This is a genomic window from Myxococcota bacterium (genome assembly GCA_039030075.1).
Lineage (GTDB): Bacteria > Myxococcota_A > UBA9160 > UBA9160 > SMWR01 > JAHEJV01.
Map to the genome: position 1 here is coordinate 1 of JBCCEW010000026.1, position 57410 is coordinate 57410.

The 57410-nt window shown below is 69.6% G+C and carries 50 protein-coding genes and 1 tRNA gene (1 of these 51 running past the window's edge); 28 read left to right on the forward strand and 23 right to left on the reverse strand.

Features of this window, described 5'->3' with window-relative positions; translation table 11 throughout:
• Window positions 1-167 precede the first annotated feature (167 nt).
• A complete protein-coding gene (locus tag AAF430_21635; GenBank protein MEM7412850.1) occupies window positions 168-1448 on the forward strand; it encodes a hypothetical protein in 1281 nt (426 codons plus the stop codon).
• A gap of 100 nt (window positions 1449-1548) precedes the next feature.
• Here AAF430_21635 and AAF430_21640 read toward each other — a convergent pair.
• Window positions 1549-1625 (reverse strand) — tRNA-Met (locus AAF430_21640).
• A gap of 280 nt (window positions 1626-1905) precedes the next feature.
• On the opposite strand from AAF430_21640, the gene AAF430_21645 reads away from it, so the two are divergent.
• Window positions 1906-2544 carry a DUF4124 domain-containing protein gene (locus AAF430_21645; protein MEM7412851.1) on the forward strand — a complete coding sequence of 213 codons (639 nt, stop codon included), beginning with the start codon at window positions 1906-1908 and terminating at the stop codon, window positions 2542-2544.
• A gap of 15 nt (window positions 2545-2559) precedes the next feature.
• On the opposite strand, the gene AAF430_21650 is transcribed toward AAF430_21645, so the two are convergent.
• The 5 genes from AAF430_21650 to AAF430_21670 form a co-directional block, all read right to left on the reverse strand.
• Window positions 2560-3321 carry a TIGR02266 family protein gene (locus AAF430_21650; GenBank protein ID MEM7412852.1) on the reverse strand — a complete coding sequence of 254 codons (762 nt, stop codon included), beginning with the start codon at window positions 3319-3321 and terminating at the stop codon, window positions 2560-2562.
• Window positions 3318-3755, reverse strand: coding sequence for a hypothetical protein (locus tag AAF430_21655; protein MEM7412853.1), 438 nt, complete (start codon window positions 3753-3755; stop codon window positions 3318-3320). The genes AAF430_21650 and AAF430_21655 overlap by 4 nt, the downstream gene beginning before the upstream one ends.
• Before the next feature lie 163 nt (window positions 3756-3918).
• Window positions 3919-5040: a tRNA guanosine(34) transglycosylase Tgt gene (gene tgt / locus AAF430_21660; GenBank protein MEM7412854.1), complete on the reverse strand. Its 1122-nt coding sequence runs from the start codon at window positions 5038-5040 to the stop codon at window positions 3919-3921.
• Window positions 5037-6065: a tRNA preQ1(34) S-adenosylmethionine ribosyltransferase-isomerase QueA gene (gene queA, locus AAF430_21665; protein ID MEM7412855.1), complete on the reverse strand. Its 1029-nt coding sequence runs from the start codon at window positions 6063-6065 to the stop codon at window positions 5037-5039. Before queA ends, tgt begins: the two co-directional genes overlap by 4 nt.
• 10 nt (window positions 6066-6075) lie before the next feature.
• Window positions 6076-7386 carry a family 10 glycosylhydrolase gene (locus AAF430_21670; protein MEM7412856.1) on the reverse strand — a complete coding sequence of 437 codons (1311 nt, stop codon included), beginning with the start codon at window positions 7384-7386 and terminating at the stop codon, window positions 6076-6078.
• A 135-nt stretch (window positions 7387-7521) separates the two neighbouring features.
• On the opposite strand from AAF430_21670, the gene AAF430_21675 reads away from it, so the two are divergent.
• From AAF430_21675 to AAF430_21685, 3 genes are read left to right on the forward strand one after another with little or no spacing between them, the layout of a single operon-like run.
• Window positions 7522-9555 (forward strand): transglycosylase SLT domain-containing protein, encoded by a 2034-nt coding sequence (locus tag AAF430_21675; GenBank protein MEM7412857.1) that lies wholly within the window; start codon window positions 7522-7524, stop codon window positions 9553-9555.
• A gap of 13 nt (window positions 9556-9568) precedes the next feature.
• Window positions 9569-10543, forward strand: a complete 975-nt coding sequence (locus AAF430_21680) for a carbohydrate kinase family protein (GenBank protein ID MEM7412858.1) — start codon at window positions 9569-9571, stop codon at window positions 10541-10543.
• 32 nt (window positions 10544-10575) lie between these two features.
• Entirely contained in the window at window positions 10576-11025 is a 450-nt protein-coding gene (locus AAF430_21685; GenBank protein MEM7412859.1) for a hypothetical protein, read from the forward strand.
• 42 nt (window positions 11026-11067) lie between these two features.
• Here AAF430_21685 and AAF430_21690 read toward each other — a convergent pair whose 3' ends face one another.
• Together AAF430_21690 and AAF430_21695 are read right to left on the reverse strand one after the other, a co-directional pair.
• On the reverse strand, window positions 11068-11829 hold the full coding sequence (locus AAF430_21690; GenBank protein ID MEM7412860.1) for an FYDLN acid domain-containing protein: 762 nt from the start codon (window positions 11827-11829) through the stop codon (window positions 11068-11070).
• Window positions 11826-13247: a UDPGP type 1 family protein gene (locus tag AAF430_21695; protein ID MEM7412861.1), complete on the reverse strand. Its 1422-nt coding sequence runs from the start codon at window positions 13245-13247 to the stop codon at window positions 11826-11828. Before AAF430_21695 ends, AAF430_21690 begins: the two co-directional genes overlap by 4 nt.
• Before the next feature lie 307 nt (window positions 13248-13554).
• Between AAF430_21695 and AAF430_21700 the strand changes: the two genes are divergently transcribed.
• Window positions 13555-14625 carry a hypothetical protein gene (locus AAF430_21700; GenBank protein MEM7412862.1) on the forward strand — a complete coding sequence of 357 codons (1071 nt, stop codon included), beginning with the start codon at window positions 13555-13557 and terminating at the stop codon, window positions 14623-14625.
• Here AAF430_21700 and AAF430_21705 read toward each other — a convergent pair.
• Together AAF430_21705 and AAF430_21710 are read right to left on the reverse strand one after the other, a co-directional pair.
• The gene (locus tag AAF430_21705) at window positions 14622-16274 is read right to left on the reverse strand and encodes a hypothetical protein (GenBank protein ID MEM7412863.1); all 1653 of its coding nucleotides are present in this window, start codon (window positions 16272-16274) and stop codon (window positions 14622-14624) included. The genes AAF430_21700 and AAF430_21705 overlap by 4 nt on opposite strands.
• An 82-nt stretch (window positions 16275-16356) precedes the next feature.
• Entirely contained in the window at window positions 16357-17268 is a 912-nt protein-coding gene (locus AAF430_21710; protein ID MEM7412864.1) for a universal stress protein, read from the reverse strand.
• A gap of 283 nt (window positions 17269-17551) precedes the next feature.
• On the opposite strand from AAF430_21710, the gene AAF430_21715 reads away from it, so the two are divergent.
• The 7 genes from AAF430_21715 to AAF430_21745 all read left to right on the forward strand — a co-directional run bounded on the left by AAF430_21715 (window position 17552) and on the right by AAF430_21745 (window position 28215).
• Window positions 17552-19306, forward strand: a complete 1755-nt coding sequence (locus tag AAF430_21715) for a cation:proton antiporter (GenBank protein ID MEM7412865.1) — start codon at window positions 17552-17554, stop codon at window positions 19304-19306.
• Between the two features lie 204 nt (window positions 19307-19510).
• A complete protein-coding gene (locus AAF430_21720) occupies window positions 19511-21850 on the forward strand; it encodes a TolC family protein (GenBank protein MEM7412866.1) in 2340 nt (779 codons plus the stop codon).
• The gene (locus AAF430_21725; GenBank protein MEM7412867.1) at window positions 21847-23007 is read left to right on the forward strand and encodes an efflux RND transporter periplasmic adaptor subunit; all 1161 of its coding nucleotides are present in this window, start codon (window positions 21847-21849) and stop codon (window positions 23005-23007) included. Before AAF430_21720 ends, AAF430_21725 begins: the two co-directional genes overlap by 4 nt.
• Window positions 23004-26057 (forward strand): efflux RND transporter permease subunit, encoded by a 3054-nt coding sequence (locus AAF430_21730; GenBank protein ID MEM7412868.1) that lies wholly within the window; start codon window positions 23004-23006, stop codon window positions 26055-26057. Before AAF430_21725 ends, AAF430_21730 begins: the two co-directional genes overlap by 4 nt.
• A 177-nt stretch (window positions 26058-26234) precedes the next feature.
• Window positions 26235-26924 (forward strand): spondin domain-containing protein, encoded by a 690-nt coding sequence (locus tag AAF430_21735; GenBank protein MEM7412869.1) that lies wholly within the window; start codon window positions 26235-26237, stop codon window positions 26922-26924.
• Window positions 26925-26974: 50 nt separating this feature from the next.
• Window positions 26975-27574: a sigma-70 family RNA polymerase sigma factor gene (locus tag AAF430_21740; GenBank protein ID MEM7412870.1), complete on the forward strand. Its 600-nt coding sequence runs from the start codon at window positions 26975-26977 to the stop codon at window positions 27572-27574.
• Complete coding sequence (locus AAF430_21745) at window positions 27571-28215, forward strand: NrsF family protein (GenBank protein MEM7412871.1); 645 nt, start codon at window positions 27571-27573, stop codon at window positions 28213-28215. The genes AAF430_21740 and AAF430_21745 overlap by 4 nt, the downstream gene beginning before the upstream one ends.
• Before the next feature lie 5 nt (window positions 28216-28220).
• On the opposite strand, the gene AAF430_21750 is transcribed toward AAF430_21745, so the two are convergent.
• Complete coding sequence (locus AAF430_21750; protein MEM7412872.1) at window positions 28221-28613, reverse strand: hypothetical protein; 393 nt, start codon at window positions 28611-28613, stop codon at window positions 28221-28223.
• 205 nt (window positions 28614-28818) lie between these two features.
• On the opposite strand from AAF430_21750, the gene AAF430_21755 reads away from it, so the two are divergent.
• From AAF430_21755 to AAF430_21775, 5 genes are all read left to right on the forward strand, one after another.
• Complete coding sequence (locus AAF430_21755; GenBank protein MEM7412873.1) at window positions 28819-29547, forward strand: ABC transporter ATP-binding protein; 729 nt, start codon at window positions 28819-28821, stop codon at window positions 29545-29547.
• A gap of 8 nt (window positions 29548-29555) precedes the next feature.
• Window positions 29556-31928, forward strand: a complete 2373-nt coding sequence (locus tag AAF430_21760) for an ABC transporter permease (GenBank protein MEM7412874.1) — start codon at window positions 29556-29558, stop codon at window positions 31926-31928.
• Between the two features lie 68 nt (window positions 31929-31996).
• The gene (locus AAF430_21765; GenBank protein MEM7412875.1) at window positions 31997-33169 is read left to right on the forward strand and encodes an HlyD family efflux transporter periplasmic adaptor subunit; all 1173 of its coding nucleotides are present in this window, start codon (window positions 31997-31999) and stop codon (window positions 33167-33169) included.
• 191 nt (window positions 33170-33360) lie between these two features.
• Window positions 33361-34749 carry an MBOAT family O-acyltransferase gene (locus AAF430_21770; GenBank protein ID MEM7412876.1) on the forward strand — a complete coding sequence of 463 codons (1389 nt, stop codon included), beginning with the start codon at window positions 33361-33363 and terminating at the stop codon, window positions 34747-34749.
• 34 nt (window positions 34750-34783) lie between these two features.
• Window positions 34784-36025: a hypothetical protein gene (locus AAF430_21775; protein MEM7412877.1), complete on the forward strand. Its 1242-nt coding sequence runs from the start codon at window positions 34784-34786 to the stop codon at window positions 36023-36025.
• A gap of 46 nt (window positions 36026-36071) precedes the next feature.
• Here AAF430_21775 and AAF430_21780 read toward each other — a convergent pair whose 3' ends face one another.
• Window positions 36072-37913 (reverse strand): hypothetical protein, encoded by a 1842-nt coding sequence (locus AAF430_21780; GenBank protein ID MEM7412878.1) that lies wholly within the window; start codon window positions 37911-37913, stop codon window positions 36072-36074.
• Between the two features lie 298 nt (window positions 37914-38211).
• Between AAF430_21780 and AAF430_21785 the strand changes: the two genes are divergently transcribed.
• From AAF430_21785 to AAF430_21800, 4 genes are all read left to right on the forward strand, one after another.
• Window positions 38212-38937, forward strand: coding sequence for a methyltransferase domain-containing protein (locus tag AAF430_21785; protein ID MEM7412879.1), 726 nt, complete (start codon window positions 38212-38214; stop codon window positions 38935-38937).
• 210 nt (window positions 38938-39147) lie between these two features.
• Window positions 39148-40506 carry a hypothetical protein gene (locus AAF430_21790; GenBank protein MEM7412880.1) on the forward strand — a complete coding sequence of 453 codons (1359 nt, stop codon included), beginning with the start codon at window positions 39148-39150 and terminating at the stop codon, window positions 40504-40506.
• A gap of 90 nt (window positions 40507-40596) precedes the next feature.
• Window positions 40597-41607, forward strand: a complete 1011-nt coding sequence (locus AAF430_21795) for a hypothetical protein (protein MEM7412881.1) — start codon at window positions 40597-40599, stop codon at window positions 41605-41607.
• A complete protein-coding gene (locus tag AAF430_21800) occupies window positions 41604-42464 on the forward strand; it encodes a sulfotransferase (protein ID MEM7412882.1) in 861 nt (286 codons plus the stop codon). The genes AAF430_21795 and AAF430_21800 overlap by 4 nt, the downstream gene beginning before the upstream one ends.
• An 18-nt stretch (window positions 42465-42482) precedes the next feature.
• Here the strand turns inward: AAF430_21800 and AAF430_21805 are convergent, their stop codons facing one another.
• The 4 genes from AAF430_21805 to der form a co-directional block, all read right to left on the reverse strand.
• Window positions 42483-43469 (reverse strand): UDP-glucuronic acid decarboxylase family protein, encoded by a 987-nt coding sequence (locus AAF430_21805; protein ID MEM7412883.1) that lies wholly within the window; start codon window positions 43467-43469, stop codon window positions 42483-42485.
• Window positions 43466-44458 (reverse strand): UDP-glucose 4-epimerase GalE, encoded by a 993-nt coding sequence (galE, locus tag AAF430_21810; GenBank protein ID MEM7412884.1) that lies wholly within the window; start codon window positions 44456-44458, stop codon window positions 43466-43468. The genes AAF430_21805 and galE overlap by 4 nt, the downstream gene beginning before the upstream one ends.
• A gap of 120 nt (window positions 44459-44578) precedes the next feature.
• Window positions 44579-45301, reverse strand: coding sequence for a hypothetical protein (locus AAF430_21815; GenBank protein ID MEM7412885.1), 723 nt, complete (start codon window positions 45299-45301; stop codon window positions 44579-44581).
• Between the two features lie 62 nt (window positions 45302-45363).
• A complete protein-coding gene (der, locus tag AAF430_21820; GenBank protein ID MEM7412886.1) occupies window positions 45364-46722 on the reverse strand; it encodes a ribosome biogenesis GTPase Der in 1359 nt (452 codons plus the stop codon).
• 260 nt (window positions 46723-46982) lie between these two features.
• On the opposite strand from der, the gene AAF430_21825 reads away from it, so the two are divergent.
• Window positions 46983-47336, forward strand: a complete 354-nt coding sequence (locus AAF430_21825; protein MEM7412887.1) for a hypothetical protein — start codon at window positions 46983-46985, stop codon at window positions 47334-47336.
• On the opposite strand, the gene miaA is transcribed toward AAF430_21825, so the two are convergent.
• On the reverse strand, window positions 47291-48283 hold the full coding sequence (gene miaA, locus AAF430_21830) for a tRNA (adenosine(37)-N6)-dimethylallyltransferase MiaA (protein ID MEM7412888.1): 993 nt from the start codon (window positions 48281-48283) through the stop codon (window positions 47291-47293). The two genes, AAF430_21825 and miaA, sit on opposite strands and share 46 nt — an antisense overlap.
• Window positions 48284-48321: 38 nt before the next feature.
• Window positions 48322-50139: a DNA mismatch repair endonuclease MutL gene (gene mutL / locus AAF430_21835; GenBank protein ID MEM7412889.1), complete on the reverse strand. Its 1818-nt coding sequence runs from the start codon at window positions 50137-50139 to the stop codon at window positions 48322-48324.
• A 278-nt stretch (window positions 50140-50417) separates the two neighbouring features.
• On the opposite strand from mutL, the gene AAF430_21840 reads away from it, so the two are divergent.
• The 4 genes from AAF430_21840 (at window position 50418) to AAF430_21855 (ending at window position 53422) form a co-directional block, all read left to right on the forward strand.
• Complete coding sequence (locus AAF430_21840) at window positions 50418-51389, forward strand: sigma 54-interacting transcriptional regulator (GenBank protein ID MEM7412890.1); 972 nt, start codon at window positions 50418-50420, stop codon at window positions 51387-51389.
• A 5-nt stretch (window positions 51390-51394) separates the two neighbouring features.
• Complete coding sequence (locus AAF430_21845) at window positions 51395-52207, forward strand: carbon-nitrogen hydrolase family protein (GenBank protein MEM7412891.1); 813 nt, start codon at window positions 51395-51397, stop codon at window positions 52205-52207.
• Window positions 52208-52301: 94 nt separating this feature from the next.
• A complete protein-coding gene (locus AAF430_21850) occupies window positions 52302-52598 on the forward strand; it encodes an FHA domain-containing protein (protein MEM7412892.1) in 297 nt (98 codons plus the stop codon).
• A 125-nt stretch (window positions 52599-52723) separates the two neighbouring features.
• Entirely contained in the window at window positions 52724-53422 is a 699-nt protein-coding gene (locus AAF430_21855; GenBank protein MEM7412893.1) for a polysaccharide biosynthesis/export family protein, read from the forward strand.
• Between the two features lie 64 nt (window positions 53423-53486).
• Here AAF430_21855 and AAF430_21860 read toward each other — a convergent pair whose 3' ends face one another.
• Window positions 53487-54164: a TIGR00730 family Rossman fold protein gene (locus tag AAF430_21860; GenBank protein ID MEM7412894.1), complete on the reverse strand. Its 678-nt coding sequence runs from the start codon at window positions 54162-54164 to the stop codon at window positions 53487-53489.
• A gap of 110 nt (window positions 54165-54274) precedes the next feature.
• On the opposite strand from AAF430_21860, the gene AAF430_21865 reads away from it, so the two are divergent.
• Window positions 54275-54598: a hypothetical protein gene (locus AAF430_21865; protein ID MEM7412895.1), complete on the forward strand. Its 324-nt coding sequence runs from the start codon at window positions 54275-54277 to the stop codon at window positions 54596-54598.
• Between the two features lie 17 nt (window positions 54599-54615).
• Here AAF430_21865 and AAF430_21870 read toward each other — a convergent pair whose 3' ends face one another.
• From AAF430_21870 to AAF430_21885, 4 genes are all read right to left on the reverse strand, one after another.
• On the reverse strand, window positions 54616-55344 hold the full coding sequence (locus tag AAF430_21870) for a CPBP family glutamic-type intramembrane protease (protein MEM7412896.1): 729 nt from the start codon (window positions 55342-55344) through the stop codon (window positions 54616-54618).
• A gap of 157 nt (window positions 55345-55501) precedes the next feature.
• Window positions 55502-55993 carry a chemotaxis protein CheX gene (locus tag AAF430_21875; protein ID MEM7412897.1) on the reverse strand — a complete coding sequence of 164 codons (492 nt, stop codon included), beginning with the start codon at window positions 55991-55993 and terminating at the stop codon, window positions 55502-55504.
• A complete protein-coding gene (locus AAF430_21880) occupies window positions 55990-56892 on the reverse strand; it encodes an HDOD domain-containing protein (GenBank protein MEM7412898.1) in 903 nt (300 codons plus the stop codon). Before AAF430_21880 ends, AAF430_21875 begins: the two co-directional genes overlap by 4 nt.
• Window positions 56889-57410 carry the 3' portion of a CheR family methyltransferase gene (locus AAF430_21885; protein MEM7412899.1) on the reverse strand. Its footprint extends 336 nt past the window's final position, so the window shows 522 of its 858 coding nt (coding positions 337-858); the start codon falls outside the window, past its right edge; the stop codon is at window positions 56889-56891. Before AAF430_21885 ends, AAF430_21880 begins: the two co-directional genes overlap by 4 nt.

Here is a 57410-nt window from a genome sequence, read left to right on the forward strand (position 1 = left end):
CCTGGACGACTTCATCCTCCAGCAGGTGGATCCCGCCTCGACGGTACTACCCGAACCCGGGCGGCCTTGGCTCATGGCTCTCGGAGCCCTGCTGACAGGCGCGTTGGCAGTCTCTCGAACGCGGGGCTGAAGAGCCGAAGCAACGCAGCCTGTTTCCAGACGATGGCATGACCGACGACCAGCTCGACAAGATTCTCGACCGGCTTCCGTACACGGATGGGTCTGCGAGGCGTCGCTTCATGGTGGGCGCGATCGTGGGGATCGGGATCTATCTGATGGGAGGCGCAGAGACCGCCGGGACGGCGTTTCCGAAGCTGCTCTCCGATCTGCCGACCTCTGCGATCCCGGTCGTCCTGCTGCTGCTGTACGGCGTCGGAAGCGTGGTGCAGTCACTGGGCGACGTGTTGCTCGCGCCGATGGCGAATCGGATCCGCAATGTCCCGGTCGCGCTGACGGAATGGGCGAGACGGCTCTTTCGGGGGAAGGGCAGGTCGGGAGAGGAGGAAGCCGGGGAGGGTCGTCGCAGCGGCCTCGACCTGGGGCGCTTTCGGCTCAGGCTCGGCCTGGACGCGCGCGAGGCGCTGCGGACCCTGCCAGAGCCGGTGCAGCACGGGCTCGAGCGGCCGTTGGGGCGCTTCGGGGAGCTCGGCCTGCGAAACGCGCTTGCCGAGCTGCGAGACGAACAGTCGCGGAAGTGGGCGACGCGCCTGGTGGCGCGGGCCCACGATGTGGGCTCGGTCACGACGGCCACGGTAGTGCTCGTCGCGCTCGCCTTCGCGGTGGAGTCCACACGACCAGAGGGCGAGCCCGCTGACTTCGCGCTCAGTGAGGCTGCTCAGGAAAGCCTGGACAAACTACGCCGCGCGGCCCGCGACGCTCCGGAGGCGGAAGACCGTGAGAGCGAGCCGGCCCTGCAACAGCCTGCTAGCTGGAAGTCGGCGGGGTCGTTCCAGACTGGGTTCGAGATCAGCGCAAACGAGGCACTGCGCCTCGCCAAGCTCGCCGACGCTTCGCCGGCGTTCTTCAGGCGATTTTGTGCGATCAACCAGGTCGTCAAGTGTCGGACGCCCGCCCGGACCTCCAGGGAGTCTGCGGAGCTTCTCTCGGAGATCCTCGTCGGGCTCGAAGAACTCTTCAGCGACGCCAGCTTTCGGGACGTCCTCACAGTCGATCGGGAGAACGGCCGGCCGAGTGAGTGGGACCAGCTTGCGCGTCTCACGCGTGCCGCGGAGCAGCACGTCGGCGGTGGACCGGACACTAACTCCCGAGCAGGACAGCTCGCGGTGGCCACTGCCATCGCCGTGGTCCCGCTGCTCGTGACCTACGTCGGATTCTTCCTGGCGCTTCGCTACGCGATCGAATCGACCCTCGAGGAGCTCGCGATCGCGCGAGCCTCTGCCAGCGATGGGCCAGGCCAGAGCGGCGTACCGACCGACGCCTCCGGTTGACGAGAGCCAACTGCGGCGGCTCACCAGGAGGACGCGGTCGCCACGCACCCGCGGAAAAGAAAGAGCCGCCGACCGGGGGACCGATCGGCGGCTCTCGAATTGGTAGCGGGGGAGGGATTCGAACCCCCGACCTCCGGGTTATGAGCCCGACGAGCTACCAGACTGCTCTACCCCGCAGCAAAAGGGAGGTAGGGAATAGCGAGGCAGCGCGGGGCTGTCAAAGCGCCAAACCCTCGCCGAGTCGCGGAGCTGGCCCGCGGTGTTGCGGATCGTGCGCCCGGCGTCGCTTCAGCAGCGCGCAGGCGTCTGGCAGCCGCTTCGCAGAAGCCGCTTCAAGCCTTCGAGTTGGCTCGACCAATCGCTCCCGAAGAGTGTCTAAGTGTTTGAAATAATTGAAATATTCTGCGATCCACGTATGCTGTAAGCCACACCGTCACAGCGGAAGGAGACGGCCCCCATGCAGAAGCAGCACATGCAGCAGACGATTCATTCGAGCGCGCGCGAGCGCACCCAGCGACGGGGCGTCCTGCGCCTGTCCGCGGGTGTCCTGGGCGCCGCGTTCTTGCTGGCCACGCCGATGGCAGCCAGCGCCGAGGTGTATGGCTGGCGCACCGATGACGGTGTCTTCGCCTATACCGACGACAAGGACCAGATCCCCTCGCGCTACGTCGATCGCGCGGTGCGGGTGAACCAGAAGCGCCTCGCCGACTACCCCCGGCTGACGAAGGAAGACACCGCGACCACGCGGAGCGTGTCCGACCGACTCGCGAAGCGCCTCGAGCACCTGCGCCGCCTGAATGCGACCGAGACCGTCGCCGCGCGCGGCTACGCCCCGAGCGCGGGCGCCGGTGGCCGGACGACGGTGTCGGTGGCGACGGGCAGCGCGCAGGCGCCGAACCTCGACATCGAGACCGACGCCAGCAGCGAGCCGATCGTGGTCGAGCCGATCCTCACGAAGGCGCCGGGGAAGATCCGGACGCGGCGCTCCACGGTGATTCGCCAGGGCGACAAGACCCTCGCGATCGTGAAGGGCCGACCGCACTCGATCAACCCGAACGAGGACATCTACGACGAGGACGAGCTGCTCGACCGCTAGAGGGTCGAGGGCCGCTCAGGCGGGGCGGTCACCCGCCTCGCCGGTCTCGTCGATCTCGAAGCGATCGGCCGAGACCCGCTCGTAGACGTAGTTCTCGATCAGCCGCGCCTCGTCCTGGCCGAGCTTCAGGAACTGAAGCCCCATGCCGGCCCGGGCGTCGGCGTTCGGGGGGCGTCGCCACACGACGCGCGCCGAGGGATGGACCGTCTCGTCGCTGGCGGGCAGGGTGAACTCGACGTCGAGCTCGGTCTCGGGTTCGAGTGCCGTGTCGGCTTCGACGAACATGCCGCCGCGCGAGAGGTTGAGCGCCCACGCCCAGGTCTCGTCGCCCGCGCTCGACCGCAGACACACCTCGGTCTCGAGGGGCACGCGGTCCAGGCCGCGCACGGTGAGGCGCAGGAAGCGGTTCACCGCCTGCAGCAGGGTCACGCGGGAGAGCGGCTTCTCGAGGACGTCGTCGGCCCCGGCGCGCACCGCGCGTTCGTGCTCTTCGGGCGAGCGCCCACTCGTCACGATGATCGTGGGTGTGCGGCGCAGGTCGACGTCGTTGCGCAGGCGGGTGCAGAGCTCGTCGCCGTCCATGGCCACCATCGTCAGGTCCGAGACGATGATGTCGGGGCGGTGGGCCCGCGCGATCTCCAGGGCTTCCGTGCCGTCGGTGGCCGTGAGCACCCGAGCGGTTCGTCGCAGGAAGGTGGTCTCGATCTCTCGAAACATCGGCGCATCGTCGACCACCAGGATCGTGCGGCGCGGCTCCTGCTCTTCGGCGAGGCTCATCCGTCGGCTCCTGAGAGTCCGCGCATCAGGGCGGGCAGATCGGGCGCGACCCGCCACACGCTGCTCATCCCTTCTTCACGGGTCCACACCTGACGGTCGAGGACACGGTGTTCCACGAAGTGGGGCAGCACGTAGCCGCGGTAGGTCACGTCGACCTCCGCGCTGGTGAGTTCTTCTTCCTCGACATCGAGCTCGCCGATCTCGTAGTCGGTGATGCGCACCTGCTCGAAGGGCGAGGCGAGGGCGAGGAAGTCCTTGCGCAGCTCGGGGTCGACGTAGCGCGCGGCCATCTCCAGGTCGCCCCAACGGATCGCCTTCGTGTAGCGCTTCTGCGCTTCCTTCAGGGCGTAGGCGTGGCCGAGGGGATCGCTCGTCACGCAGCCCGAGAGGCCGAAGAACAGGACCGCGAGCAGCAACCCACCGGCAAGACGCATGAAGCTTTCCCTCGAGAGTTTCCGGCAGGACCGGCCGCAGGGTTCCGTCCCCACTGGGCTTTCTATCGGCCGGTCGGGACGGGAGCTGGAGTCGGGGCGGGGAGCCTGCGGTGGGCCGGCAACTACCCGGTTCCGATGGCGTTTTTCGCCGGCCCGCGGCGTCCTAGGCGGGCTCGGCGGTATCGAGGGCGAGGATCTCGGCGCGCAGGGCGTCGAACGTCCCAGCCATGATCCCGTCGCGGGCCCGCTCCATCAGACGTAGGTAGAAGCGCAGATTGTGGATCGAGGCGAGGGTGACTCCCAGCACCTCGCCGCTGCGGAGCAGGTGCCGCAGGTAGCTCCGGCTGAAACGCGCGCACGTGAAGCAGTCGCAGGCGGGGTCCGGCGGCGCCGTGTCCTCGCGATAGCGGGCATTCTTCAGGCGCAGGAGCCCCTGGCTGGTGAAGAGCACGGCATGGCGCGCGTGGCGGGTCGGCAGCACGCAGTCGAAGAGGTCGACGCCGAGCCCGATCGCCCGCACCAGGTCGGCGGGTTTCCCGAGGCCCATCAGGTAGCGGGGAGCCGTCTCGGGGAGTGCGGCGTGGGTGAGCGCCACCAGCTCGTCGCGGGCGTCGGGGTCTTCCCCCAGACCCAGCCCACCGTGGGCGAAGCCGCGGAAGCCCAGGCCGTGGGTGGCGGTAGCACTCTCGCGTCGCAGGGCGGGCAGGGCGCCGCCCTGGACGATGCCGAAGAGCCACTGGTCGGGCCGTTTGTGGGCGGCGATCGAGCGTTCGGCCCAGCGCAGCGTGCGCTCGGTGGCGGCGCGCACGCGCAGGTCGGCGGACGGGTCGGGTGGGACGCACTCGTCCAGCACCATGGCGATGTCCGAACCCAGGGCTTCCTGGATGGCGACGACACCTTCGGGCGTCAGCGCGCGGCGGCGCCCGTCGACCGGCGAGGAGAAGGTGACGCCGTCCTCGTCGACCCGCGCGCGGTCGGAGAGGGAGGTGACCTGGAACCCGCCGCTGTCGGTGAGCCAGGGACCGTCCCAGCCCGCGAACCCACCGAGCCCGCCGTGGGCCGCGACGATGTCCTCGCCCGGCCGTTCGTGGAGGTGGTAGGTGTTGGCGAGCAGGATCTGCGCACCCGCCTGAGCCAGCTGCTCGGTGGTCACGCCTCGCACCGCGCCGTAGGTGGCCACCGGCATGAACGTCGGGGTGCGCACCACGCCATGGGCCGTGCCCAGGAGACCCGCCCGCGCGTCCCCGTCGCGTTGCGTCACTTCGAAGCGTCGCGGGTCGCTCATTGGATCAGCATCGCATCGCCGTAGGAGTAGAAGCGGTAGCGCTCGGCGATCGCCTCGCGGTACGCGTCGAGCAATCGCTCGCGCCCGATCAGGGCGGCCACCAGGAGCAACAGCGACGAGCGCGGCAGATGGAAGTTCGTGAGCAGGGCGTCGACGACCTGGAAGGGGTCGCCAGGCGTCAGGAACAGGTCGGTGGTGCCGCGCGCAGCCGCGACGTTTCCATCGCCGCTGGCGCAGCTCTCGAGGACCCGGGTGCTCGTGGTGCCCACCGCGACCACGCGATTCCCGCGTTCGCGCGCCGCGGCGATCGCGTCGGCGGTCACGTCGGGGAGCTCGAAGCGCTCGACGTGCAGGCGCTTGCTGCGCAGCTGCTCCTCCTGGAGCGGCTGGAACGTGCCCGGCCCGACGTGCAGCACGACCTCGGCGCGTTCGACGCCGCGCGCCGCCAGCTCCTCGAGGACGCGATCGCTGAGGTGGAGGCCCGCCGTGGGGGCCGCCACCGCGCCGGCCTCGCGCGCGAAGACGGTCTGGTAGCGCGCGTCGTCGGCCGGGTCCGAGGCCTCGCGTCGGATGTAGGGGGGCAGCGGCGCTTCGCCGGCCGCATAGGGCGACACGCCGGGCTCGAACCGCAGGACCACGCGGCCGTCGCCGGGGAGCGCCACGACCTCGGCTTCGAAGCGGGCGCCGCGTCCTTCGAAGGCGAGCTTCTGGCCGACGCGCTGCCTTCCGCTCGTCTTGAGAAAGGCCTCGTAGGAATCGGGCGCCGGGCCCGGGCCGAGGAGCAAGGCCTCGGCTGCGCCGCCGCTGTCCTTGTGTCCGCGAAGGCGCGCGGGCAGCACGCGCGTGACGTTGACCACGAGCAGGTCGCCGGGATCGAGCAGCGCCGGCAGGTCCCGCACGCGGCGGTGGGCGAGGGGGCCCCCCGCGCGCGGCACGCAGAGCAGGCGTCCGCCGTCGCGTTCTGCCGGGGGTTCCTGGGCGATCAGCTCGGCGGGCAGTTCGAAGTCGTAGGCGTCGAGGTCGATCGGCGCCGGCTCATTCGCCACCGGGAGCCTCGACGCGCAGCGCCTCGAAGAGTGCGGGCTCGGTCACGATCGAGTCGTAGGAGAAGAGCACGCGGTTGCGAACGCCGGCCGTGTCGAGGATCTCGACCTGCCGAACCGCGCGTGCCGGGTTCTTGGCGAAGAGCCAGCTGCCGAGTCCCATCCAGATGCGATCGCCGACGGGCAGCCCGGAGAAGTGCTCGGCCTGATAGCGCAGCAGGCGATCGTCGACGGTGTACGACATCGGAATCGCCACATCGAGGGACCCGTCCTCGAGCCAGCGGCGCCAGTCTTGCCCCAGCACGAGGTAGCCGCGATCGGCGTAGGTCCAGACGGCGGCCGAAAGGACGACGCCGGGGCGCACGCGCCGTGCCTCGGAGGCGATGTCCGCGACCAGCGACGAGAGCCGATCGCGTCGCCAGCGGTCCCAGGCGTTCGCGTTGCGGAGCGAGTCGCCGATGGGTGCCTGCTTGCCGGTCTCCTCGAGGAACCGGGCGCGCGTCGAGGCGCCGTAGCCGAAGTCCAGCCCCACACCGAAGCGGGTGCCCGGCGCGAAGGGCAGCACGTCCGGATAGCGGATGTAGTCGAGGTGCAGCCCGTCGAGCGCCGGGTAGCGCGAGAGCAGCTCCGCGAAGGTCGCGGTCAGCCGCGCGTCGACCCCCGGAGCCGCCGCGTCCAGGTACACGCCCGGTGTCCCCATGCGGTAGTAGCGCCGATCGGGCTGGGGCACGTCATAGCCCGGGTAGTCGAGCAGGGAGCGCCCCTGGCGGTCGCTGAGGACGACATCTCGGCCCAGGTCGGACACGATCGGCGCCTTCGCGTTGCGCGACAGCGACAGCACGTTCACCCAGGCGTGCACGCGAAAGCCGGCGGCGTGGGCCTGCTCGAGCAGGAGCGCCAGCGTATCGACGCCATGGCGCTCGAGGTTCTCACGGTAGGGGGCCGGGTCGGCGAGGCTGGCGTCGTACCAGGCGCGGCCGCCGCGGTAGACCTGAACGAAGAGATCACTTGCACCCAGGGCCCGAGCTTGCTGCAAGAGAACAGGAATTCGGGCGGGGTCGTTCAGGACCTGCACCGCCCCTTCGGCCAGTACCCAGAGCCCGCGGCGAGGCTCTTCTGCTGCCGCCGGTTCCTCGGCAGGAGCCGGTTCGGGCGGGGTGCTGGGGACGGGAGGCGGCGGCGCCTCTTCCGCGGGACGGCACGCGGTGGCGACGCAGCCCGTGGCGACCGCCGCCGTCAGCAACAGACCCAGCAGTCCACGCCCGCGGATCGAGCGGCCGGTGGCTACGCGCGCGGGTTTCACGGCGGCCGAAGCTACCCGAGCGCTGGGGCCCTCACAACGCGCGTTGAACCCGCTTCGTCCGTCCCGCACACTCCTCGGGTGGACGCGGGCGGCAGTGGATTGGGGCGAATGAGACCGAAGAGCACGAGCTGGCGCATGCGCCATTCGAACCCGCGCCGACGTCTCGTGGTCCTGGGGTGTGCCTTGCTGGGAGCGCTCGCGGTGAGCGCCCCGATCACCGAGGGCAGCGACCGCTCGGCGCCGCTCTCCTGGGTGTTGGCCGACCCCGGCCGCGGGCTGCGTCACGCGGTCGATGCGCTCGAGCGGGGCGAAGGACACCTGGCGGACGCCTTGCTGCGCGCCGTGGCCGAGCGCCATCCCGTGATCGCCGACCACGCGGAGCTGCTGCGGATGCGCCTGCGCGTCGAAGCCCAGGACTACGAGGGCGCCGTCGCCTTCGAGTCCGCCTGGACGCGTCGCGAGAGTCCGCTGCGCCCGCGCTTCTACACGCTGCTCGGGGACGCCTATCGCGCACTCGATCGCGAGAAGCGCGCCCGCGCGGCCTGGGAGTTCGCGTCGGTCGGAACGGGCGGGCGACAGCGTCTCGCCGACCTCGAAATGCGGATCGCGCGCTCCTATCTCCGCCAGGGCAATCACGAGCGCGCTGCCGAGCGCTTCCTCGAGGTCTGGACGCGCTACCCGGAGTTCGACGCGGCGGATGCGGCGGGCGCCGAACTCGAGACCCTCGAGCGTACCCTGGGGAAGCGCCTGCGAACCCCGGACCGCTGGCGCCGTCGCGGCGATGCGCTGTACCGCCGCTACCACAACGAGACCGCACTCGAGGCCTACGACCGCGCGCTCACGGGTGGGCTCGGTGCCGACAGCAAGGCCCGCGCGCGACACCAGCGCGCCGAGACGCTCTTCCGGCTGCGCCGCTACCCCGAGGCGATCGAGGCCTACGACCTCTTGCCGCGCAGCGACAAGCGCCGCATCCAACGGGCCCGCGCCCAGGCTCGCTCGGGTCAGGTCGGCGCGGGGGCACGCGCCCTGGAAAAGCTCGGGGCCGATACGCGCGGCGCCGACGCGATCCGAGCCACCTATCTGGCGGCGCTCCTGTGGGACGGTGAGAACGGCGGGCCGAAGGCCCGGCGGCTCTTCTCCGAGGTGATCCGACGCGCGCCGAACTCCAGCCTGGCCGCGTCGTCCCGCTGGTGGCTCGGTTGGGATGCGTTCCGCAACGGCCAGCACGACACCGCCGAGCGTTACTTGCGCGAGCTCGCGGCCGTCGAGAAGGATCCGATCGCGGCGCTGCGCCCGCGCTACTGGCGGATCCGCGTGCGCGAAGAGCGCGGCGACGGCGATACCGAGGAGGCCTACGCGGCGCTCGCCCGCGACTATCCGTTCACCTACTACGGCTGGCGCGCGCTCGAGCGCACGGAAGGGCCGGTGCCTCCGCCCGCGCGTCGGCTGCTCGACGGCGGTCCCGAAGCGCTGGGTCCCGCGGACCTGGCACGCGCGCGCATCCTGCTGGAAGCGGGGCTGGTGGAAGAGGCGCGCGAGGAGCTCGAGCATCTGTTCTCGAAAGCGCGTGGCTTCGCCGATCGCATGTCGCTGGCGGGGCTCTACGCCGAAGCCGGCGACTACAGCCGCGCCCAGCGGCTGATGGTGAACGGGTACACCGAGCACCTGGCCCGGGGGCCCGTGCCCGAGCAGATCGAGCTCTGGTGGCACGCCTGGCCCGCGCCCTACGAGCACGAGCTGCGCGCGGCGCAGCAGCCCGGGGCGCCGAGCCCGGCGCTTGTGTACTCGATCATGCGCGAAGAGAGCGGCTACCGGCCCGAGGTGATTTCGGTGTCGGGCGCGCGCGGTCTGCTGCAGCTGATGCCGGAGACCGCGACGCGAGTCGCACGCCGCGTAGCGCTCACCACCTTCGAACCCGACGACTTGTTCCGGCCCGAGGTGAACATCCAGCTCGGCAGCGCCTACCTCGGCCAGCTCCTGGCGCGCTTCGACGGCTACGCCCCCGCCGCGATCGGCAGCTACAACGCCGGGCCCCAGGCGGTGTCGCGCTGGCTCAAGGACGAGCTCGCCTCGGAGGACGTCTGGGTCGAGCAGATCCCGTACAGCCAGACACGCGCCTACGTGAAGCGCGTGCTGCGCAGCCTTCACGCGTACCGCGTTCTCTACTGAGGCATCGGGTCGCTTGGCCACGGGTAGCGGTGATCCCTGGTCGGTTCCGCTCGGTCCGTCCCGGTCCGAAGGGACGCGACGGCTCGACGTCGTGGGCTTCGGCCAGATCTCGCTGGATCGGGTGGCCACGGTCGATGCGTTTCCTCACCCGGGCGGTCACGAGAGCCAGCTCGGCGGTGCACTCGATCGTCCCGGTGGCCAGATCGCGACCGCGGTGCTCGCGGCCCGCACGCTGGGGTGCCGTGCCGCGCTGGGCGGTGCGATCGGCGACGATGCCGAGGGTCAGTCGGCGCTCGCGCCTCTGCGGGCGGCGGGGGTCGACACGGCGGGCGTGGCCGCGGTGCCCGAGGCCCGGACCCGCAGCGCCTGGATCTTCGTCCGGCGCGGCGACGGGGAGCGCAGCGTCCTCGGGTGGCGGGATCCGCGCTGCGCGATTCCGTCGGACCTGCGCGACCGCACGGCCATCGCCGACGCGCGTCTACTGCTCGTGGATACCGATGACCTCGACCTCGCGCGCTGGGCGGTCGACGTGGCACGGCAGGTCGGAACGGCGACTGTGCTCGACGTCGATCGCGCCGATCCGGACACGTGCAGGCTGGCGCGCGACTGCGATTTTCCGATCGTTTCCGAGCTCTTCGTGCGGGACCTCTCGGATTTGCTCGATGTCGAGAAGGTGCTCGGCGAGCTACTGGCTGGCGCCAGCCGACTGGCCATCGCGACCCTCGGGCCGCGCGGCGCGGTGGCGATGCTGCCGGGGGGCGCGACGCGCAGGCAAGCGGCCGAGGCGGTGTCGGTCGTCGACACCACCGGAGCCGGGGATGTCTTCCGGGGCGCGTTCGCGTGGGCGGTCCTGGAGGGCTGGGGCGCCGGCGCCTGCCTGGCGGTGGCCGGTGCGGCCGGGGCCCACGCCTGCCAGGGCCTGGGGGCGCAGGCGGCGTTGCCGACCGCGGAGCGGCTTCGAGCCCACGCCAGCGCTCCCGCCGCCTAAGGAGAGCCACGCGAGTCGCCGAAACGAGGACCATGGCGTCGGGCAAAGCGAAGAGCACGCTCCTGCAGCTGTTGGTGCTGCTGGCGATCCTGGCCGGTGGCGGGGCCTACAACTACCACCGCAACCTCGACCTGGAGCAGGCCGAGCAGCGCCCCTATCGCACCCTCTCCGATGCGGATCTCGCCACGCTGCTGGCGGCGACCGAGGCCGAGTCCGAACGCCTCGACGGCCGCTACGAGCAGGCGCGCGGGCAGGGCGCTTCGCGCGCCACGGGGCAGGCCGGTTTCCAGGCGTTCGAGAGCGCCCAGCGCCGCGGTCGGGCGGTGCGCGAGATGGGCTATCAGGCTTCCGAGATGGGCGCGAGCCTGGCAGAGCTGCGGAGCGAGACGGCACGGCGCGAGGCCGATGCGGGGGCGTGGTACGCCTTCGCCGGGGACGAGTGGCGGCCGATCCTGCGGCGCGTCTTCCACGTCGAGCTCTAGGAAGGCGCGACCCGCGTCATCCGCGGCGTCCGGCTTCGCCCGCTACGAGCTCTCTTCTTCTTCCTCTTCCTCGACCTCGTCGGGCTCATCGACGCTCGCCAGGCCGAGCCCCATCTCCGGCGTCTCCTCGACGATGATCTCTTCTTCGTCCTCGTCGAGCAGGCGGGGCTTCGCCCGCGGCTCTTCGGGCTCGGGGTCGGGCGTGCGCGGGGGCGGCACGCGCACCTTCGCCTTGCGCGGGGCCTCGTTCTGGTTGGCGCCGCACTTCGGGCAGATCGCTTCGGCCTTGCCCAGGTCGTAGAACTTGGCGCCACAAGAGAAGCAGACGTGTTTCTGTCCGAGCTGGCCGCCGCCGGCGACCGGCTTGATCACCGGAGTCGGACGGGGCAGCTCCGGCCGCTTCGCGGGCGAGCGGCTCGGCCGGACCTTCGGTGCGCGCTTCGCGCGTCCACCGCTCTTCTTCGTGGCCGGGCGCGCGCCCTCGGGCTTCGCGATCGGCGGCTCGGCCTTCTTCGCCGGGGCTTTCTTCGCAGCGGCCTTCTTCGCGGCCGTCTTCTTGGCGGTCGTCTTCTTGGCGGTCGCCTTCTTCGTCGTTTTCTTGGCGGCGGCCTTCTTCTTCGTGGCGGCCTTCTTGGCCGGCGCCTTCTTCTTCGTCGCTTTCTTCGCCGCAACCTTCTTCTTCGGGACCGCCTTCTTCTTGGTGGCCTTCTTCTTCGAGGGCGCCTTCTTCTTGGTGGCGGCCTTCTTGGTCGCTGCCTTCTTCTTGGCGGTCTTCTTTTTGGTGGCTTTCTTCGCAGGCGTCATGCGTCGTCTCCGACCCGAAGTTGAATGAGATCGGGCGCATCTTCGATGCGCTCCAGGCCGAGGGCGCGGAGGTCCTCTGGGCTCCCGATCTTGGATTCGTCGATCTCCACCCAGCCATTGCCTGCGGGGGCGGGGAGGCCCGCAGCTTCGAGCCAACCGCGATATCGCTGGGAGAGATCGCGGCGGGAGGTTTCGGGCGATTCGCCGCCCGAGGCGTTCTTCACCGGGGAGTACTCGGAGCGCGGTGCCTCGACGACACAGACGTCCTTGGCGGCGGGCAGGGCGTCGAAGACGAAGCGCTCGAGCTTGAAACCGTTCTCCGCGGCCGGGGTCTGGGTGGCACCCTTCGCGTCGGCCTGGGGAATCTTCTTCGCGGATGCGTGGAAGGGCAGCCAGCGCTCGGCGTCGCTCGCGATCCGGCGCACGAAGGACACCTCGAGCGCATGCACGGCCACGTTGCCCGCGCCGTAGAGCAGTTCGCCCTGGGCGTCGCGCGCGTTGCGCTGTTCGTCGTTGATCTCGGTGTACTCGACGACGCCCATCGCGCCATCCACGCGTGCCAGCACGCCCATCTTCTCGCCAGGCTCGCGCTTGCGGAGCATCTTGCAGGACATCTCGGCGCGGGCCCGGGCGTGGTGCCCGAGAAATACCGGGTCGCCGAGGGGCAGCATCGGGTTGTCGACCTGGTAGTAGAAGATCGTCGAGATGCCCCGGCGCTCCATGTCGTCGAGCGCGCCCGAGTCGAGCAGCGCCGTCAGGGAGCCACCGTGGCCGTCCGGGTTCTCGAAGACCCGATCGGGCTTCTCGAGCATCAGCTTCCCGTCGAAGTCGAAGCTGGGAACCATGCCCTGGCAGAGAAAGAAGACGTCCCGTTCGGGCACACCGAAGAAGCCTTCGGCGGCGAAGCCATCGCGGGTCGCGGCGTCCGTCGCCGGGCTGGTCATCACGTACCAGGGGATCGCGGCGCCCGTGCGGGCACGCAGGTGCAGGAGCTTCTGGGCCTGGAGCGCGAACAGGGTGCGTCCGCTGGCCGGCCCGAGCGGGTAGAGGCCCTTCGGCCCGGGGTAGCCCAGGCGACTCGCCTGTCCGCCGGCCACGACCATCACCGCCGCCCGGCCATCGCGGAGCAGGGACTCACCGGCCGCCTCGGCCTCGGCCCAGTGCTTCGCGTCGCCCCCGTGCTCGGGCAGGGCGACGACTTCGGGCGGTTCGAGGCTCGGCGTCCCGGAGGCGTGGGACCGTGTGGCCTGGAAGCCCCGGATCAGGCCCTCCAAGTCCAACGACGCCAGCTGGCGCCCCAATCGCTCCTGCCCCGACGGATCGAGTTGCTCCCAGAAGGCGAAGACATGCCCTTGGCCCTGGGCCTCGAAGCGGGCCTTCAACTCCTGGAAATCTGCCGTCGCGGGGCCTTTGCTCACCACCTCGCACCCCTCGGCTGCACTGGGGGCTCCCTGTAGCACAGCCAGGAAAGCCCAGCACGTCTGGGCAGATGGGACGCCGTTCTGCGGAACCCGAGCGATTCGGGCTGGACCCGGCGCGCTGCGGTCGCCGGCCGGGTGCTGGGGAATTTCCCTCGCCTCTCCCCCCGGGCGCTCGGGAGCCTCAAGTGGGAGTTCGCGGGCTCCGATCTCGCGGTCGATGCCCGAGCCGAAGCCCCGCGCGACCCACCGCGACGCTGCCCGGGACGCGGTGCCTGCAGGTACCCCGGCCGCGGAGGGCGGGCGCGTGCGGACCTTCCCCTGCACCGGCTGCGGGGCGGACCTCGTCTTCTCGGTGGGCCTCCAGGCCCTCGCGTGTCCGTACTGCGGCACGACCCGGGATCTCGACCTCCGCCACGATGCTCCCATCCCGGAGCAGGACCTCCTCTCGGAGCTCGCGCGCCTGGCGGAGCTGCGCGACGGCGCGAGCGAACGAGCGCCTGTCCTGACCGCGGTCTCCTGCGACTCCTGCGGGGCCGAACTGCGGCTCGGGCCTCACGCCCAGGCCGATCGCTGCGCCTATTGCGACGCCGTGCTGGTCGGCACGCCGAGCGCCGGGGACACGGCTCCGATCGACGGAATCCTGCCGTTCCGCATCCAGGCCGAGGCCGCACACGAGGCGCTCGAAGCCTGGCAGCGGGCCCTCTGGTTCGCACCGAACGCCTTCGTCCGCGCGCGCATGCCCGATGCGCTGCAACGCATCTATCTGCCGTACTGGTGCTTCGATGCGCTCACCTTCACGCGGTTCACGGGCGAGCGGGGCACGGCCCACCGCACGACGGTGAAGGTGAACGGACGGCGCACCACCCACACCCGCTGGAGCTGGAAGTCGGTGTCGGGAAGCTTCCAGCACGTGTTCGACGACCACCCGGTGCCCGCCGACGCGACCCTCCCCGGCGAGGTCCTGCGCGCCCTGGCGCCCTGGCCGACCGAGCGCTGTGTTCCCTTCGAAGCCGGCCTGCTCGCCGGCGCCGTGACGAAGGCGTGTGAGATCGAGCTTCCCGAAGCCTTCAAGATCGGCAAGCGCGAGATGGAGTCGCGGCTCGGCGATCGCGCCCGTCAGCAGATCGGCGGCGACGACCAGCGCGTGCACCGTCTCGAGACGCGCTGGGATGCGCTGGCCTACAAGCACCTGCTGCTGCCGGTCTGGGTGGTCCCGTTGCGCTGGCGCGAGCGCGTCTACTGGTTGGTGGTGAACGCCGAGACCGGCGAGGTCCAGGGCGAGCGACCGATCTCGAAGTGGAAGGTCGGACTGGCCATCGCCGCTGCGCTGCTCGCGGTGCTGGGCGTCGCGCTGCTGAAGGAAAGCGGGCTCTAGCGGCGTCGGGCCCAGCCGACGCCCGCCACGATCCCGACGCCCAACACCAGGAAAGCGAGCAGGCCCGCCGTCGGCACGGGCGCAGGTGTGAACTCGAGCACCGCGAGCGACTCCGCCGCGATCGTGACCTGGCTCCCCATGCCCGGTGCGATCGAAATCCCGCCGCTCGGGTCTTCGAAGCGCCAGATCCGGTGGGGTCGCGCGGGCGCCCCGGCGAGGGAGATGCGGACGCTCCGTGCCGTGGCGTTGCGGTTCACGACGAGGACGCGGGTGGTCGCGCCGATCTGGCTGGCGAGGAGGGCGCCCAGCCCGGCGTCGAGCCTGCCGTCGGGTTGGCTCGCGGCCGCCAGACGTCGGGCACCGGGATCGATCAGCAGGGCGAGGAGCTCGTACGCGCGATAGCCCGGCTTCGGCTGTCCGGCGTGGTCGACGACACCGAGCTGGATCGAGCTCGGGAAGAAGTCCCAGAAGATCGCGCGATGCGCGCGATCGAGGCCGGCCGTCGCGCCGAGGGCGAGGACGGTCGCGATGTGGAGGGGTGGCTCCATGCTGGCGGCGTAGGCCGCATCGCCGGCGGACGTGGCGAGGTTCGGGCCCCACTCGGCGAGCGCGAGCTCGATGCTCGCGTAGTTCGTGGTCGCCGCGGCGGTGGCCGCGACGCTGGTGATCACGTCGACCACTTCGAGCGGGTCGTTCGCGTAGGCGTGAAAGGAGATGAAGTCGAGGGGGACGAACCCGCCCGGAACCCCGGCGCTGTCGAAACCGGTGAGGACCGTGTTCGTGACCGCTTCGGTGGCGAAACTGCCCAGCCCGAAGCGCAGCTTCCCGGCGTCCGGGTGACTCGAGCCGCTCCGGTAGGCGTCGAGTGCGACGAGGGTCTGAATCGACATCTCGAAGAAGCGATCGAGCGGCCCCGACTGATCCTCGAAGTCCGGGTCCCAGAAGAACGGAAACTCGGGTTCGTTTCCGACTTCCCAGTAGTGAACCGGGCGACCCGGTTCCGCACCCACCCCTTCGACGATGCGTTCGACCACGCCGGTCGCAGCCGCCGCGAAGACCGCGGCGTCGGCCGGTCGGATGTTGCTGACGCGGTTCTGGAAGCTCCAGCTGCAATTCGTGCGTAGCGGTGTCGGGTTGACCGCCAAGGCGCGCGGCATGGCGTCGAACGAGACGAAGGAGGAGGCTCCGAAGGTGGCCGCCGTGTCGATGACCTCGCGGAGGTAGTCGAGCTGGTAACGGGCATCGTCGTTCGTGTCTGCCAGCGTGACGGGCTGGCCGTCGTCGGAGAACCAATCGCGGGACGCGATCAGCGCGAGGTCGTTCGGTTCGGACGCGGCCATCTGCGGCAGCGGGATCGGGCAGGGGGACCCGTCGGTCAGGGTCGAAAAGAGCTGGGTCGAGTTCTCCCAACGCCCGACACTCACGCGCCATTCCGAGAACCCGATCGCCTGCATGCGCGCGGGCAGCCCGGGCTGGCCCGCGTAGTCGTAGAGCGCGCCCGAGAGGTCGTAGTGGCCGAGCAGGGCGGGGGAGAGCGCTTCGAGCGGGGCCGCGGGGTCGAGCGAGATCTCCCAGTCGGCTGCGGCCTGCGCGTGGGCGGCCAGTGCTACGAGGGCGATCGCGCAGGCCACGCTCAGGCGCGCGCGCACCTTCCGGAGGCACACCTGGACGGCGGAACACGGCGACGACGCCCTGCGTGAGGGAAGGCCGAAAGGCATCGTCGCCATTCTCTCACGGGCTTGCCGGGACGGGACAGACGAAGTCGGCCGGCTTGACCGTGAGGAGAGAACCGTCCAGGCGCGGCAGCAGTCGCTCCGCCGTGTTCCCTACCAGGAGCCCGGGAACGCCCCCGCGCGAGACCGTGCCCATCACGACGAGGTCTGGGGACAGATGCGCGAAGCCGTCGAGGACCGCCCGAGAGGGCGAGGTCACGCCGACGTGCAGCATGGCGCTGGCCGCCGAGCGGCTGCCTTCGAGCGCTCCGTGGATCTGTTCGATGGCCTTGGTGCGCTCGTCTCGTGCCCACTGCTCGCTCACCGCGTCGCCTTCCATCTGCACGCTCAGCGGTCGTTGCAGCGCGTGCACGACGTGGAACTCGGCATCGGCGAGATCCGCGAGGGACGCGGCGAGGGCGATCACGCGATCGCCCACGGCCGAGAGATCCGTCGCTGCGAGGATGCGGCGCAGGCCGGTGGACGCGTCGGGTTTGACGACCCAGACCGGGCACGGGCACTTCCGGAGCAGCTTTGCCGTCACGCTGCCGAGCAGCGGAGCGTTCGCGATCGAGCGGGTTCGTTTGCCCGCGATCACGAGATCGCCGCCGTGGCGCAGCACGTGTTGGGTGATCGCGCGCCAGGCGGGGGCTTCCTCGCTGGCGACGTCGACCTCCAGCCCCGTCGGCACGGTGTCGGCCGCGAGTGCGGCCAATGCCGCCGGAGCGTCGCTGGGCGCGGGCGTGTCGACATAGCCCCCGTCGGCGGCGCTCCAGGCTTCATCGGGTGCGCTCGAGTGCAGCAACGTGATGCGTGCCCCGTTTCGCTCGGCCAGCCAGCAGGCCTGGTCGATCGCGCGGCGGCTGCCCACGCTCGTCGACCCGTCGGCTGCCAGATCCACGCCGACGACGATGCTTCGAAGCGTCTCCATGGCCCTTCCTCCCGGCTGCGCCCTGTTCCTCCGCGCAGCACCTTCTCGATGTACGCAGCAGCTGATTGCTGCCGAGGCACTTCGCAAGAACGATGCCGGGCTGGCGAGCGAGGCGAAGGGGCAGGGCGGGTGCACGCTGGGGCGATTGGGCACACGGCGGGGCGATTCGCCTCGGCGGCCGGCCGCGTTTCGGATCCCGGCGCAGGGAGAGGGTCTCTCTTACTCTCGGGCGCGGCGGCGCCCGCGACCGAGCGAGTGGCGTTGCCGAGCGAGGCCCTCCGACGTGTCCCTGGAATTCTCCGAGCTCGAGATCCTCTTCCTGCAGGCCCTCGCGCTAATGACGACCGCCTGCCTGGTCGTTCCCGTCTTCAAGCGTGTGGGGCTGGGTGGCGTGCTCGGCTACTTCGCTTCTGGCGTGCTCGTGAAGTGGCTCTTCTCGGCGAGCTTCTCCGGCCACGCCGCCGAAGAGCTGCTGCACTTCGCCGAGTTCGGCGTCGTCCTGTTCCTGTTCGTCGTCGGCCTGGAGCTGACGCCCGCCGCGCTGTGGCGCATGCGCCGGGACATCTTCGGATTGGGGCTGGCCCAGCTCCTCGGCTGCGCGGCGCTCCTCGGAGGCGCCGCATACGCACTGCTCGGGCGCGTCGAAGTCGCCACCACCATTGGGTTCGGGCTGGCGCTCTCGTCGACCGCCGTCGTGATGCAGCTCCTCGACGAACGAGGCGAGCGCGGCACGCGTTACGGCAAGAAGGCGTTTGCGGTGCTGTTGCTGCAAGACCTGGCCATCGTGCCGCTGCTGCTCGGCGTCGAGGTTCTGGGCGCGCAGGGCGAGGGCGGTGCGCAAGGCAGTGGACTCGGAGCCCTCGCGATCTCCGCGGCTGCCGTTGCCTTGTTGGTGTTCGCCGGTCGCTACCTGCTGACGCCCCTCTTCCACCTGGTGGCGCGCAGCGAGCTGCGCGAGCTGATGACCGCGAGCGCGCTGGCCGTCGTGATCGGGGCCGCGATGCTGGTCGACCTCGCGGGGCTGTCCTACGCCATGGGCGCTTTCATCGCGGGGGTGATGCTCGCCGAGTCGGCCTTCCGCCACGAGGTCGAGGCGAACATCGAACCGTTTCGCGGGCTGTTCCTCGGACTCTTCTTCATGGCCGTGGGCATGTCGATCGATCTCGGTGTGGTCGCGGCCCAATGGCACGTGATCGCCGGCGCCACCGCGGGCGCGATGGCGATCAAGGCCGCACTCGTGCTCGGCGTCGGACGCATCGGCAGTCTCGACGGGGCATCGAGTCGCAAGCTCGCCGTGGCGCTGTGCCAGCACGGTGAGTTCGGCTTCGTTCTCTTCGGGGCCGCGGCCACCGCCGGCGTCCTGTCCCCGGAGCTCGGTTCTACGCTGATCGCCATCGTGGGGATGTCGATGGCGCTCTCCCCGCTGCTGTTTGCGGCGGAGCAACGCTTCACCCGAGAAGAACCCGAAGTGCTGGAAGAGGACTTCACCGATGCGGGCGCTCCGGTGCTGGTGGTCGGTTTCGGTCGCTTCGGACAGATCATCGCGCAGATGTTGTTCACGACCGGCGTGGGCGCGACGATCCTCGATCGTGACGCCGAACGGGTGCGCGAGGCCCGATCCTTCGGCTTCCGCGTCCACTTTGGCGATGGCAGTCGCGCTGAAGTCCTGCGCGCCGCGGGCGGGGCGGAGGCCTGCATGATCGTGGTGGCGTGCGGCCTGGCGACGGAGACGGATCAGACCGTCGCGGCGATCCAGCGCACGTTCCCCGACACCCCCGTGCTCGCCCGCGCCTTCGACCGGCGACACGCGATTCGACTGCGCCAGGGCGGCGTCGAACGGATCGTGCGCGAGACCTTCGACGGGGCGATCTCGATGGGCGCTTCGGTGCTCGAGGAGCTGGGGCAGCCGCGGGAGGTGGTTCGCTCGGTGGCCCGGGATGTCCGCAGCCGCGATCTGGAACGTCTCCGGCACCAGATCGCGGGCGCCGACCCCACCGACTTGATGCGGGTGCGCCCCGAACCGCTGCGCCGCAGCTAAAGGATCCAGGCGGGCCCGCTGGGTGCAAAGTCCTGTCTGGGCTCAAAGTGGGTCTGGGCGCATGCGCGACGGCGGGGGTTCCAGGAGTCCGCTTTCAGGGTGGGGGCAGCCGCTATGCTGGCCTTTTCCCGGGGCTTCGTGCCCCCGTTCCCCCCGAGTAGGACCATGATCCGCGGCGCCCCCTCCGTTTCGCGAGCCAGCGTGATGCTGACGTTGGTTTTCCTGTTCTGGGCGCAAGCAGCCGAGTCCCGCAGCGCGCGGGTCGTGCGCATCGGCGTGGTCTCCGACGGCGAGTTCATCCTCGAACCTCTCGACGAGATCCTCCGCAGCGAGATCCGCGACCTGCTCGAAGGCGAGTTCCGGGTCGAGTTTCCGGAATCGGCGCAGGTCACGGTCGGGGCCACGCCCGAGACATCGCGCGATCTGCTCGAGCAGGTGCTGGCGTCCCCGGAGGTCGACATGGTCGTGGCCCTGGGTCCCGTCGGTACGGCGGCGCTCGCAACGATCGATCCGCTGCCGAAGCCGGCCTTCGGGACCACGGTGATCGACCGGGAGTTGCAGGGCTTTCCGATCACGCCCGAGGGCACGAGTGGTCGCCGGAACCTCGCCTATCTGGTGGACGATCTCTCGATCGGAGAAGCCCTCGAAACCTTCGCCGAACTCGCGCATACCGAGCGGCTCGCGCTGCTGCTGGATCGCACCCTCGCCGACGAACTCTCGGAGGTCGTCGTCGCCGTCGGAGGAGAGACCGAGTCACGAGGCGTCCGGATCCGACCGATCGCCTTCGAGCGTCCGATCGAAGCCACCCTGGAGAAACTCCCCGAGGACGTCGACGGCATCCTGCTCGGCTCCCTGTTGACCTTCTCGGCAGCCGAGGTGGAGACGCTCGCCGCGGCGATCGCCGAGCGGAAGCTCCCGAGCTTCGCGCTGGTGAGCTCGCGCGAGGTCGAGCTGGGCATGCTGGTCACCGCGGCCTCGTCGGCCGACTCGCGCCAGCTCGGACGGCGTGTCGCGCTGATGATCCAGGATACGCTGCTCGGCGCCCGTCCCGAAGATCTACCCGTGGCCCGCGAGGTCCGGCGCGAGATGACCCTCAACCTCGCGACGGCGCGGAAGATCGGGCTGCCGGTGCGCTTCGATGTGATGGAGAAGGCGGTGTTGATCCATCCCGGCGGCATGCCCGGCGCCGTCCCGCTGTCGATCGATGCAGCCATCGAACGCTCGCTCGCAGAGAACCTCGACCTGCGTTCGCAGGACCGGGTCGTGGCCGCGGGCCGAGAGGATGTGTGGCAGGCGCTGTCGCTGCTGCTGCCGTCGGCGTCGGCCAACAGCGTCGTGGGCTGGTCCGGTGGGAACCCGAACCCCGAGTCGCGCACGACCTCGGCGGGCCTGACCGCCCAGCAGGTGCTCTTCGACGAGAGCCTGATCGGAAACCTGACGATCGCGCGCTACGGCCAGGAGGCGGTGGAGGCGGTGCGGGAACAGGTCCGCCAGGACCTCGTGCAGGCCACGGGAACGGCCTACCTCGAGGTGCTGCGCGCCGCGACCGCACTCCGCATCCAGCGCGAGAACCTGCGCGTGACCCGGGCCAACCTCGAGCTGGCCCGCACGCGAAAGCGGATCGGCACGGCGTCGGCCGGGGAGGTCTACCGCTGGGAGAGCGAAGAGGCGAACGCGACCCGCGATCTGGTGCTCGCGCGGGCCACGGACCGCAACGCGCGCACATCCTTCAACCGTGTTCTCAACGTTCCCCTCGAGAAGCCCTACGACCTTGATGATGTGACGATCGAACAGATCAGCCCGATCTTCTCGGCGCGCGAACTCGAGCCGTACTTCGAGGCGCCCGCCTTGATGGAACACGTCCGGGAGTACGTCGTGGCGCGCGCCCTCCAGTTCGCGCCCGAGCTGGCCGTGGTCGACGCCCAGGTGAAGGCCCAGGAGCGCTTGCTCGACACGCGGGGGCGCACCTTCTACCTGCCGCGCTTGCTGGCCACGGCCCAGGCCGACCGGATCTTCGACCAGGACGTCGGTGCGGTGAAGGGCGACGAATCGCGCAGCTGGTCGGCCGGGGTGCAGGCGTCGATTCCCCTCGCCGAAGGTGGCGGCCGAGTCGCCGAGCTGCGCCAGGCCCGCGAAGAGCTCGCCCAGCTGCGCATCGACCGCCGCTCGGAAGCCCAGCAGGTCGAGGAGCGCGTGCGGACGGCCGCGAACACCGCCCAGGCGAGCTTCGTGGCGATCGATCTCACGGCGCGCGCCGCCGAGGCCGGCCGGCGCACCCTCGAACTCGTGACCGACGCCTATTCGCGCGGTGCAGTCGACGTGCTCGACCTCCTCGATGCCCAGAACAACGCGCTGGCGTCGGAGCAGCTCGCTGCCAATGCGGTCTACGATCACGCGATCGATCTCCTGGCCCTGCAGCGCGCCGGCGGGGAGTTCGAGCTGCTGGAAACGCCGAGCCAGCGCTCGAACCGGGTCGAACGCATGCTGGAGTTCCTGTCGGACCGCACCGGGACGTTCGGCGTAGGCCCGACCCCGATCCCATGAGGTATCCGTTGCGCGAGAACAGCACTCGGTCGTTCCTGACCTCGTTGACCGTCGGGCTCTGCCTGACGATGGCGCTGGCGTGCGAGGAGGAGGCCGCGCTCGAGCGCGAGGTGATCCGCAGCGTCGTCACCACCCGCATCGAGGCGCCGGGCGAGCGGCGCAAGCGGGTCTTCAGCGGGACCGCCCAGTCCCGCGATCGCACGGAGCTGAGCTTCCAGGTGAGCGGCAAGATCCAGGCGATCCATCACGGGACCGGCGATCAGGTCCCGGCCGGAACCCTGATCGCGGAGCTCGAACCGACCGACTTCGATCTGGCGCTGCGCGAGGCGCGCGCCGCATCGAGCCAGGCCGCTGCGGAGGCGCGCAACGCATCCGCGAACTACCGCCGCGTTCGCGCACTCTACGAGCGGGAGGGCGTGTCCCGCGAAGAACTCGATCAGGCCCGCACAGCGGAAGAGACTACCCAGGCGAACGCGAGCGTCGCCTCGAACCGCGTTCGCCAGGCCGAACAGCAGCTGGCCTACACGAAGCTCTACACGCCGAGCGACGGCGCCATCAGCGCCGTGCCAGCCGATGCAGGCGAGAACATCCAGGCCGGCGAACCCGTCGCGATCTTCCAGACCGGCGGTCCTCCGGAAGTCATCATCGCGATGCCCGAGAATCTGATTCCCGCCGTCAACGAGGACGACCCGGTCGAGGTCGGCTTCGACGCGTTTCCCGACGCGCGCTACGACGCGGTCGTGCGCGAAGTGGGGATCGCCCCCGACGAGGGTGGGACCACGTATCCGGTCACCGTCCAGATCGACGCCGACTGGGCGCAGATCCGCCCGGGCATGAGCGCCGACGTGGCGTTCTCCTTCGCGCTGGACGAGCAGGACGCCGTGATCCTCCCGGTCGGAGCCGTGGGGCGGGACCGCTCGGGTCACTACGTCTTCGTGGTCGAGCCGGAGGCCGAGGCCGAGACCCAGACGGAGACGGCGAGACTCGAGCGCTTCGGCACGACCCGAAAGCGCTACGTCGAGGTCGCGGAGATCGTGGACGAAGGAATCGCCCTCCGCGACGGCGTGCGCGGAGGCGAGCGCATCGTGATCGCCGGTGTGCCGCGGGTTCAGGACGGCCTGCGCGTGCGGATCCTGGACGAGGGCGACTGGCCGTGAGCCTCACCGAGCTCGCGATCTCGCGGGATCGCATCACCGCCATCGCGACGCTCCTGATCCTCGTCTCGGGGACGAGCACCTACTTCTCGATGCCGCGGGACGAGGATCCGGGCTTCCTGATCCGGGTCGCGACCGTGCGGACGATGTTCCCGGGTGCGAGTCCCACCCGCGTGGAGCAGCTCGTCACCGATCGCATCGAGACCGCGGTCCGGCAGATCCCGGAGCTGGAGAAGGTCACCAGCCAGTCGCGCGAGGGCATTTCGCTCGTCACGGTCGAGTTGCGCGACGAGATCTTCGACCTGCAGCCGGTGTGGGACGACCTGCGACGCAAGGTCGAGGCGATCGAGGGGGATCTGCCCGACGGGATCCAGGGGCCGTTCGTCGACGACGAGGTCGGCGATGTCTACGGCATCCTGATCTCGGTCACCGGGCCGGGCTATGCCTACCGCGACCTCTATGAGGTGGCCAAGGACACGCGGGACGAGCTGCTCCTGCTCGTGGACGCGGCGAAGGTCGAGATCTACGGCGCCCAGGAGGAGCGCATCTTCCTCGAGTTCACGAACACGCGCCTGGCCGAGTACGGGCTCTCCCCCGCGATGCTCAAAGACATTCTGGCTGCCCAGAACATCCTCTCGGCCGGGGGCAGCGTGGTCGTCGACAGCGAGCGCCTCTCCCTCGAACCCACCGGGAACTTCGAGACCCAGGAACAGCTCGCCGAGGCGGCGATCGCGATCCCGTCCGGCGAGCTCGTACCGCTCCGCGACATGGTCGACGTGCGGCGCGGCTACATCGACCCGCCACGCGTGCTGCGTCGCGCGAACGGCGCCCCTGCGCTGGGGCTCGCCGTCTCGATGCGCGACGGCGGCAACCTGATCGAGCTCGGCGAGCAGGTGACGGGAGTGCTCGATCGCGTGAGGCCGCGCTTCCCGCTCGGCATCGAGCTCGAGCTGGCTCAGTTTCAGCCGGAGATCGTGAGCCGCAAGGTGAGCGAGTTCGAGTCGAATCTGCTCCAGTCGGTCGCCATCGTGGCAGGCGTCATGCTGATCACGCTGGGCCTGCGCACCGGGCTGATCGTCGCGTCGCTGGTGCCGAGTGCGATGGTGTTTGCGATCGCCGTGATGGGCGGTCTCGAGATCGGACTCGACCAGATGTCGCTGGCCGCGTTGATCATCGCCCTCGGCATGCTCGTGGACAACGCAATCGTGATGTCCGAGTCGATCATGGTCCAGATGGCGGCAGGGAAGCGGGCGGTGGCCGCGGCGGTCGACAGCGCGAAAGAGCTGGCGGTCCCGCTGCTGACCTCGTCGCTCACGACCGCAGCGGCCTTCCTTCCGATCTATCTGGCCGAGAACGCGTCTGGCGAGTACACGGCCCCGATCTTCAAGGTCGTGACGATCACGCTGCTTTGTTCCTGGCTGGTGTCGCTGACCCTGATACCGCTGCTCTGCGTGCGCTTCCTCCGGGTCGAACCCCAGGACGAGAACTTCGAGACTCCCTTCTACCGGCGCTACCGGGGCGTGCTGGCCACCGCGCTGCGCCGACCCTGGTTGTCGTTGGCCGCGATGGTCGGCGTCCTGTTCTTCGCGCTCTTCTGTTTCCGGTTCCTCCCGAACATCTTCTTCCCGGACAACGACCGTCCGCTCCTCGTGGGCGAGTTCGCGTTCCCCTTCGGCACGGCGATCGAACACACGGCCGAGGCGACGACCCGGATCGAGTCGTACATCCAGGAGAACCTGCGCGTCGACGCGTCGCGCAGCGAAGGCGTCACCGACTGGGTGACCTACGTCGGAGACGGCGGGCCCCGCTTCACGCTCGGATACAACTCGGAGGAGTCGGCGCCCTACATCGCGGCGATGCTGATCAACGCGACGAATCGCGAGACCAGCATCGAGGCCGGTCGCGCGCTGGAAACCTGGGCGAACGAGAGCTTCCCCGGGCTGAAGGCGACGGTCCGCCCGCTGCAGACCGGTCCGGGGGGCTGGCCGCCGATCCAGATCGAGATCGCGGGCCGCGAGCTCGATCCGCTCTTCGCGATCGTCGACGAGGTGAAGCAGCAGCTGCGGGAAACGCCGGGGACGCGCCTGATCGACGATGACTGGGGGGCGCAGGCAAAGAAGCTCGTGATCCGGATCGACCAGGAGCGCGCGCGCCGGGCCGGGCTGACCAGCCAGGACGTGGCGGTATCCCTCCAGAGCTATCTCTCGGGGCTCGAGGCGACCGACTTCCGCGAGGGCGAGGAGCTCATCCCGATCACGCTGCGGTCGGCCGTGCGCGGGCGCGCGGACCTCGGCGCGCTGGAGAGCATCAACGTCTCGTCGCAGGCCTCGGGCACCGCGGTGCCCCTGAAACAGATCGCCGACGTCGAGCCGGTCTGGGAGCCGGGGATCATCCGGCGTCGCGACCGGCTGCGCACCGTCACCGTCGAGGCGGCCCCGACCGCCGGCGTGACCTCGGCGGAGATCGTGGGCAGCCTCGCGCCGTGGCTGGAGGCGCGCAGCGCCGAGTGGCCGCAGGGCTACGCGTTCCGCTTTGCGGGCGAGTTCGAGGACTCGAGCGCGGCGAACGACGCGATCGGCGAGAAGCTGCCGATTGCGGGATTGGCCATCGCGATGCTGCTCGTCCTCCAGTTCAACTCGCTTCGCAAGCCGACGATCATCCTGCTGACGATTCCCTTCGGCCTGATCGGAGTGGTGTTCGGGCTGCTGGTGGCCCGGAGCTACTTCGGGTTCATGACCCTGCTGGGGGTGATCTCGTTGTCCGGCATCATCATCAACAACGCGATCGTGTTGATCGACCGGATCCAGATCGAGCTCGACGGCGGGCTCACGCCCTTCGAGGCGGTGCTCCAGGCCGCTCAGCGTCGCCTGCGACCCATCCTGCTCACGACGGCGACCACCGCCGGCGGCCTGATTCCGCTCTGGCTCGGAGGCGGGCCGATGTTCGAGCCGATGGCGATCGCCATCCTGTTCGGCCTGCTCTTCGGCACGGCCCTCACCCTCGGCCTGGTCCCGATCCTCTACACGATCTTCTACCGCGTGGAGACGCGCTGATCCGCACGTCGCCGCCAGGCCGCGAACGGACAGGGTGGTGGACCCCGTGCGGCCGGCATCGAGCAGGGTAGGGGGACTGAAATTTCCGGGAATCGCGAGATTCCCCGCAACCTTTTCGCTCGCGCTGCGAATACGTGGGCGGCCGGCATTCCTCGGCCCGCTCAACGAGAGATTCGCATGCGCTCCATTCGCCTCGGACTCCTGGGAGGCCTCGTTCTCGGCCTCCTCGCCACGCCCGCCTTCGCCGACTCGGGTGCCCGCTACCGGGTGACCGTCACGAACATCACCAAGGGCCAGACCTTCACCCCGATCCTCGTCACCACCCATTCCCCGCGCATCGGCCTCTTCGAGCCGGGGACGCCCGCGTCGCCCGAACTCGAGGTGCTCGCCGAGGACGGCGGAACGGGGCCCCTCACCGAGCTGCTCGAGGGCCTCGGATCACGACTGGTCGCCGATGTCGAGACGATCCCGGGGCTGCTGGCGCCGGGCGAGTCGCGCAGCGTCGAGATCCGTGCACGCCGTCGCAGTCGGCTCAGCGCCGCGGCGATGCTGATCCCCACCAACGACACCTTCTTCGGCCTGGACACGGTGCGCCTGCCGCTCTACGGCAGCGCCACCTACTACGCGCCCGCCTACGACGCGGGCACCGAAGAGAACGACCAGAACTGCGCGAACATGCCGGGGCCGCGCTGCGACGGAGACGGACTGTCTGCCGAGCCGGCCGAAGGCGACGAGGGCTTCGTCGCGATCGGGAACGGCTTCCACGACATCGGGACCGTGGACGCCGAGGGCAACGAGATTCTCGGGCCCTTCGTCTACGACTGGCGTAACCCGGTGGTGCGCATCGACGTACAGAGGCTCTACTGATCCCATTCCGATGTGGGGCCCGCCGAGCGCGGGCCCCACACCCAGCGCCCATGCGCGAGCTGCGAGAAGACGAATCCGAAGACGAACGATGGTTGCGCTGGTCGCGCTGGATGTCCCAATCCCAGGACGGCGACCGTGAGGCCTACGCCGAGCTCATGCGGGAACTCGCCCGCGTGATCGACGCCTTCGTGCGCGCGCGCTTCGGGACGTCCCCCTTCGTGGATGATTGTGTGCAGGAGTCACTGCTCTCCATTCACCGGGCCCGGGCGAGTTACGACCCCAGGCGACCCTTCCGGCCCTGGCTCTTCGCGGTCGTGCGGCGCCGGGTGATCGACTGCCTGCGGGCCGACTCCCGGCGGGCCCGGGAGGCCCCGCTGGACACGGCGCCCGCAGCCTTCAGCGTGGACCCCGCGCGCCCGTTGGACGGCGAGCGGATCCTGGCCCGACTCACGCCCCAACAGAGCGAGGCGCTCATCATGACGAAGTTCTACGGTCACTCGATCGCAGAGGCAGCGCGCTCCGCGGGGGTTTCGGAGACGGCGATGAAGGCGCGGGTGCACCGGGCGGTTTCGGAAGCGCGACGCGCGTTGGAGCGGGAAGGGCGTGGACGTCTGCTCGCTGGATTCTCGCCGCGCGAGGAGCAGCTTTGAAACCCGAACTCGACGCCTGGATCGAGCAGGTCAGTGAAGACCTCGAACCCGTCCGCTGGCCTGGAGCCGTGTTGCCGAGGCTGCTCGCCTTTGCCCTGGTGGGAGGCGGCTTCGTGGCTGCGCTCGTGTCGAGTACCGGTTCGCTTCGCGTGGGAGCGCTCCAGGCATTGCTCGAGGAGCCACGCTTCCTGCTGGAATGCGGGGTGGGGCTGGCCGTCTCGGTCGCGGCCGGGTTCTTCGCGCTGCGCGCCGGCATTCCCGGCGACCGCACGGCGCGCACGGGCCTCGTGCTGGTGATCGGCGGCATCGCGCTCTGGGCGGGGCTCGTGGTCAGCAGCGGCGTCTGGCCGATCTTCGAGCCTTCGATGGCGGGGAAGCGCCCGGGCTGCGAGTGGCAGACCCTGCTGTTCGCACTCCCCGGGCTTGCCCTCGGGCTTTTCCTCGTACGCGGGCTGGCCCCCTTCGATCGCGCGATCGCGGGTGGGCTGATCGGCGCGGGCGCGATGGCGCTGCCCGCGCTCGCGATGCAGCTGGCCTGCATGTACGACCCCCACCACGCGCTCACGCATCATGGTCTGCCAGGTCTCGGGGTCGTGGCGTTGGGCGTTGCGCTCGGGCCGATCGTTCTGCGGCGGATCTAGGCGGGCTACGCCTCGGCAGGGCGCTCGTCGATGCCCAGGTGCGCCCAGGCGTCGGAGAGATCGCGGAATACGCGCAGGTGCGGAAGTCGGCCGCCCATCAACGTCTGGAGGATCCGGGCCATCCCATAGAGGCCCGTTCCCCGGACCACGATCGCCACGCGCTGTTGGCGACTCGCTTCGGGGTCGCAGCTCCGCATGCGCCCCAGCTGGCGCACGGCCTGGAGTGAGAGACCCGAGATCTCGTCCACGGCGGAGAAGTCGTAGAGCGCGTGCTTCCAGGCCGCATTCGGGTCCTGCTGGGCCTGCGCGACGAAGCCGAGAAGATCGGCGTCGGTGAGCCTCCCGACCGCGCGTACGACGAACGCCGGCGGTTCCTCCAGGACCTGGAACTCGATCATGGAGGGTGAATAGCTCGACGCGGCCGGTCGTGCCGGACTCGGCCGGGTTTCGCCTGTGGCGACCCTTCGGGCGTTTCGTCCCGTGTTGGGGTGTTCTGTCCGCCCAGTCCGGCCCAGACGACGGCGATGGCGCCCGCCGTTCGACCTCCGCGAGGCATGCCGATTGCACCTGCGCAGGAAGCAACCCACGAGAGGGGAAGGACGGTTGGCGCTCCTTTCGACTGCATCCGTCGCCGAGGGCCTCCGAGCCGAGGCGCTGAGCAAGGTCTATCGGACCGGAGACGTCGAAGTGCGTGCTCTCGATCGCGTCGATCTCGAACTCCACCCAGGCGAACTCGTCGTGATGCTCGGTCCTTCGGGCAGCGGGAAGTCCACGCTCCTGAACATCCTGGGAGGGCTCGACACGCCGACCTCCGGTTCCGTCTTCTTCCGGGGAGAGGACATCACGGCCTCGGACGAGGCGTCGCTGACGGGCTATCGACGCGACTACGTCGGTTTCGTGTTCCAGTTCTACAACCTGGTGTCGAGTCTGACCGCCCGCGAAAACGTCGCGCTGGTCACCGAGATCGCGCAGGACCCGATGGATCCCGTCGAGGCTCTCGCGCTCGTGAACCTCGAAGACCGCCTCGACCACTTCCCGGCCCAGCTCTCCGGAGGCGAGCAACAGCGGGTCGCGATCGCGCGGGCGATCGCCAAGCGACCGGCGATCCTCCTCTGCGACGAGCCGACCGGCGCCCTCGACAGCAAGACCGGCATCGTGGTGCTCGAGGCACTCGAGCGCGTCAACGCGGAGCTGGGCACCACGACGGCCGTGATCACCCACAACACGGTCACCGCGGCCTTGGCCGATCGCGTCGTCTACCTGGCCGATGGGCGCATCGACCGCATCGAAGCGAACGCCGAGCGTCGCAGCGCGGCGTCGCTCGCGTGGTAGCGCCGCGCATGCTCTCTTCGCTCGACCGGAAGCTGCTCCGCGACCTCTGGCGGCTCAAAGGGCAGGTGGGCTCCATCGCGATGGTGATCGCGGCGGGCATCGCGCTCCTGGTGATGTCCCTGTCCACCCACGAGGCATTGCGTGAAACCGCGGCAGCGTACTACGAGCGCTTCCGCTTCGCGGAGGTGTTCGCGAACGTCGAGCGCGCGCCCGTTCACGTCCGGGCCCGGGTGGCGTTGATCGCGGGCGTGAAGGCCGCCGAGACCCGCATCTCGAAACAGGCGATCCTGGACGTCGAAGGGTTCGAGGAGCCTTTGATGGGTCGCCTCGTGTCGATTCCCGAAGGCCGACAGCCGGGCCTCAACCGGCTCTTCCTGCACACCGGCCGCCTGCTCGAACCCGGGCATCCCGACGAAGTGATCGTGAACGCCTCGTTCGCCGAAGCGCACGAGCTGGCCCTCGGTGACACGATCGGCGCCGTCGTGAACGGCCGCCGGCGGGCGTTGCGGATCGTGGGCACCGCGAGGTCCCCCGAGTTCATCTATGTGATCAGCCCGTTCGCGCTGATCCCCGACAAGAAGCGCTACGGCATCCTGTGGATGGGTCACGCCGCGCTCGAGGCCGCCTACGACTTTGATGGGGCGTTCAACGACCTGGCACTCTCGCTCGAGCGGGGAGTCGACCCGCGTCGTGTCGTGGCCGAGCTCGACCCGATCCTGGCGCCCTATGGCGGAGTCGGCGCAGTCGATCGCACGGACCATCTATCGGCCTGGTTCGTCGAGAACGAGCTCGAGCAGAACCGGACCAACGCACGCCTGCTCCCGAGCGTGTTCCTCGGCGTTGCCGCCTTCCTGACCACGATGGTGCTGAACCGGCTGATCGCCATCGAGCGCAATGAGATCGGGTTGATGAAGGCGTTCGGATATTCCCGCGCGCAGGTCGGCTGGCACTACGCGAAGTGGGTGCTGGTGGTCTGCGGGCTCGGGATCGCGCTGGGTTGGGGCCTGGGAGCCGCCCTGGGAAAGTTCAGCACCGCCACCTATGCCCGACATCTCAACTTCCCGCTGTTGATCTATCGACCGGGGCCGACGTCCTTCGCGATCGGAGCGGTCGCGAGCCTCGTCACCGCGCTCGCCGCCGCCCTGCGAGGCGTGCTGCGCGCCGCAAACCTGCCTCCCGTCGTGGCGATGCGTCCACCGGCGCCCGCGAACTTCCGGTCCGGGCCCGGGATGAGAGCGCTCCTCGAACGGATCGCGGACCCGCCGACGCGGATCCTCTTGCGCCAGATCGCGCGGTGGCCGGTGCGGGCCCTCACCACGGGGCTCGGCTTCGCCTTCGCCGTCGCGATGATGGTGCTGTCGCTCCAGTTCACCGACGCGATCGACGTGCTGGTCCGCGCCCACTTCGAGGAGTCCCAGCGCGAGGACCTGGCGCTCGGGTTCGTCGACGCCCAGCCCACCACGATCCTGCACGAGGTCGCGCGGCTGCCGGGCGTCCTCGAGGTCGAGCCGCTGCGGGTCGTCCCCGTTGACCTCCGCTCCGGTCATCGCGCCCACCGCGGCACGCTGCAGGGCCTGTCGTTGGGAGCCCGACTGACGCGCATCTACGACACGCACCGCGGCGCGGTTCCCGTCCCTGCGAGCGGCGTGGCCCTCACCCGGAAGCTCGCCGAGAAGCTCGGCGTGACGGTCGGCGACCGCGTGGCGTACGAGGTGCGCGAGGGGCGACGGCCGCGGGGCGAGCTGCTGGTCGGGGAGGTCTTCGATTCCTCGATCGGGATGCTGGCCTACGTGAACCTGGCCGCGTTGAATCGTCTGCTCGGCGACCGTCCCCTGGCCGAGTACGCCAAGGTCCGCTTCGACAGCCAGGAACGGGGTGCGCTCCTCGCCGAGCTCAAGGAGCTCCCGACCGTTTCCGCGGCAGGGCTCAAGGCCTCGGCGCTCTCCAACTTCCACGCGACGATCGCCGAGACGCTCCTGATCTTCGTCGGGTTCTTCAGCGCCTTCTCCTTCGCCCTGGGCTTCGGGGTGACCTACAACGCCCAGCGCATTGCGCTCTCGGAGCGGGGGAGGGAGCTCGCCACGCTGCGCGTCCTCGGCTTCACGCGCTGGGAGACCCTGTACATCCTCGTCGGCGAGACCTGGCTTCTGCTGCTGGCGAGCCTTCCCCTGGGATGTGGGCTCGGCTGGCTCCTCACGGCCCTGTTCGTGAACGCGCCGGGCTTCGATACCGAGTTGATGCGTCTCCCGCTCGCGATCGACGCAACGACGTACGGGGTGTCGGTCCTGGTGCTACTCGTCGCGGGAGCCGTCGCGGCCCTTGCGATCCGGCGACGCCACGATCGACTCGATCTGGTGTCGGTCTTGAAAACGAGGGAGTAGGGCGGATGCAAACGCAAAACGCACACGGTAAGCGGTTCGCACTGTGGGGAGGGCTCGGAGCACTGGTCGTGTCCGGGCTCGTCTTCGCGTTCTGGCCTGCACCTCTCGGCGTCGACCTCGTCGTGGTGGAGGCAGCGCCGATGACGGTCACCGTCAGCGACGAAGGCGAGACCCGGGTGCGCGACGTCTTCGTGGTCTCGGCGCCGCTGGCCGGCCGCGCGCGCCGCATCGAGGTCGACCCCGGTGACGTGGTGACGGCCAACCAGACCTTGCTCGCCGAGATCGAACCGGCGCAGCCCCTGTTGCTGGACCCGCGCAGCGAGGCCCAGGCGCGGGCCCACCGGAAGGCGGCCGATTCGGCGGAGGCGGCCGCACGCGCCGAGGTCGAGAAGGCGCAGGCGGATCTCGCGTTCCAGCGATCCGAGCTGCAGCGCGCGCGGGAACTCACGAGCAACGGGGTGATGTCGGACCGGGACCTCGAGGCCGCCGAGCAGCGCTATCGAAGTGGGTTGGCGGCGTTGGCCCGCAACCAGTCCGTGCTTCAGGTGCGCGCCTACGAGCTCGAGCGCGCGCGGGCCGAGCTGATGTCTCCCAGCGAGGTGGCCGCACGGCGGGCGGGCTGCGAGTGCGTCTCGATCGTCGCACCCATCGACGGTCGGGTGCTGCGCGTCCTGCACGAGAGCGAGGGCATCGTCGCGGCCGGCGAGCCCTTGATCGAGATCGGCGACCCCGAGCGCCTCGAAGTCGTCGCCGATCTGCTCTCGACGGATGCGGTCAGCGTGAGCGTCGGCCAACGGGCCCGCCTGGAGAATTGGGGTGGGGAGGGCGCCCTCGAAGGCCGCGTCCGCCGGGTGGAGCCTTTTGGCTACACCAAGGTCTCGGCGCTCGGGATCGAGGAGCAGCGCGTGAACGTGGTGCTCGACATCACGAGCCCACACGGGGTCTGGAGCCGACTGGCCCATGGTTTCCAGCTCGACGTCCACGTCGTGCTGTGGGAATCCGACACCGCGCTCCAGGTGCCGTTGACGGCGCTGTTCCGCGATGGCGAGTCCTGGGCGGTGTTCGTGCGCGAAGCTGGGCGCGCGCGGATCCGGTCGGTCGTGGTGGGACGGCGCAATGGCCAGTCCGCAGAGATCCTGGACGGGCTACAAGAAGGCGACGCAGTCGTGGTGTACCCGAGCGAACGCATCGAGGCGGGAATCCGCCTGGAACCCAGGGGCCCGTCGAGTGGAACCGGCTAGAAGGGGCCGGGCCGTCCCCGGGGATCCGGGCTGTCCTGGCCAGAGGCTTTATTTGACATAATCCATCTTATCGGACGTTAAACCCGAGGGGTTCGGAAGGGCTCTCGAAACGCCCGGTCAGGCCCAAGACCGCCAGAACCCGCGCGAAACCCCAGCGTCCCTGCCGCAAACCCGCTATTCGAAACCGCCGGGTGGTTTTCAGTACTCAGATCTTCCTGCTCTGGTTCCTGCCGATCGCGCTCCTCGGCTACTACGCGCTGCCGGTGCGGTTCCGAACGCTGTGGCTGACCGCGACCAGCTATCTGTTCTACGGCTGGGCGCGTCCCGAGTACTGCCTGCTCCTGCTCGGCGTGACCGTGCTCAGCTACGTGGCCACGGCGCGGATGGACGCGGCGACGACCCCCGCGGTGCGCCGGCGCTGGCTGGTCGCCTCGGTGACGATCAGCCTGGGAGCGCTCGGGTTCTTCAAGTACGCGGGCATGCTGGCGACCTGGCTGCGCACGACCCTCGGCTGGGTCGGCCTGTCCCCGGACGCGGTTCCTGCGCTGTCGATCGTCCTCCCGATCGGCATCTCGTTCTTCACCTTCCAGGCCATCAGCTACACCGTGGACGTCTACCGTGGCCACGGCCGCCCGGCGCGGCGTTTTCTCGAGTACGCCAGCTACATCGCGCTCTTTCCCCAGCTGATCGCCGGTCCGATCGTTCGCTACGAGTGGATCGAGCACGATCTGCACTCGCGCCAGCACTCCTGGGGCAAAGCCTGGCTGGGGCTGCGCTTCCTGGGCTTCGGGCTCGCAAAGAAGGCGCTGCTGGCCGACACCTTCGCGCTCGGCGTTCCCGCCGGCTTCGGCCCCGAGGATCCGGGATTCGTGGGGGCCTGGGTCGGGACGCTCAGCTACACGCTCCAGATCTACTTCGACTTCTCGGCCTACAGCGACATGGCCGTGGGCCTCGGGTTGTTGCTCGGGTTCCGTTTTCCGAAGAACTTCGACTCGCCCTACCGGTCCGCCTCGATCACCGAGTTCTGGCGTCGCTGGCACATCTCGCTCTCGAGTTTTCTGCGCGACTACCTCTACATCCCCCTCGGTGGCAACCAACGCACTGCCGTTCGCACCTACGTCAATCTGATGATCGTGATGGTGCTCGGTGGGCTCTGGCACGGCGCGAGCATCGTCTTCCTGCTCTGGGGGTTCTGGCACGGAGCGCTGCTCGCCATCGAGCGCGCCCTGGGAGACCGGCACCCGCTCGCAAGGCTTCCGCGACCGTTGGCGATCGGCGTGACGACCCTGCTCGCCATGATCGGCTGGGTGCTCTTCCGCGCCGAAGACCTCACGATGGCGGCGCGGGTCCTCGGCGCGATGTTCTGGCCCAGCTCGTTCGCGTTGCCCGCCCTGGTGCATCCCGCGCTCTACGCCCTGCTGCCCCTCGGCTTCGCCGTGTGCTGGTGGGCACCGAACAGCTGGGAATGGGCGCATCGTGCCAGCTGGGGGCGCGCCGTCTCGCAGGCCGTGCTGATCGCCCTCTCCCTCTTCACCGTCCTGGCGTACGCCCAGTCGCCGTTCCTCTACTTCCAGTTCTAGTCCGATCTCAGGCAAAGCGACCTCACGCGAAACGATGTCACGCAAAGACACCGAGTTCTCCGCACGAGACCAGCTGGACCGCTGGGCAGCCGAAGCCCCGTCGGAATCCGTCCGCGCGATGGTGCTACTCGCCGCGACCCCGCTGATCCTGCTCGTGGCGATCGAATGGGCCCCGAGCGGCGAATCGGTCCCCTTCCCCCTCCCGTGGGCCGAGAGCTCGAGCCCGTTCGAGCCCGGTCTCGACGACACGTTCGAGTGCGGACGCGACCTGGTGCGTCGTGCCGCGCTTCCCGTGTTCCGCACGGGCTTCTCCGAGGGCTCGCCGCTGTCGTGTGCACTCACGACGGACGACCGCGGGTACCTCGGGCGCCGCTCGCACGTCCCGGGTCAGCGCACGACCTGGATCGTCGGTGCGAGCTTTGCGACCGCAGGCTCGCACTATGCAGCGACCCTAGGCCCCCGACTCGAACATCACGGCGCTCCGAATGTGTTCAACCGGGCCTGGCCCGGCCGTGGCCCGGCATTCGCCCTGCGTCGGCTCCTGCAGGATGGAGATGTCTCGCCCGGCGACACGGTGGTGTGGACCATCGTTCAGCGAGCCCTGCGGGCGGCGCCCTTTCGGCCCCTGCGTCGGGCCGTCCGCGTCGGAGCGGACAGCATCGAGCTCGAGAGCGGCCCGGATTGGCGATCCCTCGCACGCAAAGTGCGTGATTGGCCGCGGTCGATCGAGGGCACCCTCGAGTTCCGGAGTGTTCCGCGCACCTGGTCGCGCAACCGGAACGCCTGGGCGCTCCCCGCGCGGCTCGACCTGGGAGCCACCTCCGCGGTGCGCCCTGCCCGTCTCGTCGACGGGACCCGAGTCCTGTTCTTCTCCGAAGAGGTGGACTCCTACAGCCGTACCTGGGCCGCCGCCGGTGGCGACCGTCTCGCCGACATCATCGCGGTGGCGTCCCGCCTGCTCGAGAGCCGCGGGGCCAAGCTGCTCGTTGTGTTGATCCCGGACCGGTTCGAGGTGTACCAGCCGCACCTGGACGCAGAGTCGAGCGTCGCCTTCGACGTCGTCGATCCGGGCGAGCGGGTGCCCGAGCGGATGGAGCGCGAACTCCGCGCACGAGGCGTCACGGCGCTCGACCTGTACCCGTTGCTGGCACCGGCCGCGATGGAGACCCCGTCGGCGTTCCGCAGCGACGACACGCACTGGAGCAACGCGGGCATCGACCTCGCGGCTCGAGCGATCGCGGACGTCCTGGCCGGGGAGCCCTTCGCGGGGCGCTAGAGCGCTCCCGGGTGACGGCGATGCGCCACCCGGGAGCTCGGTCTAGCTACTGGACGGGAACCACCCGCGGCTGGCCAGGCTGTCCCAAGGGAGGCGCGGCGGCCGGGGGCGGAGGCGGTGCGATCACCTGGAAGTCGATGATCATCGGCGTGCTCGCCGTGCCGGCACCGCCGTTCGCCGAGTGGGCCGTCACCGCCAGGGTGTGGCTCCCGGCCGGCGGCAGCGTCCAGGGCTCGTAGGAGTTCGGGCCGCTGTCGAACATGGCATACGGAGGCGAGTTCTCGGTCCGGACGACGCTGCCGTCCAGCGCGAACGTCACGCTCTCGACCCCGCCCGACGTCACGGCCACCACCGCCACACGCGGCGTCACACTCGGATCGATCGATTCCCCGAGCCAGGGGTCATGGATCGACTGGTCGGTGTCGGCGTTCTTCAGCGCCAGGTGCGTCACCACAGGGTTGGCCGGCGGCGGCGGCGGCGGCGGCGTGGAGCCTCCGCCTCCGCCGTTGTTGTCGGCCACCAGCGGGTCGGTCCCCGCCTGGATCTCGGCCAGGTCGGAAGCACCGTCGCCATCGGTATCGCTTGAGAGCGGGTTCATCCCGCGCCCGACCTCGAATCCGTCGCCCAGGCCATCGCTGTCCGTGTCGGCCAGGTTGGGATTGGTGCCGTAGGTCGCCTCGTCGGCGTCGGTAAGCCCGTCGCCGTCGGTGTCGTCGTTCCCCGGCGGCGGGGGGGGCGGCGGCGGAGGCGATCCACCGCCCCCACCCGTGGTGTCGTCGACACCGCTGCCCGGGTTGGCCCCGCCCGTCGCGCTGGCGGGCGGATTCGCCCAGCCCACGGCCGAGAGCCGCACAAAGGGCGGCTCGGCATGGCCGTCGGCGACGGCGGCCTCGATGCTGTCGTAGCAGTAGATGGGCGTCACGCCGGGAGCGAAGCTCTCGGTGTTGAAGTCCTTACCGGTCGGGTTGACCCGGCCGTTCGGGCAGCACTCGCCCGGGTTGACCCGGCCCCAGCCGCCCGCCGGACACTCGGCCGCATTGATCCGGTCGTGTCCGCGCGAGGAGCGCAGCGAGCCCGGCCAACCGTCGGTGGCGCCCGAGCCGCCGACGACGATCACCTTCTCGATGTTGTCCCGGATGTCCCAGCCGGCGGTGTTCGTCGTGGTCACCCCGATGTGCCAGTAGGCCGGCAGATCGTGGTTGTTGTTCGATCCGTGCTGCGACTTCGCGCCGATGCCGTAGGCGTTCGGGTTGGTATTGCCCACCACCACGTTGTGGAAGAGCATGCCGCCCGAGCCCACGTTGTCGGTGCAGTTGTTGTTCGGGTGGCCGTACGCGTCGACACCCTTCTTCCATCCACCGATGTTCACGATCTGGTGGGTCGATTGGATGTTCCGCAGCGTCGTGTCCTGGAAGACGATCCAGCCACCGAGGTGGGAGAGCCCGTCAAAGAACTGGACGATGTCGGGGTGGAACTGTCCCCCGGGGTCAGTGATGTCGCCCCAGGTTTCTTCCTTGATGTAGAGCCACTTCACCTTCTGGATGTTGGAGCCCTGCACGCCGTCGCCGCCGTTGGGAACGGTCAGGATCGAGCCGCCATGGGCCATGACGTTGCAGGTCTCGCACGCGCCGAGACTGAGGGCAGGCTGATTGCCCTCGTTGTTCCGGCACGAGGGAAACCAGGTGCCGGTGGAATTCTTTCGCTCCCGGGCCCGCTTGGCGAGGAACGTGATGTCCCCATAGCCCGGCCCCGCATTGACCGTCAGGTCGCAGTTGCCCGGATTTCGGCTGGACGCCCAGTTCGGCGTCGCCGGACACTGTGCCGAGGCTGCTTCGGCCAGCAGCCCGACTGCGAGCGCAACCACCCACGCCGCTTTCTTGATGTGCACAATCAACCCCCCGCGAGCTCTCTCGAACGTTTCGTACAGGTCCCGCTTTGCGTGAGGGTTATTCGAGGATTCGGGCCGTAGAGACTGTGATCCATCGCACAAGCGCACCGGAAAATTCCGTCCCCCCGCGCCTCGCTCGAAATCGGCACACCGCCGGTTGCCTTTTCGGAGCCGGCGGAGCCTAGCAGGACCCGCGGGGAGTCGACGATTTCCCGGGAACGTCACAAGCCCTGCCCGTCTGCCACTTACTCTTTCAGAAGCCATCCAGCCTGCTATTCGTCCGTTACGAGGACCGTTCATGTCTCTCTACAGTGTCGTCAAGGCGACCTATAAGTCCCTGATTCCCAAGAAGATTCGGCACGCGATCTTCACGAACCTGCCGGGCAAGGGGCTGCGTCGAGGGCTGATCTCGACCCTCGAGCGGACTGCCAGCCACGACGAGATCTACGACGCCGACTACTACGACGACGTGGTCGACCGTTACATGCGCAACTCGGCGCCCTCGATCGCCGACAGCATCATGCGCGATTTCGCCCCGACGAAGGTCGTGGACGTGGGTTGCGGTTCCGGCCTCCTGCTCCAGGCGCTCCAGGGGCGAGGCGCCTCCTGTCAGGGCTTCGAGTACTCGCTCGCGGGGATCGAGGTCTGCAAGAGCCGCGGCCTCGAGGTGACCCGCTTCGACATCGAGACGGACGCGCCGCCGTCGGTGCGCGCCGATCTGGCGATCAGTACCGAGGTCGCCGAGCACCTGCCTGCCTCTTGCGCCGATCGGCTGGTGGACTTCCTGGCCGCGATCTCCGACCAGATCGCCTTCACCGCTGCGGAGCCCACGGGCGGACCGCCGGGCACCGACCACGTGAATGAGCAGCCCCGGGCCTACTGGATCGAGAAGTTCGAGAAGCGCGGCTACAAGCTCGACGCGGAGACCGCGGGTCGCTGGCAGCGCGAGTGGGAGCAGGCGGGCGTGACCCCCTGCTACTCGAACACGATCATGGTGTTCCGCCGCACGCCGCTGGCGGCCTAGCCAGAGGACCTCGCGGCCGCCGATTCCCCGCGTGAGGGCCGCTCCCCTCACGCCCCGCTGCCCCGCGCGCCCCACGCCGGGTCGGGCGACGTATCTTCCGGGTTTCCGAATGCGCCCGAAGCGCAACGGACGGCTCAAGCCCTGGCCGCCGCAGGGCGAATGGTCTGAGACCCTTCCCGGAGACGTCTTCCTCTTGGCCGGTGCGATCCCATGGGCTCCCAGCTCGAACCCCTCGCCCTGCTCCTGACGCTCGCGCTGGGGGTGGCGCTGCTGGCGGCTCCCCGCCGCTTCGCGCTGCTCCCGATCCTGGCGGGCGCGATCTTCATTCCCGCGGATCAGCGGGTGGTGATCGCGACGCTCGACTTCTCGATGATCCGGATCCTGATCCTGTTCGCGTTCGCCCGGGTGATCGGGCGCGGCGAGATCCGCCCCATCCAGATCAACGCGCTGGACATCGGCATCGTGGCGCTGGCCGTGATCTTCCTGGTCACCCAGACCCTGCTCTACCAGACGCTGCCCGCGTTCGTGAACCGGCTCGGCACCGGCTTCGACCTGCTGGGGATCTACTTCTACACCCGCTTGCTGCTGATGAACTGGACCGACATGTGGACGACGGTCCGCCTGGTCGGCTGGTGCCTCGGCATCTTCGCGGTGTTCATGGCCATCGAGTGGACGACGGGACGCAACCTGTTCTCGGCGATCGGAGGGGTTCCCGAGTACACCGTCGTGCGCGACGGGCGCCTGCGCTGTCAGGGCGCGATCGCCCACCCGATCCTCGCGGGCGTGTTCGGCGCGTGCTGGACGCCGATCGTCTTCTCGCTCTGGTGGAAGAAGGAGAAGTCGCGGGCGGTGCTCTCCTACCTGGGCGCCTTCTTCGTCGTGGTCTTCTCGGCGTCGAGCACGCCGCTCCTCGCGCTGGTCTTCGGAGCCCTCGCCCTCTGCCTCTGGCCCTTGCGTACCAATCTCCGTTGGCTGCGCTGGGCCGGCCTCGCGCTGATCATCTTCCTGCATCTCGTGCGCGAGAAGCCGGTCTGGCACCTGCTGGCGCGCATCAACGTGGTCGGCGGGTCGACGGGCTATCACCGCTACCTAGTGATCGACAAGGCGATCCAGTACTTCGACGAGTGGTGGATGCTCGGCACCACCAACATCGACCACTGGCGCATTCACGCGAACGACATCACCAACCAGTACGTCGCGACCGGGATCAACGGCGGCATCGTCGCGATGTTCATGCTGATCGGAATCATCGTGATTGCGTTCCGGCTCGTCGGCCGCTCGTTCAAGAGCCGCTACCTGAGCCCGCCCCAGCGACGCTTCGCCTGGACGCTCGGCGCGACCCACTTCACCCACACGGCAATCTTCTTCGCGGTGGCCTATTTCGGGCAGCTCACCTTCATCTGGTACCTGCAGATGGCGTTGGTGGGCGCTCTCGCCGAGATCACCGAGCGACAGACCAAGGGGCTCCGACGGCGCAAGTCCAAGGCCCCTCCAGCCGATGACCCCGCGACGCCCCCGGTGCTCACACCCGCTCCGGGCGGCGTCGCACCCCGCACCCCCCTCCCCTAACCTGGGGACGCCGGCAGCCCGCTGTCGTGTCCCCCCGGAACATCGCTTCTCGCCCCCAGGCGAGCCCCGCGCAGGACACGACCGCTGCCCATGACTTCGACCCCGGGTTCGACTGACGCCACGCCCTTCAGCTTCGTCTGCTGTGTCGAAGCGGGCCGCCTCGAGCCGATGACGGTGCGTCTCGCCGACAGCCTGCGCCGCTACGGAGGGAAGTACGCGAAGGTGCCCTTCTACGCGGTGACGCCGCGCCAGGGACCGTCGCTCTCGCGGGAGACGTTGCGGCGCTTCGACGCACTCGACGTGCGCTACATCCGCGCACCGCAGAAATCGCCGTACACCTGGTACCACTTCTACAACAAGCCGCTGGCGCTGAAGCTCGCCGAGGAGCAGGCGGACACGCCCTTCATGGCGTGGCTGGACTGTGACCTGCTCGTCCTCGACGAGCCCGAAGAGTTCGCGCTCGAAGATGGCTACGACTTCATCGCGGCGGCGCCGGGTCACGACATCATCGGCACCACCGGGCCCGGCGACCCCCACGAGCCGCACTGGGCGAAAGCCTGCGAGATCGTGGACGTCGGCCTCTACGACCTGCCCTGGATCACGGCCCACGTCACCCAGCGGCGGATTCGTCTCTACTGGCAGGCCGGCGTCTTCGGGTACCGGCGCGACACCGGGCTCGCCGCCGACTACCTCCACTGCTGCGACCGACTGCTCGACGCGGGCTTCGGTCTGCCGGCGAACGGCGTGCACTGGCTCGAACAGATGGCGCTGGGCTTCGCGATGGTCCGCAAGGGGCTCGCCTATACCGAGCTCCCGGAGTCCCACAACTACGCGGTGGCGAGCTACCTGGACGAAGAGCGCGGGGACGATGTCCTCGAGGCCGCGCGCGTGCTCCACTATCACGACGCGATGGATCCGGGCTATTGGGATCGCTTCCTCTCGGTGATGCGGCACTCGCACCCCGAACCTGCCACTTGGCTCGAACCCCAGGGCCCGATCCTCGATCCCCAGTCCCGCCCCGTGCAGCTCGCGGCGAAGCTCCTGCGCGGCTGGCGCTTGTCCCAGCGCCGCCGCCACGAATCCCGGAGCCCCGTACGATGAGCAGCCCGCGATCGCCGATCATCGTGATCGGTATGCTGCGCTCGGGTACGACCATGAGTGGCGGCCTGCTCGAGGCCCTCGGCGCCTTCATGGGTGTGGACCAGGAGTGGAACGGCGAGTCGCTGTTCTTCCGCCGGCTCAACGAGTGGATGGTCGAGTACAGCGGGGGCAACGTCGAGTTCCCCGACTCCTATCTGCTCGCGCGCCGACACCGGCGCCTGATGGAGCTGCACAACGACTACCTGCGCGTGTCGATCGATTCGCCGCGGGCCTTTCGGTTCCTCGGATGGAAGCGCTACTGGCGCTACCGCGGCCTGAGCCGGATCGATGAGCCCTGGGGTTGGAAGGATCCGCTCACCACGATCACGCTCCCCAATTGGCTCGCCGTGTTCCCGAACGCGCGGGTCGTGTGTCTGCGCCGTCACGGCGTCGACGTCGCGGCCAGTCTGCGCACCCGCCATCGCTGGATGTTCGACCGGGCCGAGGAGAGCTACCGCAAGCGGCGCTGGCTCTACCGTTTCAAGCAGAAGGACCGCGGCTTCGCCGACCTGCGCGCCGCCTTCCTCGGGCGGGGCTTCTCGATGTGGGAGCTCTACAACCGCCAGGTCTCCCGCTACCTCGCCCTCTACCCCGAACAGACCCTCGAAGTGCACTACGAGAAGCTGCTCGCCGACCCGGCGAACGAGCTCGGGCCGATCGCCGCGTTCTGCGGCATCGACACGACCCCCGAGGCCGTGGCCCGGGTGGCTGCATCGGTGAAGCCGTCGCGGGCCTTCGCCTATCAGAAGGACCGCGAACTCGCGCGCTTCGCCCGCGCCGTGGAACCGCGTCTGGCGCGCTACGGCTACAAGGCCTGAGCGCGCGAAAGCAACCGTCTAGGTCTGCGCCACGCGTCGGCCGAGGTAGCCCTCGCGCGGCTCACCGGCGTCCAGGCGCTCGCGGAAGTTCTCGATCGTGCGCTCGAGACCCTGCTTCAGCGGGATCGTCGGCTCCCAGCCGAGCTTCTCCTTCGCACGGGAGATATCGGGCTGGCGCTGGGTCGGATCGTCTGCCGGGAGCGGCTCGCGCTGAATGCCGGCCTTGCTGCCGACCAGCTCCTGCACCGCTTCCGCCAGCTGCAGGATCGAGAACTCGCCGGGGTTGCCGATGTTCATCGGCAGGTGGGCGTCGTCGCCCTCGTAGCGCATCAGGCGCAGCATGCCCTCGACGAGATCGTCGCGGTAGCAGAACGAACGCGTCTGGGAGCCCTCGCCGTAGATCGTCATCGGCTCGTCCGACAACGCCTGGCAGACGAAGTTCGAGACGACGCGGCCGTCGTCGAGCGCCATGCGGGGACCATAGGTGTTGAAGATCCGGATCATCCGGATGTCGACGTCGTTGGCGCGGTGGTAGTCGCTGAAGAGCGCCTCGGCGCAGCGCTTCCCTTCGTCGTAGCACGAGCGGATGCCGATCGGGTTCACCCTGCCCCAATAGGACTCGGGCTGGGGGTGGATGTCCGGATCGCCGTAGACCTCGCTGGTGCTGGCCTGCAGGATGCGCGCGCCCACGCGTTTCGCGAGCCCGAGCATGTTCAGCGCGCCCATGACCGAGGTCTTGATCGTCTTGATCGGGTTGTACTGGTAGTGGATCGGCGACGCCGGGCACGCCAGATTGAAGATCCAGTCGACCTCGAGCAGGATCGGCTCGGTGACGTCGTGACGGATCGACTCGAAATGCGGATGCCCGTTCAAGTGCGCGATGTTGCGCTTCGCGCCCGTGAAGAAGTTGTCGAGGCTGATCACGTCGTGACCGTCCTCGAGCAGGCGATCGCAGAGATGGGAGCCGAGGAAGCCGGCGCCGCCGGTGACGAGGACGCGCGTCACGAGGCGCTCCCGGCGTAGCCGTCGGGGTGGGTCTCATGCCAGTGCCAGGCGGTTTCCATGATCGCGTCGATCTCCGTGTAGCGCGGCTTCCAGCCGAGCACCTGCTGGGCTCGGGTCGGGTCCGCAACGAGTTCCGGCGGGTCGCCGGGGCGGCGATCCCCGGTCGTGACCGGGATGTCTCGACCCGACACGCGCTGCGCCGAGTCGACCACTTCGCGCACGCTGAAGCCGCGCCCCGTGCCCAGATTCAAGCGCAGGCCTTCGCCCGGACGCAGGCGATCGAGGGCGCGCAGGTGGGCGTCGGCGAGGTCGTCGACGTGCACGTAGTCGCGAACGCAGGTGCCGTCGGGCGTCGGGTAGTCGGTGCCGAGGATCGTGAAGCCGTCGCGCTTGCCGAGCGCCGCGAGCAGTGCCAGGGGGATCGCGTGGGTCTCGGGCTCGTGGTCTTCGCCGCGGCGGGCCTCGGGATCGGCACCACAGGCGTTGAAGTAGCGAAGCGCGGCATAGCCCAGACCATAGGCGTGGGCGTAGTCGGCGAGCGCCCGTTCGATCACCAGCTTCGTGTAGCCGTAGGGGTTGACCGGCGCCTGGGGCGTGTCTTCCGAGATCGGCACCTTCTCGGGGATGCCGTAGGTCGCGCAGGTGCTCGAGAACACGATGCGACCGACGTCTGCATCGTGCATCGCGTCGAGCAGCGACAGCGTTCCGAGCACGTTGTTCTCGTAGTAGAGCGACGGGTTGGCGACCGACTCGGCCACGAGGGCATAGGCGGCGAAGTGCATCACGGCGTCGATGCGGTGCTCGCGGAGGACGCTCGTCAGTCGCTCGCGCTCGGAGAGCGAGCCGCGGATCAGGAGTTCGGCCGGGATCGAAGCCGCGTGTCCGCGGGACAGGTTGTCCCAGACGCGCACGTCGTGGCCGGCGGCGAGCAGCTGGGCGACGGCGTGGCTGCCGACGTAGCCGGCGCCTCCAGTGACGAGGACGTTCACGATCGCGCCCGCGCGGATCGGGTCTCGGAACGCGTGCAGAAACGGCGGTGGGCTCGCATGCGCGTCCTTTCGGCTCTCGGAAAGGCCAACCTTACCCTGGGCCCGTGAGCGCGAGCGTCGCTAGCGGCTGGCCGCGGCGCGCAGCTCCAGCGCCTGGGCCTCTTGGTGGCTCGGCAGGGACAGGTCCGGGGCCTCGCGCTCGAGGCGGTCGTAGAGCCCCAGCGCCTTCTCGGGCTCGCCGGCCTGGGCCCAGCTGCGGGCCGCGTCGGCCAGCGCCCAGTCGCGCAGCGGATAGTCGCCCACACCCGCCGCTTCCTCGTGGCGGGCCGCCGCCCCGGCCCAGTCGCCGCCCTCTTCCAGGCGCTGGGCCAGTCCCTGCAGGACCATCCCCCGCACCGGCCCGGTGGCGTCGGCCAGGGCGCTCTCGAGATGGGACTGCGCGGCCTCGCCCTCGGTGAGGCGCGCGCTCTCGATCGCCGCGAGCGTCCCGGAGACGGTGCCCGCGAAGTCCTGGGCGACGCTGCTGAAGCGCTCTTCGTACTCGGCCCGGATCTGGGCCGCGGCCTCGGGGTTGGCCAGCTCGGGGACCTCCAAGGAGCCCGGAGGCGCCCCCATCGCCGAGAGATAGTCCTCGCGGCCCTTGGCCAGCGCCGCGGAGGCCTCCTGCTCGCTCGATTCCTGGGCCGAGCCGACCCAGGCGCCGACGCCGGCCAGCAGCAGGAGCCCGCCCACGCCGGTCATGACCAGCCAGAAGTTCTCTTGCAGCCAATCGCTGAGCTTGTCCGCCGCGCCCTCGATCTCCTCGAGCGTTTCGGCGGCGACGCCCTGCTCTTTGCGAGCCATCGCTCCTCCCCGTCCCTGGCGGTTCCAGGGCCGCGGATTGTATCGCGCAGGGACGGCTTCGCTCAGCGACGGCGGGCTTTTTCGGAGCGGGCCCGGAGCCGGATCCGGATCGGCGTCCCGGCGAAGTCGAAGGCCTCGCGCAGCCGGTTCTCGAGGAATCGTCGGTACGAGGGCTGGACTGCCTCGGGCTCGGTGCAGAAGAGCGTGAAGGTCGGGGGTCGCACGGAGGTCTGGGTGGCGTAGAAGAACTTCAGGGGGCGTCGGCGGGTTCCGCGCTGGGCCATCGCGGGCTCATGACGGGCGACCGCTTGTTCGAGCCAGCGGTTCAGCTCCGCGGTGGGCACCCGGCGCTCGGCCGCGGCCCGGAGAGCCGCGAGCCGGGGAAAGAGCGCCATCACCCCCGAGCCGGTCTTCGCCGAAGCCGGCACCACCGGTGCGTCGGCCATGAAGCGCAGCCCGTGGGCGATGTCCTTGCGCACTTCCTCCTTGCGGTCGGCGTCGCGGATCTGGTCCCACTTGTTCGCCACGATCAACGTGGCGACTCCGCGATCGCGCGCGAGCCGCCCCACCTTCGCGTCCTGATCCGTCGGCCCCTCGGAGGCATCGACGAGCAAGAGGGCCACGTCGGCGCGCTCTAGCGCGCGAACGGTCATCAGTGCGCTGACCCGTTCCGCGGTTTCCGCCCGCCGTCCGGGCCGACGCAGACCGGCCGTGTCGACGAGGGTGTAGACCTGTCCCTTGTGCTCGAAGCGAACGTCGATCGCGTCGCGGGTCGTGCCGGGGACGTCGGAAACCACGACGCGTTCGTCACCGGCCAAGTGGTTGACCAGCGAGCTCTTCCCGACGTTCGGCCGACCGATCACCGCCACGCGCAGCGACGGCTCCTCTTCCGCGGGTGGCTCGGGTGCCTGAGGCAGCAGGGCGACGATCTCTTCGAGGGCATCCCAGGCGCCGCCGCCGTGTTCGGCCGAGACGCCGCGGGTCCGTTCAAAGCCGAGCCCGTGGAACTCGCCGACGCGATCGGCGTGGGCGGGGATGTCGACTTTGTTCACGACCAGACTGACGGGCTTCGCGGTGCGCCGCAGCATCCTCCCGAGATCCTCGTCATCCGGGAGCACGCCGACCTGCGCATCGGCCACCCACAGGATGGCGTCGGCGTCCTCGATCGCGCTCTGAGCCTGGGCCTGCACCGCAGCCGGCAGTCCCGCCTCGGCCTCGGGGTCGAGGCCGGCGGTATCGACGAGCAGGATCGCGCGGTCCTCGACCAGGACCTCCTCGGCGATCCGATCCCGCGTGATCCCCGGGCGGTCCTCGACCAGCGCGCGCCGGCGTCCGGCGTAGCGATTGAAGAGGGTCGATTTTCCGACGTTGGGGCGCCCGACGATCGCGACGATCGGCAGCGCGGCGGGCGGCGGCGGCATGGAATCTCCGAAGGCGGCGGAGAGTACCGCGGTGGTCGCCGCGCGGCGGCTTGACAGGCGATCCGCCGGCCGGGAGGGTTCCCCCGTTCACTGGCGACGGGGGGCGACCGATGCAGCGAACCATGGTCGCAGCTTCACAGCACCGAGGGGCGCGCGGTCGGAGCGTGCGGGCGTGTCTGGCCACCCTACTCCTATGCGTCGGAATCCCAGCAGTGGCTTGGGCTTCCCCGACAACCCTCCAGCGATCTCTCCAGAACGTGGTGCTCGCGCCGGTAGATCTCGCACTGGCGCCAATCGTCGCGGCCGATTCGATTCAGCGCCATTGGACCGCCGGGGACGACCCGTGGGCGGTCCGCGTGGGCTTCCTGGTGCCGGGTCTCGCCTGGAACACGAGCCTCCAGGCGCTGGGCGCGGTGATCCGCGAAACCGCCGGCCTGCTCGAGTTCGCGCCCGGCCTGGGCCTCTTCTTCTTCGAGCGGGACCTGAACCCGCTCTTCGACCCGGCGGAGCGCGGGCACGCCCTCCTCGAAGTGGACACGCCGCGGGTGCCGCTGCGCGCGGGCGTCGACTACACCCGGCCCGAAGGGCCCGCCGACGCCTCGACCGGCGGCTGAGCCTCGCCCTCGAAGAACGCGGCAACCCGAGCCGCGATCGCCTCGGGATCGCGCGGGTCCACCCAGACGACGTCCGGCACCTTGCGCAACCAGGTGAGCTGGCGTCGCGCGAAGTGGCGCGTGTCGCGCTGCAATGTGACGAGGGCGCTCGCGAGCGTGTCCTCACCGCGGACCACCGGCCACACGTGTCGGTATCCAATGGCCTTCATCGATCGGAGCTCGGGGCCGTAACCCGCCTTCGCGAGGCCGCGGAGCTCCCGGAGCAACCCCTGTTCGATCATCGCTTCGCAGCGGCGGTCGATGCGCTCGTAGAGCGCTTCGCGTTCCCAATCGAGCGCCAGGTGCAGCGTGTCGTAGGGCGAGTCGTCGAAGCCGTGGTCACCGCGCACCTGGCTGGCGCCCCGCCCGGTCTCGGTCGCGATCTCCAGTGCCCGCACGACGCGTCGCGTGTCGTTGGGATGGATGCGGGCGGCGGCATCCGGGTCCTGATCCGCGAGACGGCGGTGGAGCCGCCCGGGGTCGCCTGCGGCCGCAGCCTCGGCCGCTTCGGTCTCGAGCTGTTCGCGGAGCTCGGGTTCGGCCTCCACCCCATCGATCAACCCGTGCAGGACCGCACGGATGTAGAGGCCCGTGCCTCCCACCAGGAAGGGGCGATGCCCCCGCTCCTGGATGCCGGCGATCGCAGCCCGGGCCGCGCGCGCATAGCGCCCAGCGGAGAAGGTCTGGTCGGGGGCGACCACGTCGATCAGGTGGTGCGGGACCGCGGCACGCTCTTCGATCGTGGGCTTCGCGGTTCCGATGTCGAGCCCGCGATACACCTGCATCGAGTCCGCGTTGACGATCTCGCCGTCGAAGCGGTTCGCCAAGGCGATGGCCAGGGACGTCTTGCCGCTGGCGGTCGGTCCGGTCAGGACCACCACCGGATTTCGCGGGGGGCTCGCAGTCACGGCGGGAGCCTAGTCGAACGCGGCGTCGGCGCCTGGACCTAGCGCCTGCCGAAACGACGCTCGATCTCGGCCAGCGAGAACGGCACCACGACCGGGCGTCCATGCGGACAGGTCGGGGCCCAGGGGACCGCATCGAGGCCGTCGAGCAGCGCCTGCTGTTCGCGGGGGTCGAGGTGGTCGCCTTTGCGTCGTGCGGCGTGGCAGGCCAGCGTCGCGAAGACTCGGTCCGCCGCTTCCAGCACCCGAACGTCGGCGGCCTCTCCGGAGCGACCGCTCTCGCCTTCCAGCCATGCATCCGCCAGGCCGCGCAGCAGCTGGGCGGGATCGCGGTCGGCGAGCAGTGCCGGCACGCTGCGGATCGCCATGGTGTCTTCGCCGAAGGGCTCGAGCTCGAACCCGAGGCGCAGCGCGTCCTCCAGGGCTCCCGTCAGTACCGCCATCGCCTGCGGCTCGAGCTGGACGGCAAGCGGCGTGAGCAGCCCCTGACGCTCGACCCCGTGCTCGAGCCAGTGGGCGCGCAGCTGCTCGTAGAGGATCCGCTCGTGGGCCGCGTGCTGGTCCACGAGCAAGAGCTCTTCCTTGCCTTCGACGATCAGGTAGGTCGCCTGGGTCTGGCCCAGCAGCCGCAGATCCCCGAAGCGGACACGCGCCTCGGCCGCGGGGGCCGCGGGCTCGCCCGCGTCCCGGGCGAAGAGCCAATCCGTGGCGCCGCTCGCAGCCGCACCGGCGGTCGCGCTCGGAAACCCACCGGGGCGCTCTCCCGAGGCGGCAGGTGGCGGCCCTGCGCCCCCTGCCCACCTCGCCTCGGAGGGGTGGGTGGTCTGAGACGGCGTGCTCGACACCACAGCGGAGGCCCCGGGGTCGGCGGCGAGCCAGCGTCGCCCGGCGAAGCCATCCCGGACGGCCTGGCGGACCCAGCGGTGGGCCGAGCGGCCATCGGCGAAGCGCACCTCCCACTTCGCCGGGTGGACGTTGACGTCGACCGCCTCGGGCGGCAGCTCCAGGAACAGCACGGCGCTCGGGAAACGCCCGCGCGGGAGTGCATCGCGATAGCAGTCGACCAGGGCGTGCTGCAGCGTCCGGTCGCGGACGGGACGGCCGTTCACGAACCAATAGACGCCGGAGAGGTTGCGGCGGTGGCGATCGGGGCGGGAGACCCAGCCGTGGACCCGAACCCGCCCTTCCTCGGAGGCTACGGGCACCAGCGCCTCGGCTTCGGCCTCGCCCAGCACCACGGCGAGGCGATCCAGCGGGTCGGAAACGGCGGGCCAGGACCAGGCCGGTCGGTCGTCGCGAATGACGTCGATGTGGACGCCGGGCAGCGCAAGCGCGGTGCGGGCGATCCAATCGGTCGCGTGCCCCCACTCGGTGTTCGCGGTCTTCAAGAACTTGCGCCGCGCGGGCACGTTCCAGAACAGCTCGGCCACCTCGACCCGCGTCCCGACCGGACCGCCGGCCTCTCGCGGCTCGCGTTCTCCACCGCCTTCGACGCGGATTTCCGTAGCGACCTCGTCACTCTGGCGACGAGTCTTCAGGCGAAACTTCGAGACCGAGGCGATCGCGGGCAGCGCTTCGCCGCGGAACCCGAAGCTCGCGATGCGTACCAGATCCTCGGCCGTGCGGAGCTTGCTGGTGGCGTGGCGCTCGAGCGCCAGGAGCGCGTCGTCCCGCGACATCCCGACGCCGTCATCGGTGACCGCGATGAAGGCACGGCCTCCGTCCCGCAGCTCGACTCGCAGCCGCTGGGCGCCCGCATCCAGCGCGTTCTCCAGCAGCTCCTTCACCACGGAGGCGGGCCGCTCGACGACCTCGCCGGCCGCGATCTGATCGATGAGTGCGCTCGGAAGACGCTGCACCGCCCTTGAAGCCGGTCGCTCGTGTGCCCCTGCGGGTTCCGTGGACCTGACTTCTCTTCGATCGCGCGTCCGGCCCGCGTCGCTCACCGCTCCCCCACAACCACCCGAGCGCCGCCGCGCCCGTACCACGTTGCAGACTATCGCGTCAATCCCCGGAATTGGCGACGCGAAACGCTTCTTCTCGTGTTTCGCAGGGGTTTTGGGTGCAATTGGATTGACAGAACACCCTGGTACTCCATAGCTTTGCTGCCTGACCAGGGGCGGGGGAGATCATCACGATGACGGAGACCGCAGGGCGACTCGACGCAGTGTCGCACGGCGCGGAGCGCGCCACCGGACGTCGACGCAGCGATCGCATCGTCGGCGCTTCGCGCGCCATCCAGGATGTCGTAGAGAAGGCGGTGGGCGCCGCCGCTTCCGAGCTGCCGGTGCACATCCACGGGCCCGAGGGGTCCGGCAAGGAACACACCGCGCGCGCCATCCACAGCTGGAGCACCCGTGCAGGGGGCCCGTTCGTGGTGGTGTCCTGTGTTGGCGTTGCCGAGGCGCTACTCGGACGCGAACTCTTCGGTTGCGCGGCCTCCACCTATCCGAACTTCCCCGAAGCTCACGACGGCGCGCTCCAGCGGGCCGCCGGGGGCACGGTGATGATCGACCACGCCGACGCCCTGCCCGGCAACCTGCTCCAGGCCTTCAGCAAGGGCCTCGAGGACGGCCGCTTCGAGCGCGAAGGCGACGGCACGCCGCTGGCGCTGCGGGCGCGCGTGATCCTGGTCTCGCGGGCTCCGCTCTCGCCCTCTCCCTTCCGCGATCTCGCGCACCACACCATCGAGATGCCGAGCCTGGAAGAACGCGGCGATGACATCCTGCCGTTGGCTACCCACTTCCTGCGTCTGCACGCAGAGGACCTGAAGGTCCAGCCGGTCGGCTTCACCACCGAGGCACGCGCCGCCCTGACGGCGGAGCGCTGGACCGGAAACGTCCGCGAGCTCTCCGAGCGCATCGGCCAGGCCCTGCGGCTGGCGGGCAGCGGCGCGATCTCGGCCGAAGCCTTGATGCTCTCGGCCCAGGCCGAGGAAGTGCCGTCGTTCAAGGAAGCGAAGCGCGCGTTCGAACGCCGCTACGTCACGAGCCTGCTGCGACGTTGCGATGGCAACATCAGCCGCGCCGCGCGCCTGGCGAAGAAGGACCGCAAGGACTTCTACGACGTGATCCGGCGTACGGGTGTGAACCCGGCCGACTTCCGCTGAGCCCGGTGGACGACGCGCTCCGCGTCGCGGTCGTCCAGCTCACCTCGACGGACGTTCTCTCGGACAACCTCGCGGTTGCCGAAGGTCTCGTGAGAGAGGCCGCCGCGGCAGGTGCCCGCTTCATCGCGCTGCCCGAGATGTTCCCTTTCCTGCGCCGCGAAGGGCAGACGTTTCCGCACGCGCAGGACGTCGAGGGCGAGATCCTGGGACACGTCCGCGACTGGGCGCGCTTCCACCAGGTGCGGATCGCCGCCGGGTCGATTGCCGAGGTCACGGACAGCGAACGCGTCTACAACACGAGCGTGTTGGTCGGCCCCGACGGCGCGACCGAGGCCGTCTACCGGAAGATCCACCTCTTCGACGTAGATCTGGGTGACGCGGGGGGCGGCACCTACCAGGAGTCGAAGAGCATCGCGCCCGGCGACGAGGTGGTGGTGGCCGACACCGAGATCGGCGGAATCGGATTGTCGGTCTGCTACGACCTGCGCTTCCCCGAGCTCTACCGCACCCAGGCCGCGCGCGGCGCCCAGTGGCTCTTGGTGCCGAGTGCCTTCGCACCCGCGACGGGCCGCGACCACTGGGAGGTGCTGTTGCGGGCGCGGGCGATCGAGAACCAGGCCTTCGTCCTGGCCGCGGCCCAGTGCGGACAGCACAGCCCGGATCGCGCCAGCTACGGTCGCTCGCTGATCGTGGACCCCTGGGGAGTGATCTTGGCCCAGCTCGCCGACGCTCCGGGGATCGCCGTGGCGGACTGCTCCCGGGCCCACCTCGCGCGGGTGCGCCAGAAGCTGCCCGCCCTCGCCCACCGGCGCCTCTAGCCCCGCTCTGGATCCGCCTCATCTGCGCTCTGGGGCCTCAAGAGCGCCCCGGGGCGCGCCGAAACGGGAAGCGACCGCGGGTTTCGGGGGGGCAATGGCGGCAAAGATCGTGATCAGCAACGGCGAATCGGCAGGACTCGAGTACGAGATCGTGGCCGAAGAGACCCTGATCGGCCGGAATCCGACCACCGACGTGACGCTGCTCGACGAGAACATCTCGCGCGAGCACGCGTTGATCCTGTTCGACAGCGAATGCGACGCCTACGTCGTGGAAGACCTGCAGAGCACGAACGGCACGAAGGTCAACGGCAAGGGCATCCGCTCCCACGAGCTTGCGCCCGGTGACGAGATCCAGATCGGGCACACCAAGTTCTCGTTCCAGCGGGACTGAGGTCCGGCGCGAGCAGCCGCCGCGCAGGATCGAGCGCGCCTTCGCCTGCCATTTGGTGCCGGAGTGCGGTACTCCTCCAGCGCCGAGACGCGCGACCGCGTCGCTTTTGGAGGGGGAACCAGAGGATGCGAACGAATCACCCGACCCGAGGCGCCCTGGCGCGCGTGGCCTGTCTCGCGCTCTTGGCGAGCTTCTCCGTCGCCTGCAGCACGACGCCGAAGCCGGCGCCGTCCCCGGGCGTGAATCTTCCCGACTACCGCGTCGGCGCGCCCGACGCCCTGGTGGTCAACATCCTCCCCGACCCGATCATCACCGAGCAGCTGATCGTGCGGCCCGACGGCAAGATCACCGTGCAGCTCGTGGGTGACGTCGTCGCGAGCGGTCGCACCACCGAGCAGATCGCCGCCGACATCCAGCAGCGGATCTCGCGCTTCAAGCGCGGCGCGGTCGTCACCGTCGGGCTGGTCAACGCCCAGAGCTCCACCATCACGGTGCTCGGCGAAGTCGCAGGGCCGCGCACCTTCCCGATCGGCAAGCAGATGCGCGTGGCCGAGGCACTGGGCGCGGTCGGCGGTGTCACCCGCTTCGCGTCGGACGACGACATCTATGTGGTCCGCGACGGCAACCCGCCCCAGGTCTTCCGGATCGACATGCAGGCCATCCGCAAGGGCGACCTGAGCACGAACATCCAGGTCTACGGCGGCGACATCATCTACGCCGAGCCGACCGCGTGGGCGAAGGTGGGCTACGCCGTCCAGGCCTTGCTCTTCCCCTTCCAGCCGATCCTCAACATCGCGCGAACCGTCGCTGGCGGAGCCTTCTAGCAACGCTTTCGGGGATCCCCCCGACAGGCCTGCCAGCGCGAGGCATTTGGATGCAGCAACGCGCCTAGGGCGTATCGCGGAGGCCGTTGCGCCCGCGTCGCTTGCGGCGGCGGCGCTGGTTGCGCTCGATGATTTCGACGACTTCTTCGATGTCGTCGGTGACGTGGAACAGGCGCAGGTCGCGGCGCGAGATCATGCGGTTCTTCAGCGGCTGGTCCTCGAGCCAGGTGATCAGCCCTTCCCAGAACTCGGAGCCGTAGAGGATCACCGGGAACTCGTGGATCTTCCCGGTCTGCTTCAGCGTGAGCGCCTCGAAGATCTCGTCCAGGGTGCCGAATCCCCCCGGCAGCCCGACGAACGCGCAGGCGTACTTCACGAACATCACCTTCCGCGCGAAGAAGTAGTTGAAGTTGATGATCGTGTCGGCGTACTCGTTCGGCTCCTGCTCGAAGGGGAGCCGGATGTTCAGGCCGATCGAGCGCCCGTCGCCGCGCTGGGCGCCGCGGTTGGCCGCCTCCATGATGCCGGGCCCGCCGCCGGTGATGATCCCGTAGCCGGCCTTCGAGAGCGCCTCGGAGACCTCGACGGCCTGCGCGTAGTACGGCGAGCCGCGGCGCGCGCGGGCGCTTCCGAAGATCGAAACCGAGGGCCAGAAAGGGCGTAGGGTCTCGAAGCCCTCGACGAACTCGCCGAGGATCTTGAAGACGGTCCAGGTGTCTTTCGCGTGGCGGTCCAGGGTCAAGCCCTCCTCAGAGAAACGTTTCGGTCGGGGTTGGCGGGTTCCTGAACACGGAACCTTCCTCGCCGGGACAGCGCGTTCAGGTCCCGGGGCGGCCGGCCGATACGCGCGACATGGCGTCCACGGGTCCCATCCATAGCTGTTACGACGACGATCCCGAGCACACCGAGGCCATCGACGGCTTCGTGCTGGCGCTCGCCGAGCGCGTCGACGAACTCCAGGACCTCGAAGCCGGCGGCGACTTCCGCAGCCTCGAGCAGCGGGCCGCGCATCTGGCCACCGACGCAGAGCGCTGCGGCTACCTCCCGCTGCGTCGCAGCGCCGAGGAGGTCGGTACGGCTGCCCAGGAGCGCAACGGCGAGATCGCCCACAAGGCCCTCGTCGAGCTGACCGACGTCGCGCGCCGAGTCCGCCAGGGGCACCGCGGCGCCCTCTAGCCTGCCCGCCGGGGCCCCTAGAGGAAGAACCACAGCGAGATCGCCTCGCCGGCGCTGTCGGTGAACTGCTCGTCGAAGAGCAGGACGAAGAAGAAGATCGCGCCGTTGGTGACCGCGTGCACGAGCACGAGCGGGGCCAGGTGTTTCCGGTAGTAGAACCAGAGCATCGTCAGCAGTGACCAGCCGAACATGATCCCCCACTCCCAGCTCACGTGGCTGAAGACGAAGTAGATCATGACGACGATGAAGCTGCGCCAGCCGAACTTCGCGATCGGCACCTTGCGGAAGTCGCCCTTGCGGTCGAAGACCTCGACGAAGCGCATCAGCCAGCTCCGGACGAAGAGCTCCTCGACGAAGGGCGTGACCCCGAAGTAGCCGACGCCCCGAATCGCCAGCGTGACGGCCACGCCGGCCTCGCCCAGCTGGAAGCGATCGAAGCCCGCGTCTTCGGGGCGGAGGCTGTCCCAGGCCACCAGGGGCACCATCCAGAGCCCGGCGCCGACCAGCCCGACGACGATGTCTGCGACCGCCAGAGCGCCCCAGCGGGCTCCGCGCAGCTCCGGGTACGCCCCGCGGAGCCAGAAATACGTGAAGAACCCGAGCGGCGCCGCGACCTTCAGCGTCAGGAAGAGCGGCTGGAGGACCTCCGGGGCCCGGGCGCCGATCTCGACGAGCAGCAGGAACGCCAGCATCGGGTACCAGTACGGCCCCCAGCCACTGCTGCGTTTCTTCGCGTCTTCCGCCACGCCCTCCGCACCCTCCCCTAGGCCAGGCGGGCGCAAGTTAGTCCATCCCCGGACCGGGGGCCCAGGGGGACGACGCACGCGCGACCGGCGGTTGCAGCCCCGCGCGAGCCTTCGAGAACCGCCTTCCACGTGGAACGGGAACGCCGCGGGTTGCCCTCTACGCGGAAGGCGACGACGGCTCGGCGCTCAACCAGACCGCGATCTCGAAGGGCTCCCCCTCGACCACGCCCCCGATCCGCCGGCCCGCATAGTCGGGCCAGACGATCTCGGCGTCTGCGGAATCCACGCTCGTCGGCACGCCGAGGGTGTAGCGGTGTCCCTGTTGCTCGAGACAGGCCTTTGCACCCCCGGCGACGACGTTCGCGAGCTCTCGGGCACCGTCCAGCACGTCCTCGGGATCGAGCTCGGCCTCGCTCATCTCGAGCATCCCGGCCACCAGGCGGCGGGCCAGCTTCTCGGAGAAGGCGAGCACGAAGAGTCCCGATGAGGGGCCGCTCAGTTCCAGCGTCACGCGCACGTCCGCTCCGCCGAGCCCTTCGCAGGACTCCGAACGCGCTGGATCGAAGGTCAGGCGCAGCGAGGCCATCGCCTCGAAGACCGACTCCGAGATCTCGAAAAACGCGGTGGCGAGGTGTTCCGGCGTGCTCATGCGGTGCCTCCGGCCACCTCCTGGAAGAGCAGTGAGCCTTCCTTTGCGGCCTCTTCGAACGTGGCAAGGATCTCGGGGATCGCTTCGGTCTGCATGCTCAACAGGTCCCAGGCCGCGTCGTCGAAGCGATCCAGGTGACCTTCGCACGAGGCACCCTCGTCAACGCGGTGGGCGATCCAGTCCGCCAGGTGGATCAGCGCGGCCTCCTCCCGGAGTTCGGGAGGGGCGAACCGAGGGTGGTGGTGCCAGCGCGCGAGCTGAGCCACGCGATCGGGCAGATTCCACGACCGCAAGACGACCTCGCCGACCTCTCCGTGGCTGAAGCCGAGGTGTCGACGCTCGGTCTCGTAGAGTGGTGCTCCCTCCCGCTCGCTCGCCTCGAGCACGTCGCGGTACCGATCCCCCGCTTGGCGAACCAACACCAGGACGCCGATGTCGTGGAGCAACCCGGCGATGAAGACTCGGTCGAGCTGTGGGGATCCCGCACAGCTGCGGCCGCGCCCGGCCTCGAGCAGCCGATCGGCGGCGATCGCTGTCGTGAGGGAGTGCTGCCAGAACGCTTCGTAGTCGAAGCCGTCCGCGTCGCGGAACTCCCGAACCACGGAGATCGTCAGCAGGAGTTCCCGGACCGAGCCCGTGCCGAGGCGTCGCACGGCCTCCACGAGATCCTCGACGGGCGCACCGCCCCGGTACAACGGACTGTTGGCAATCTGAAGGATCCGCGCGGCGACGCCGACATCGGTCGCGACGTGGTCGGCCACGGCGTCGAGCGGTGCGCCGGAATCGATCGCGCGCAAGGTCTCGCCGACCGCCGCCGGTAGCCCAGGAAGCGTCTCGATCTTCCCCAGGAACGCGAGGACCTCCGGGGCGACTCTTCGATCGCCGGCGTCCATCGTCATGCCGCTCCTCCCTCGCGCAGGTAGTAGACCGACCCCTCGAGAGACTCGACCGAGAACGCCTCGGACACGCCGTGCAACGACTCGGCGCCGCCCAGCAGCAGCCCGCCGCCGGGTCGGATCGTGGTCTCGAGCCGCGCAATGACGTCCCGACGCAGCTCGTTCGCGAAGTAGATCAGCACGTTGCGACAGAACACGAGGTCCATCGTCCCCAGTGCCGAGAAATCGTCCGCCAGGTTGCGACGCTCGAAGGCGACCATCTGCCGGATCTCGGGGCGCACTTCGAGCGCGTTTCCCCGTGTCGAGAAGTATCGCTCGCGCGCGTCCTCGGAGAGTCCACGCTTCGCGGCAAAGGCGTCGTAGCGCCCCGCCACCGCGGAGAAGATCGCAGAGGGAGAGATGTCCGAACCCAGGATTTCGAAACACGTCGCGTCGACGGGATCGTCCTGACGCGCGAGCCACCCCGCGACGGTCATCGCGACCGAGTAGGGCTCCTGGCCGGTCGAGCACCCGGCGCACCA

What these genes read in the sequence shown, in the direction of transcription:
- AAF430_21650 (MEM7412852.1), bottom strand. Translation starts at nt 3,321, where the DNA reads ATGAGCCTCGCCGAAGAGCAGGAGCCGCGCCGCACGATCCTGGTGGTC.
- AAF430_21750 (MEM7412872.1), bottom strand. Translation starts at nt 28,613, where the DNA reads ATGATCGAGTTCCAGGTCCTGGAGGAACCGCCGGCGTTCGTCGTACGC.
- der (MEM7412886.1), bottom strand. Translation starts at nt 46,722, where the DNA reads ATGCCGCCGCCGCCCGCCGCGCTGCCGATCGTCGCGATCGTCGGGCGC.
- AAF430_21760 (MEM7412874.1), top strand. Translation starts at nt 29,556, where the DNA reads ATGCTCTCTTCGCTCGACCGGAAGCTGCTCCGCGACCTCTGGCGGCTC.
- AAF430_21655 (MEM7412853.1), bottom strand. Translation starts at nt 3,755, where the DNA reads ATGCGTCTTGCCGGTGGGTTGCTGCTCGCGGTCCTGTTCTTCGGCCTC.
- AAF430_21645 (MEM7412851.1), top strand. Translation starts at nt 1,906, where the DNA reads ATGCAGAAGCAGCACATGCAGCAGACGATTCATTCGAGCGCGCGCGAG.
- tgt (MEM7412854.1), bottom strand. Translation starts at nt 5,040, where the DNA reads ATGAGCGACCCGCGACGCTTCGAAGTGACGCAACGCGACGGGGACGCG.
- AAF430_21840 (MEM7412890.1), top strand. Translation starts at nt 50,418, where the DNA reads ATGACGGAGACCGCAGGGCGACTCGACGCAGTGTCGCACGGCGCGGAG.
- AAF430_21875 (MEM7412897.1), bottom strand. Translation starts at nt 55,993, where the DNA reads ATGAGCACGCCGGAACACCTCGCCACCGCGTTTTTCGAGATCTCGGAG.
- AAF430_21790 (MEM7412880.1), top strand. Translation starts at nt 39,148, where the DNA reads ATGGGCTCCCAGCTCGAACCCCTCGCCCTGCTCCTGACGCTCGCGCTG.
- AAF430_21710 (MEM7412864.1), bottom strand. Translation starts at nt 17,268, where the DNA reads ATGGAGACGCTTCGAAGCATCGTCGTCGGCGTGGATCTGGCAGCCGAC.
- AAF430_21675 (MEM7412857.1), top strand. Translation starts at nt 7,522, where the DNA reads ATGCGCCATTCGAACCCGCGCCGACGTCTCGTGGTCCTGGGGTGTGCC.
- AAF430_21855 (MEM7412893.1), top strand. Translation starts at nt 52,724, where the DNA reads ATGCGAACGAATCACCCGACCCGAGGCGCCCTGGCGCGCGTGGCCTGT.
- AAF430_21735 (MEM7412869.1), top strand. Translation starts at nt 26,235, where the DNA reads ATGCGCTCCATTCGCCTCGGACTCCTGGGAGGCCTCGTTCTCGGCCTC.
- AAF430_21815 (MEM7412885.1), bottom strand. Translation starts at nt 45,301, where the DNA reads ATGGCTCGCAAAGAGCAGGGCGTCGCCGCCGAAACGCTCGAGGAGATC.
- AAF430_21720 (MEM7412866.1), top strand. Translation starts at nt 19,511, where the DNA reads ATGCTGACGTTGGTTTTCCTGTTCTGGGCGCAAGCAGCCGAGTCCCGC.
- AAF430_21865 (MEM7412895.1), top strand. Translation starts at nt 54,275, where the DNA reads ATGGCGTCCACGGGTCCCATCCATAGCTGTTACGACGACGATCCCGAG.
- AAF430_21850 (MEM7412892.1), top strand. Translation starts at nt 52,302, where the DNA reads ATGGCGGCAAAGATCGTGATCAGCAACGGCGAATCGGCAGGACTCGAG.
- AAF430_21740 (MEM7412870.1), top strand. Translation starts at nt 26,975, where the DNA reads ATGCGCGAGCTGCGAGAAGACGAATCCGAAGACGAACGATGGTTGCGC.
- AAF430_21685 (MEM7412859.1), top strand. Translation starts at nt 10,576, where the DNA reads ATGGCGTCGGGCAAAGCGAAGAGCACGCTCCTGCAGCTGTTGGTGCTG.
- AAF430_21785 (MEM7412879.1), top strand. Translation starts at nt 38,212, where the DNA reads ATGTCTCTCTACAGTGTCGTCAAGGCGACCTATAAGTCCCTGATTCCC.
- AAF430_21635 (MEM7412850.1), top strand. Translation starts at nt 168, where the DNA reads ATGACCGACGACCAGCTCGACAAGATTCTCGACCGGCTTCCGTACACG.
- AAF430_21725 (MEM7412867.1), top strand. Translation starts at nt 21,847, where the DNA reads ATGAGGTATCCGTTGCGCGAGAACAGCACTCGGTCGTTCCTGACCTCG.
- AAF430_21775 (MEM7412877.1), top strand. Translation starts at nt 34,784, where the DNA reads ATGTCACGCAAAGACACCGAGTTCTCCGCACGAGACCAGCTGGACCGC.
- AAF430_21880 (MEM7412898.1), bottom strand. Translation starts at nt 56,892, where the DNA reads ATGACGATGGACGCCGGCGATCGAAGAGTCGCCCCGGAGGTCCTCGCG.
- AAF430_21795 (MEM7412881.1), top strand. Translation starts at nt 40,597, where the DNA reads ATGACTTCGACCCCGGGTTCGACTGACGCCACGCCCTTCAGCTTCGTC.
- AAF430_21800 (MEM7412882.1), top strand. Translation starts at nt 41,604, where the DNA reads ATGAGCAGCCCGCGATCGCCGATCATCGTGATCGGTATGCTGCGCTCG.
- AAF430_21690 (MEM7412860.1), bottom strand. Translation starts at nt 11,829, where the DNA reads ATGACGCCTGCGAAGAAAGCCACCAAAAAGAAGACCGCCAAGAAGAAG.